This window comes from Alkalithermobacter paradoxus (assembly GCA_002029295.1).
Lineage (GTDB): Bacteria > Bacillota > Clostridia > Peptostreptococcales > Peptostreptococcaceae > Alkalithermobacter > Alkalithermobacter paradoxus.
Genome location: MZGW01000001.1, coordinates 346,029 through 403,699, shown reverse-complemented (window position 1 = coordinate 403,699; position 57,671 = coordinate 346,029). Strand labels below are relative to the sequence as shown.

Annotated in this window: 64 protein-coding genes (2 of these 64 cut by a window edge); all 64 read right to left on the bottom strand. The window is 30.6% G+C overall.

Going from position 1 to position 57,671, the window contains the following annotated elements:
* Window positions 1–1,339 carry the 5' portion of an FtsK/SpoIIIE family DNA translocase gene (locus tag CLOTH_RS02150; protein ID WP_079410774.1) on the bottom strand. 950 nt of this gene lie to the left of the window's left edge, so 1,339 of the gene's 2,289 nt are visible here — the first part of the coding sequence; the start codon lies at window positions 1,337–1,339; the stop codon falls past the left edge of the window.
* A 94-nt stretch (window positions 1,340–1,433) separates the two neighbouring features.
* Entirely contained in the window at window positions 1,434–2,126 is a 693-nt protein-coding gene (locus CLOTH_RS02145; protein ID WP_079410773.1) for a ClpP family protease, read from the bottom strand.
* Between the two features lie 116 nt (window positions 2,127–2,242).
* Window positions 2,243–3,475: an aspartate kinase gene (dapG, locus tag CLOTH_RS02140; RefSeq protein WP_079411079.1), complete on the bottom strand. Its 1,233-nt coding sequence runs from the start codon at window positions 3,473–3,475 to the stop codon at window positions 2,243–2,245.
* Between the two features lie 17 nt (window positions 3,476–3,492).
* Window positions 3,493–3,738, bottom strand: coding sequence for a YlmC/YmxH family sporulation protein (locus CLOTH_RS02135; protein WP_079410771.1), 246 nt, complete (start codon window positions 3,736–3,738; stop codon window positions 3,493–3,495).
* Window positions 3,739–3,884: 146 nt separating this feature from the next.
* Complete coding sequence (locus CLOTH_RS02130) at window positions 3,885–4,595, bottom strand: polysaccharide deacetylase family protein (RefSeq protein ID WP_079410769.1); 711 nt, start codon at window positions 4,593–4,595, stop codon at window positions 3,885–3,887.
* A 96-nt stretch (window positions 4,596–4,691) separates the two neighbouring features.
* Window positions 4,692–6,791: a polyribonucleotide nucleotidyltransferase gene (locus CLOTH_RS02125; RefSeq protein WP_079410767.1), complete on the bottom strand. Its 2,100-nt coding sequence runs from the start codon at window positions 6,789–6,791 to the stop codon at window positions 4,692–4,694.
* A gap of 147 nt (window positions 6,792–6,938) precedes the next feature.
* Window positions 6,939–7,205, bottom strand: coding sequence for a 30S ribosomal protein S15 (rpsO, locus tag CLOTH_RS02120; RefSeq protein WP_079410765.1), 267 nt, complete (start codon window positions 7,203–7,205; stop codon window positions 6,939–6,941).
* A gap of 104 nt (window positions 7,206–7,309) precedes the next feature.
* On the bottom strand, window positions 7,310–8,236 hold the full coding sequence (locus CLOTH_RS02115; RefSeq protein ID WP_079410763.1) for a bifunctional riboflavin kinase/FAD synthetase: 927 nt from the start codon (window positions 8,234–8,236) through the stop codon (window positions 7,310–7,312).
* Between the two features lie 17 nt (window positions 8,237–8,253).
* Window positions 8,254–9,156, bottom strand: coding sequence for a tRNA pseudouridine(55) synthase TruB (gene truB, locus CLOTH_RS02110; protein WP_079410761.1), 903 nt, complete (start codon window positions 9,154–9,156; stop codon window positions 8,254–8,256).
* A gap of 12 nt (window positions 9,157–9,168) precedes the next feature.
* Complete coding sequence (locus tag CLOTH_RS02105) at window positions 9,169–10,119, bottom strand: DHH family phosphoesterase (RefSeq protein ID WP_331721960.1); 951 nt, start codon at window positions 10,117–10,119, stop codon at window positions 9,169–9,171.
* Window positions 10,112–10,474 (bottom strand): 30S ribosome-binding factor RbfA, encoded by a 363-nt coding sequence (rbfA, locus tag CLOTH_RS02100; RefSeq protein ID WP_079410757.1) that lies wholly within the window; start codon window positions 10,472–10,474, stop codon window positions 10,112–10,114. The genes CLOTH_RS02105 and rbfA overlap by 8 nt, the downstream gene beginning before the upstream one ends.
* 18 nt (window positions 10,475–10,492) lie before the next feature.
* Complete coding sequence (gene infB / locus CLOTH_RS02095; protein ID WP_079410755.1) at window positions 10,493–12,451, bottom strand: translation initiation factor IF-2; 1,959 nt, start codon at window positions 12,449–12,451, stop codon at window positions 10,493–10,495.
* Window positions 12,429–12,758 carry a L7Ae/L30e/S12e/Gadd45 family ribosomal protein gene (locus CLOTH_RS02090; RefSeq protein ID WP_079410753.1) on the bottom strand — a complete coding sequence of 110 codons (330 nt, stop codon included), beginning with the start codon at window positions 12,756–12,758 and terminating at the stop codon, window positions 12,429–12,431. Before CLOTH_RS02090 ends, infB begins: the two co-directional genes overlap by 23 nt.
* Entirely contained in the window at window positions 12,748–13,020 is a 273-nt protein-coding gene (gene rnpM / locus CLOTH_RS02085) for an RNase P modulator RnpM (protein WP_079410751.1), read from the bottom strand. Before rnpM ends, CLOTH_RS02090 begins: the two co-directional genes overlap by 11 nt.
* Window positions 13,021–13,042: 22 nt before the next feature.
* Complete coding sequence (nusA, locus tag CLOTH_RS02080; protein ID WP_079410749.1) at window positions 13,043–14,086, bottom strand: transcription termination factor NusA; 1,044 nt, start codon at window positions 14,084–14,086, stop codon at window positions 13,043–13,045.
* A 15-nt stretch (window positions 14,087–14,101) separates the two neighbouring features.
* Window positions 14,102–14,563, bottom strand: coding sequence for a ribosome maturation factor RimP (gene rimP / locus CLOTH_RS02075; protein WP_079410747.1), 462 nt, complete (start codon window positions 14,561–14,563; stop codon window positions 14,102–14,104).
* A 164-nt stretch (window positions 14,564–14,727) separates the two neighbouring features.
* Entirely contained in the window at window positions 14,728–19,017 is a 4,290-nt protein-coding gene (locus CLOTH_RS02070; RefSeq protein ID WP_079410745.1) for a PolC-type DNA polymerase III, read from the bottom strand.
* 63 nt (window positions 19,018–19,080) lie between these two features.
* Window positions 19,081–20,136, bottom strand: coding sequence for a flavodoxin-dependent (E)-4-hydroxy-3-methylbut-2-enyl-diphosphate synthase (ispG, locus tag CLOTH_RS02065; protein WP_143715398.1), 1,056 nt, complete (start codon window positions 20,134–20,136; stop codon window positions 19,081–19,083).
* Window positions 20,137–20,139: 3 nt separating this feature from the next.
* Window positions 20,140–21,135, bottom strand: coding sequence for an RIP metalloprotease RseP (gene rseP, locus CLOTH_RS02060; protein WP_079410741.1), 996 nt, complete (start codon window positions 21,133–21,135; stop codon window positions 20,140–20,142).
* A 12-nt stretch (window positions 21,136–21,147) separates the two neighbouring features.
* Window positions 21,148–22,293, bottom strand: a complete 1,146-nt coding sequence (locus CLOTH_RS02055; RefSeq protein ID WP_079410739.1) for a 1-deoxy-D-xylulose-5-phosphate reductoisomerase — start codon at window positions 22,291–22,293, stop codon at window positions 21,148–21,150.
* 50 nt (window positions 22,294–22,343) lie between these two features.
* On the bottom strand, window positions 22,344–23,120 hold the full coding sequence (locus tag CLOTH_RS02050) for a phosphatidate cytidylyltransferase (RefSeq protein ID WP_331721959.1): 777 nt from the start codon (window positions 23,118–23,120) through the stop codon (window positions 22,344–22,346).
* A gap of 14 nt (window positions 23,121–23,134) precedes the next feature.
* Complete coding sequence (locus tag CLOTH_RS02045; RefSeq protein ID WP_079410735.1) at window positions 23,135–23,869, bottom strand: isoprenyl transferase; 735 nt, start codon at window positions 23,867–23,869, stop codon at window positions 23,135–23,137.
* 31 nt (window positions 23,870–23,900) lie between these two features.
* A complete protein-coding gene (locus CLOTH_RS02040; protein ID WP_079410733.1) occupies window positions 23,901–24,104 on the bottom strand; it encodes a hypothetical protein in 204 nt (67 codons plus the stop codon).
* A gap of 1 nt (window position 24,105) precedes the next feature.
* Window positions 24,106–24,663: a ribosome recycling factor gene (gene frr / locus CLOTH_RS02035; protein WP_079410731.1), complete on the bottom strand. Its 558-nt coding sequence runs from the start codon at window positions 24,661–24,663 to the stop codon at window positions 24,106–24,108.
* A 2-nt stretch (window positions 24,664–24,665) separates the two neighbouring features.
* Window positions 24,666–25,379 carry a UMP kinase gene (pyrH, locus tag CLOTH_RS02030; RefSeq protein WP_079410729.1) on the bottom strand — a complete coding sequence of 238 codons (714 nt, stop codon included), beginning with the start codon at window positions 25,377–25,379 and terminating at the stop codon, window positions 24,666–24,668.
* Window positions 25,380–25,445: 66 nt separating this feature from the next.
* A complete protein-coding gene (gene tsf / locus CLOTH_RS02025) occupies window positions 25,446–26,363 on the bottom strand; it encodes a translation elongation factor Ts (protein WP_079410727.1) in 918 nt (305 codons plus the stop codon).
* A 54-nt stretch (window positions 26,364–26,417) separates the two neighbouring features.
* Window positions 26,418–27,137, bottom strand: coding sequence for a 30S ribosomal protein S2 (gene rpsB, locus CLOTH_RS02020; protein ID WP_079410725.1), 720 nt, complete (start codon window positions 27,135–27,137; stop codon window positions 26,418–26,420).
* Window positions 27,138–27,283: 146 nt separating this feature from the next.
* Entirely contained in the window at window positions 27,284–27,676 is a 393-nt protein-coding gene (locus CLOTH_RS02015) for an endolytic transglycosylase MltG (RefSeq protein ID WP_079410723.1), read from the bottom strand.
* Window positions 27,673–28,008, bottom strand: a complete 336-nt coding sequence (locus tag CLOTH_RS02010; RefSeq protein WP_079410721.1) for a hypothetical protein — start codon at window positions 28,006–28,008, stop codon at window positions 27,673–27,675. The genes CLOTH_RS02015 and CLOTH_RS02010 overlap by 4 nt, the downstream gene beginning before the upstream one ends.
* 13 nt (window positions 28,009–28,021) lie before the next feature.
* Complete coding sequence (locus CLOTH_RS02005; protein WP_079410719.1) at window positions 28,022–29,428, bottom strand: DUF342 domain-containing protein; 1,407 nt, start codon at window positions 29,426–29,428, stop codon at window positions 28,022–28,024.
* 16 nt (window positions 29,429–29,444) lie between these two features.
* Window positions 29,445–30,188 carry a sigma-70 family RNA polymerase sigma factor gene (locus tag CLOTH_RS02000; RefSeq protein WP_079410717.1) on the bottom strand — a complete coding sequence of 248 codons (744 nt, stop codon included), beginning with the start codon at window positions 30,186–30,188 and terminating at the stop codon, window positions 29,445–29,447.
* A gap of 25 nt (window positions 30,189–30,213) precedes the next feature.
* Window positions 30,214–30,534, bottom strand: coding sequence for a hypothetical protein (locus tag CLOTH_RS01995; protein WP_079410716.1), 321 nt, complete (start codon window positions 30,532–30,534; stop codon window positions 30,214–30,216).
* 16 nt (window positions 30,535–30,550) lie between these two features.
* Entirely contained in the window at window positions 30,551–31,036 is a 486-nt protein-coding gene (locus tag CLOTH_RS01990; protein ID WP_079410714.1) for a chemotaxis protein CheD, read from the bottom strand.
* Complete coding sequence (locus tag CLOTH_RS01985) at window positions 31,029–31,640, bottom strand: chemotaxis protein CheC (RefSeq protein ID WP_331721958.1); 612 nt, start codon at window positions 31,638–31,640, stop codon at window positions 31,029–31,031. Before CLOTH_RS01985 ends, CLOTH_RS01990 begins: the two co-directional genes overlap by 8 nt.
* Window positions 31,641–31,770: 130 nt before the next feature.
* Window positions 31,771–32,202 (bottom strand): chemotaxis protein CheW, encoded by a 432-nt coding sequence (locus tag CLOTH_RS01980; RefSeq protein ID WP_079410711.1) that lies wholly within the window; start codon window positions 32,200–32,202, stop codon window positions 31,771–31,773.
* Window positions 32,199–34,223 carry a chemotaxis protein CheA gene (locus tag CLOTH_RS01975; RefSeq protein WP_079410709.1) on the bottom strand — a complete coding sequence of 675 codons (2,025 nt, stop codon included), beginning with the start codon at window positions 34,221–34,223 and terminating at the stop codon, window positions 32,199–32,201. The genes CLOTH_RS01980 and CLOTH_RS01975 overlap by 4 nt, the downstream gene beginning before the upstream one ends.
* Before the next feature lie 3 nt (window positions 34,224–34,226).
* Complete coding sequence (locus CLOTH_RS01970; RefSeq protein WP_079410708.1) at window positions 34,227–35,291, bottom strand: protein-glutamate methylesterase/protein-glutamine glutaminase; 1,065 nt, start codon at window positions 35,289–35,291, stop codon at window positions 34,227–34,229.
* Between the two features lies 1 nt (window position 35,292).
* Window positions 35,293–35,940, bottom strand: a complete 648-nt coding sequence (locus CLOTH_RS01965; protein ID WP_079410706.1) for a flagellar brake protein — start codon at window positions 35,938–35,940, stop codon at window positions 35,293–35,295.
* Between the two features lie 8 nt (window positions 35,941–35,948).
* On the bottom strand, window positions 35,949–36,842 hold the full coding sequence (locus CLOTH_RS01960) for a MinD/ParA family protein (RefSeq protein ID WP_143715397.1): 894 nt from the start codon (window positions 36,840–36,842) through the stop codon (window positions 35,949–35,951).
* 6 nt (window positions 36,843–36,848) lie between these two features.
* Window positions 36,849–37,976 (bottom strand): flagellar biosynthesis protein FlhF, encoded by a 1,128-nt coding sequence (gene flhF / locus CLOTH_RS01955; RefSeq protein ID WP_079410705.1) that lies wholly within the window; start codon window positions 37,974–37,976, stop codon window positions 36,849–36,851.
* Window positions 37,977–37,978: 2 nt separating this feature from the next.
* Window positions 37,979–40,006, bottom strand: a complete 2,028-nt coding sequence (gene flhA / locus CLOTH_RS01950; protein WP_079410704.1) for a flagellar biosynthesis protein FlhA — start codon at window positions 40,004–40,006, stop codon at window positions 37,979–37,981.
* A 9-nt stretch (window positions 40,007–40,015) separates the two neighbouring features.
* On the bottom strand, window positions 40,016–41,098 hold the full coding sequence (gene flhB, locus CLOTH_RS01945; protein ID WP_079410702.1) for a flagellar biosynthesis protein FlhB: 1,083 nt from the start codon (window positions 41,096–41,098) through the stop codon (window positions 40,016–40,018).
* 10 nt (window positions 41,099–41,108) lie between these two features.
* A complete protein-coding gene (gene fliR, locus CLOTH_RS01940) occupies window positions 41,109–41,888 on the bottom strand; it encodes a flagellar biosynthetic protein FliR (protein WP_158080444.1) in 780 nt (259 codons plus the stop codon).
* A gap of 14 nt (window positions 41,889–41,902) precedes the next feature.
* Complete coding sequence (gene fliQ / locus CLOTH_RS01935; protein ID WP_079410699.1) at window positions 41,903–42,172, bottom strand: flagellar biosynthesis protein FliQ; 270 nt, start codon at window positions 42,170–42,172, stop codon at window positions 41,903–41,905.
* A gap of 13 nt (window positions 42,173–42,185) precedes the next feature.
* The gene (gene fliP, locus CLOTH_RS01930) at window positions 42,186–42,938 is read right to left on the bottom strand and encodes a flagellar type III secretion system pore protein FliP (protein WP_079410697.1); all 753 of its coding nucleotides are present in this window, start codon (window positions 42,936–42,938) and stop codon (window positions 42,186–42,188) included.
* Window positions 42,931–43,206 (bottom strand): flagellar biosynthetic protein FliO, encoded by a 276-nt coding sequence (locus tag CLOTH_RS10760; RefSeq protein WP_079410696.1) that lies wholly within the window; start codon window positions 43,204–43,206, stop codon window positions 42,931–42,933. Before CLOTH_RS10760 ends, fliP begins: the two co-directional genes overlap by 8 nt.
* A gap of 5 nt (window positions 43,207–43,211) precedes the next feature.
* Window positions 43,212–43,574, bottom strand: a complete 363-nt coding sequence (locus CLOTH_RS01920; RefSeq protein ID WP_079410695.1) for a response regulator — start codon at window positions 43,572–43,574, stop codon at window positions 43,212–43,214.
* 37 nt (window positions 43,575–43,611) lie between these two features.
* Entirely contained in the window at window positions 43,612–44,760 is a 1,149-nt protein-coding gene (gene fliY, locus CLOTH_RS01915; RefSeq protein WP_079410693.1) for a flagellar motor switch phosphatase FliY, read from the bottom strand.
* A complete protein-coding gene (gene fliM, locus CLOTH_RS01910; RefSeq protein WP_079410691.1) occupies window positions 44,750–45,748 on the bottom strand; it encodes a flagellar motor switch protein FliM in 999 nt (332 codons plus the stop codon). Before fliM ends, fliY begins: the two co-directional genes overlap by 11 nt.
* A 15-nt stretch (window positions 45,749–45,763) precedes the next feature.
* Window positions 45,764–46,180 carry a flagellar basal body-associated FliL family protein gene (locus CLOTH_RS01905; protein WP_079410690.1) on the bottom strand — a complete coding sequence of 139 codons (417 nt, stop codon included), beginning with the start codon at window positions 46,178–46,180 and terminating at the stop codon, window positions 45,764–45,766.
* A gap of 10 nt (window positions 46,181–46,190) precedes the next feature.
* The gene (locus tag CLOTH_RS01900; protein WP_079410688.1) at window positions 46,191–46,940 is read right to left on the bottom strand and encodes an OmpA family protein; all 750 of its coding nucleotides are present in this window, start codon (window positions 46,938–46,940) and stop codon (window positions 46,191–46,193) included.
* Window positions 46,933–47,715: a flagellar motor protein gene (locus CLOTH_RS01895; RefSeq protein WP_079410686.1), complete on the bottom strand. Its 783-nt coding sequence runs from the start codon at window positions 47,713–47,715 to the stop codon at window positions 46,933–46,935. The genes CLOTH_RS01900 and CLOTH_RS01895 overlap by 8 nt, the downstream gene beginning before the upstream one ends.
* A 15-nt stretch (window positions 47,716–47,730) precedes the next feature.
* Window positions 47,731–47,928, bottom strand: coding sequence for a flagellar FlbD family protein (locus tag CLOTH_RS01890; protein ID WP_079410685.1), 198 nt, complete (start codon window positions 47,926–47,928; stop codon window positions 47,731–47,733).
* 12 nt (window positions 47,929–47,940) lie between these two features.
* Window positions 47,941–49,452 carry a flagellar hook protein FlgE gene (locus CLOTH_RS01885; protein WP_079410682.1) on the bottom strand — a complete coding sequence of 504 codons (1,512 nt, stop codon included), beginning with the start codon at window positions 49,450–49,452 and terminating at the stop codon, window positions 47,941–47,943.
* 13 nt (window positions 49,453–49,465) lie between these two features.
* Window positions 49,466–49,915, bottom strand: a complete 450-nt coding sequence (locus CLOTH_RS01880; RefSeq protein ID WP_079410681.1) for a flagellar hook capping FlgD N-terminal domain-containing protein — start codon at window positions 49,913–49,915, stop codon at window positions 49,466–49,468.
* 11 nt (window positions 49,916–49,926) lie between these two features.
* Window positions 49,927–51,135 (bottom strand): flagellar hook-length control protein FliK, encoded by a 1,209-nt coding sequence (locus CLOTH_RS01875; RefSeq protein ID WP_079410679.1) that lies wholly within the window; start codon window positions 51,133–51,135, stop codon window positions 49,927–49,929.
* A gap of 11 nt (window positions 51,136–51,146) precedes the next feature.
* Complete coding sequence (locus CLOTH_RS01870; RefSeq protein ID WP_079410677.1) at window positions 51,147–52,412, bottom strand: MotE family protein; 1,266 nt, start codon at window positions 52,410–52,412, stop codon at window positions 51,147–51,149.
* A 9-nt stretch (window positions 52,413–52,421) separates the two neighbouring features.
* Window positions 52,422–52,862 (bottom strand): flagellar export protein FliJ, encoded by a 441-nt coding sequence (gene fliJ, locus CLOTH_RS01865; RefSeq protein ID WP_158080442.1) that lies wholly within the window; start codon window positions 52,860–52,862, stop codon window positions 52,422–52,424.
* Window positions 52,863–52,873: 11 nt separating this feature from the next.
* A complete protein-coding gene (gene fliI / locus CLOTH_RS01860) occupies window positions 52,874–54,190 on the bottom strand; it encodes a flagellar protein export ATPase FliI (RefSeq protein WP_079410673.1) in 1,317 nt (438 codons plus the stop codon).
* Between the two features lie 3 nt (window positions 54,191–54,193).
* Window positions 54,194–54,583, bottom strand: coding sequence for a FliH/SctL family protein (locus CLOTH_RS01855; protein WP_079410670.1), 390 nt, complete (start codon window positions 54,581–54,583; stop codon window positions 54,194–54,196).
* Window positions 54,550–54,969 (bottom strand): FliH/SctL family protein, encoded by a 420-nt coding sequence (locus tag CLOTH_RS01850; RefSeq protein WP_079410669.1) that lies wholly within the window; start codon window positions 54,967–54,969, stop codon window positions 54,550–54,552. Before CLOTH_RS01850 ends, CLOTH_RS01855 begins: the two co-directional genes overlap by 34 nt.
* Window positions 54,962–55,978, bottom strand: a complete 1,017-nt coding sequence (gene fliG, locus CLOTH_RS01845) for a flagellar motor switch protein FliG (RefSeq protein ID WP_079410668.1) — start codon at window positions 55,976–55,978, stop codon at window positions 54,962–54,964. Before fliG ends, CLOTH_RS01850 begins: the two co-directional genes overlap by 8 nt.
* Before the next feature lie 12 nt (window positions 55,979–55,990).
* Window positions 55,991–57,526: a flagellar basal-body MS-ring/collar protein FliF gene (gene fliF, locus CLOTH_RS01840; RefSeq protein ID WP_079410665.1), complete on the bottom strand. Its 1,536-nt coding sequence runs from the start codon at window positions 57,524–57,526 to the stop codon at window positions 55,991–55,993.
* 28 nt (window positions 57,527–57,554) lie between these two features.
* On the bottom strand, window positions 57,555–57,671 hold the final stretch of the coding sequence (fliE, locus tag CLOTH_RS01835; RefSeq protein WP_079410662.1) for a flagellar hook-basal body complex protein FliE. It continues 183 nt past the right edge of the window; only the last 117 of its 300 coding nucleotides appear in the window; the start codon falls outside the window, past its right edge; it ends in the stop codon at window positions 57,555–57,557.

Genomic DNA, 57,671 nt, shown 5'->3' with positions numbered 1-57,671 from the left:
CAGCTATCAATAGATGAGGCATTTTAGAAATATCTGTAACTATAGGCATTCCCGATATGTCTTTTCCAAGTCCGAAACTTAATTTCGATTTACTATCTACAAACTCTTTTGATTCTATTACTTCTCTTAAAGTTACTAATTGTATTTCATCATTAGGAACCTCTATTCCGATGGCAGATTTTCCTGGTATCGGTGCTTCTATCCTTATGCTTTTAGCGGCAAGGCTTAGAGCTATGTCGTCTGTTAAACTTACTATTTTGCTTACCTTAACTCCTGACTTAGGTTGTATTTCATATCGAGTTATGGTAGGACCTTTAGTTACTTGATTTATACTTGCTTCAACTCCAAAATCTCTTAATGTTTTTTCTAACAACTTAGCATTTTTAAGTATTTGCTTTTTATCTTTGTTATCTGATATATTATTTTGTTTAGCCAAAACATCTATTGGTGGGATTTTGTAATCTAAATATTTAGGATTAGCATTAGAAAATACAATATCTATATTATCATTGATAGTTTCTTGTTTTTGTTCAGAATCCAATGCATTTTCTTTCAAACTCGTTTTTTCTTCACTAGGTGTTATATGGGAATTGTTGTTAAAATCTATAATTTTAATTTCTGTATCATTTTTATCTAATTTGTTATTATATGTATCATCTGATTTATTTTCAATAGAAGCTTTATTTCTTCTAGTAGGTTTATCCTTTTTCTCAACCATAACAAAATCAACTATAAGATTTTTTACACTGCTAAATATATCTACGAGGAAAATTCTAATTTTTTCAATTCCCTCTTTTAAAGAAATATCAAAGCTAAATAAAGTAATCACGATTATAAAAAATATACTAAGTATGTAAGATCCTATTATTCCAAACAACTTTATAAAATAGTAAGCAATTATAGTGCTGAATACCCCACTTCCTTTTCCCTCTATCGCCATCCTAAAAATACTTCTTAAATTCTGTGCCGAAAATGGAGAGTCTATAGGTATAAAGTGGTTGTTATTTACACCATAAATAAGCATAATTATAAATATAAAAAAATTATATAGCTTATACTTCTTTATTTTTTTTATATTTTCAGATTGAATTAAGTTAAGAACTCCTAATAAAATAATTACATAGGGTACAATAATCGATAACCTAGAAAAAAAACCTAAAAACATTATCCTAATAAAATAACCTATTGTTCCCATAGACTCTGTTTTTAAACTGAAGGAAAGAAACAATCCGAAAAAAATCAATGCGATAGAAACAAATTCATCTTTTAAGTTGCCATCTAACTTAAAACCTTCCTTTATTTCATTATCTACATTTTTTCTCTTTCTTCTTTTTCTCATATATTTCACCTCTTTATTGTATTAAGTTGTTTTTATAATGAATAAAAGTGTTAATGCCTAAGGACACTAACACTTTTTGTTTAATTATATCACATTATTTATTTTCCTGTGAAATTAATTTTTGTAAATATGCTAATGCATCCTTCAAGCCACCTACTTGATTTATCAATTTATATTTTACAGCTTCTTCTCCTATTAAAACACTACCTACATCGCTAACTAATTCATCTCTTGAATTCATAAGTTTTACGAATGTATCTCTGTCTATATCAGATGTTCTAGTCACAAAATTTATTATCCTGTCTTGCATTTTTCTAAAATATTCAAATGTTTCATTAACACCTATAACTAATCCATTCATTCTAATAGGATGAATAGTCATTGTAGCTGTTGGTGCAATGAATGAATAGCTTCCTGATGTAGCAAGGGGAACTCCTATACTATGACTTCCACCTAACACTAGTGTAACTACATGCTTAGACATACTATTTATAAGCTCTGCTATAGCAAGTCCTGCTTCAACATCTCCACCTACTGTATTTAATATCACTAATACTCCTTTTGTTTCCTTACTTTCCTCTAAAGCCACTAGCTGTGGAATTATATGCTCATATTTTGTTGATTTTTTCTGTGGTGCTGACATAATATGGCCTTCTATTTCCCCTACTATAGTTATACATTGAATTTCTTTACTTTCTGCTGTAGGTAAATTTGTAACTCCATATTCTTTGATATTTTCTGATGTAAGTTTATTTTTTACTGTTTCTTCACGAGTTTTTTTATCCATTTTTTCCTCCTGAGACTCAATTAATTTTTACAAAGATCTGCCACTTATACAAAATCACATTTTTAGTTTATCCAATATAGTAACTTAATACACTTTCAAAATAAAAATAAAGACTATCAATAGATAGCCTTTATTTCAGATAATCTAAATTCTCTATGAAGAGCATTTACTGCCTTTTTAATATTGTTTTCTTCCACTAGTATTGATATTGTCATATGTGAGTCTGAGGTTTGTAGTATTTTAATGTTTTCTTTAGTTAATGTCTTTACAATTTGAGCCATTACACCTGGTATTCCTGTTATCTTAGATCCTATTAGTGTAACTTTAGAACAATCTTTTACTATTTTATATTCTACTTTATATGAATCTAATATCTGTTTCAATATATTAGTCTTATCACTATCTATTGTGAATATCTTTTCTTTAATAAAGAAGTTAATCATATCCATACTTATATTATTTTTTTCTATATCAGTTAAAATATCTGTAAACAACTCTTCTTGACAATTTTCGATTAAGATTTGAGTTAATCTATTTTTGTGAGCTACTGCAGTGATTAATTTACCATCTTTACTTGATTTATAAGTATCTATATTATGAGTTATACATCCACCTATACTAGTTCCCTCACTTGGATTAAATGTATTTTTTATCTTAACGATTATATTATTATTTTTTGCAATTTCTACAGCTCTTGGATGAATTACCTTAGCTCCTTTATCTGCCATTTGAAATACTTCATCATAATTTATATTTGTAATTACCTGCGCACTATCTTCTATTCTAGGATCTGCTGTCATTATCCCATCTACATCAGTATATATTTCTACAACTTTAACATTTAATCCAGCTCCTAATATCACTGCTGATGTATCGCTTCCACCTCTTCCTAGTGTGGTAACTTCTCCAGAACGTGTAATTCCTTGAAATCCAGTAACTACAACTACTTTGCCCTCTTTCAAATTTTCTATAACATTAATAGGATCTATTTGTATCACAGATGCATCTCCATATTTTTCATCTGTAACTATCCCTGCTTGACCTCCAGTAAGAAGAATTGAATCTAATCCACCTCTTTTTAAAGTATGTACCAGTATCGACCCTGATATTATCTCGCCACAAGACATTATCAAATCTAGTTCTCTATCTGATACAACTTCATTAGCTTGTTTACATAATTCTATTAATGTATCAGTTGCATAGGGAGATCCACTTCTTCCCATAGCTGAAACAACAACCACAACATCGTATCCTTTTTCTTTTGTGTCCTTGATAATATTAGATACTTCAATCATTTTTTGATGAGATTCTACAGATGTTCCTCCGAACTTTTGAACTAGTATATTCATTTCTAATCCTCCCATCATCAAATGCTTCCTTCATAATCTATTATTATCATGTCATTTCCAATCTTTTTGATGTTCTTCCATGGAACTTCCATGAATTTTTTATCTCTTTTTAAAGAAAAAATACTTCTATCTCTCGGTATGATCAAAGATAGTATTTTTCCATTGGATTCATCTATTATTAAATCTGATTCAGCAATAATTCCTAATCTTTCTCCTGTGGCTAAGTTGACAATCTCTTTCCCCGCGATAGAAGATAACTTCATAAAAAATCACCCCTGTATTTTAATATTTCAATTTCTGTAAAACTATAATCTCCACATAACTATTAATATTTATGTTTCTAGAATATTTATTATTCCTATATTTGATTTCTAGGATAGTGAGTGATCATCAATAGTTTATACAATTTTTAATTGACTTTAAATATATTGCTAAGTTTCCCTACCTTATAACCTCTATCTATTATTATATCTATTATACTTTCTAGTGTTTCTACTGTAGCTTTAGTTGGGTGAATCAAAACTATGCTATTATCTTCCATATTTTTAGATTTTACTCTTTCTATTATTTTTGTAGGATTATCCTTATAAAGCCAATCTGCAGTATCTATATTCCACTTTACTGTTATATAATCAAGATTTGATGCTGCCTCTAAGGTATGTTTGTTAAACGATCCTGATGGTGGAGAAAAAAATATAGTCCTTTCTCCAATTATATTTTCAATAGTTTGTTTAGCCTGTTCAATTTCTTTATAGTTATTTTCGTAATCAAGTTTTGCGTAATCAAGATGTTTAAATCCGTGGTTTCCTATTTCATGACCCGATTTTTTTATCTTTAATAATAAGTCTGGATATTTATCCGCCCATCTTCCAGTCACCATAAATGTTATGTGTACGTTATTATCGTGTAGTATATTTAACATATCCTCTATATACTCATTTCCCCAGTCAACATTACAGGTTATCGCTACATACTTAGAACCCTCATTATTTCCTTTTTCATAAGGTTCATTCATTGTTTTAAATGCACCTATACTGTAATTGTATATAGTTGATATAGATAATATGGTAACTATAGCAATTAAAATCAAAAACTTCTTTTTATTTATTATTACAACCAAACTTTTCACCCCTTTTTACCATTTTTCATATATACTTATTAATTTGTATCAAAATTTATGCAAAAAAAATAAGCACACTTTAGTGCTTATTGTTAATTACTTTTCTTCAATTTGCTCATCTTTTTCGAGTAGTATTTTTCTTGATAAATTTATTCTTCCTTGCTTGTCTATTTCTGTAAGTTTAACTTCAACTTCATCTCCTATTGCCAATACATCTTCTACCTTTTCTACTCTCTCGTTAGATATGTTAGATATGTGAAGTAATCCTTCTTTTCCTGGTAATATTTCTATAAATGCACCAAAATTCATTATTCTTGTAACTTTTCCTTTGTAAGTTTCTCCAACTTCTGGTTCTTTAACTATACCTTCTATTATTTGCTTAGCTTTGTTACCCATTTCTGAATCACTAGAAGCTATGAATACAGTTCCGTCTTTTTCTATGTCAATTTTTACCCCTGTATCCTCTATGATCTTTGTTATAGTTTTTCCTCCCGGTCCTATAACATCTCTAATTTTATCTACGTTTATAGACATCTTTATTATTCTAGGAGCATATGGTGATATTTCTTCTCTAGGTTTATCTATCGTCTTTTTCATTTCATCTAGTATATGGAATCTGCCTTTTTTCGCTTGATCTAATGCACTCTTTAATATATCTTTGTCTATTCCTTTTATTTTTATATCCATTTGTATAGCTGTTATACCTTTTTCAGTTCCAGCTACTTTGAAATCCATATCTCCTAAGAAGTCTTCCATACCTTGTATATCTGATAAAATTGCTACATTATCATCTTCCTTTATAAGACCCATAGCAATTCCTGCAACCATCCTTTTTATAGGTACTCCTGCATCAAGTAAAGCCAATGTACTTCCACAAACACTAGCCTGAGATGTCGAACCATTCGAGCTTAATACTTCAGAAACTAATCTTATAGTGTATGGAAATTCCTCTTGACTTGGTATCATAGGTTCTAGTGCTCTTTCAGCTAAAGCTCCATGTCCTATTTCTCTTCTTCCTGGACCTCTTAAAGGTCTTACTTCTCCAACGCTGTATGAAGGGAAATTATAATGATGCATATATCTCTTATTTTCCTCATCCTCTAGACCATCTAGTACTTGAACCTCACCTAAAGCTCCTAATGTAGCCACTGTTAAGACCTGAGTTTGTCCTCTTGTAAACAGTCCTGAACCATGAGTTCTTGGAAGTAAGCCAACATCGCACCATATACTTCTTATTTCATCTGGCTTTCTGTTGTCAGGTCTTATGTTTTCATTTATTATCATGCTTCTAACTTGCTCTTTAGTTATGCTGTATAAAACCTCTTCTACATCCTTCAAATTCTCAGGATACTTTTCTTCAAAATAAGCTAATGTTTCTTCTTTGACCTTCTCCATATTATCTATTCTTTCCAATTTTTCTACAGTCTGAATAGCATCTTTCATTTTAGATGTAGCGAATTCTCTTACTGCTTGTTCTATTTCTTCATCTGGTCTATACAATTCAACATTTTGCTTTTCTTTTGCGACTTCTTTAGCTATACCTTCTATAAAACTAACTATTTCTTTTATTTGCTCATGAGCAAACATTATTGCATCTAACATAAGTTCTTCTGATATTTCATTACCACTAGCTTCAACCATCATTATTGCATCTTTAGTACCAGACACCACTAAATTTATATCGCTTACTTCTTTTTGTGCAGACGTAGGATTTACAATAAATTCTCCATCTATTAAACCTATACATACAGATCCTGTAGGCCCTTCAAAAGGTACATCAGATATAGATAGTGCAACCGAAGAACCTATCATAGCTACTATATCTGGAGTACAGTTTTGGTCTACTGACATAACAGTTGCAACAATCTGAACATCATTTCTGTATCCTTTAGGGAATAGAGGTCTTATTGGTCTATCTATAAGTCTAGATGTTAAGATTGCCCTTTCTGAAGGCCTTCCTTCTCTTTTTATAAATCCTCCAGGTATTTTTCCTACAGCATATAATCTTTCTTCATAATCAACACTTAACGGAAAGAAATCTATACCTTGTCTAGGCTCTGATGAAGAACAAACATTCACTAATACTACTGTATCTCCATATCTAACCATACAGCTTCCATTTGACATCTCACATACTTTTCCGATTTCCACCGAAAACTTTCTTCCGGCTAAATCCATCTCAAAATTCTTATACATAATTTACCTCCTCTCATAGGTAACAATACTACAAAATTTACCTTTAGTAAATATCCTATTTTAACATTTTATGTAGTTATTATAACCCTATGTACATTACAAAATTAAAGAAAATTATAGAAAAAGAGCAGGTTTGCCTGCTCTTTACTATTTTCTTAATCCTAATTTTTGAATTAAACTATTATATCTATCTAAGTTTTTGCCTTTTAAATAGTTTAATAAGTTTCTTCTTTTACCAACCATTCTTAAAAGACCTCTTCTTGAGTGGTGGTCTTTTTTATGAGTTTTTAAATGTTCATTTAACTCATTGATTCTAGCTGTTAACATAGCTATTTGAACTTCTGGAGATCCAGTATCTCCTTCATGAGTTTTGTACTCGTTGATTATTTCTTGTTTTTTAATAGTATCTAACATTTATAAACACCTCCATAATTATTATCCCCTATTCCCAAGTATTCGTCGGTGATTCAAATACTTAGCAAAGGTTCATGTCTTATAGGATTGTACCACATTTTATTTTATATGTAAATAGTTTTTTTATTTCTGATGTATTCTATATCTTTTTTCATTTGGCTAGTCAGTTCATTTAATGAGTGAAATTTTTTTTCATCTCGTATCCTCTCTATAAAATGTATAATAATTTCCTCTTCGTATATATCTCTATCAAAGTCTAAAATATATGTCTCTATAGAAAGTGATCTATTTCCTATCGTTGGGTTTAAGCCTATATTTGTTGCACCGTAGTAAACTTTATTCTTGAAATATATTTTAGTATAATATACTCCCTTTTTAGGAATAACTACATCTTCATTTATCTGGATATTAGCAGTAGGAAAACCCAACCTTCTTCCTAACTTCATGCCATGAATTACTTTTCCTTGTAAACTATAGTATCTTCCTAAAAATTCTTTTGACTTATCGACATCTCCATTCTCAATCATTTTTCTTATTATACTACTACTTATTCTGGTTCTATTTATTTTTATAGGTTCTACTATTTCTACATTTATATCATATAGAGTAGCTATTTCCTTTAACATACATGAATTTCCTGATTTATTCTTTCCAAACGTAAAGTCGTGTCCTATAACTATTTCCTTCGCTTTCAATTTATTCACTAAAATTTTTTCTACATATTCTGCTGGTGATAAGTTCGTGATATAGCTATCAAATGGAATAGACAAGCAACAGTCTATACCTATATTTTTTATGAATAGATATTTTTCATCTAGGGTGGTAAGACTTTTAACTGTTCCAGCCCTAAAAAAATTCATTGGGTGATTTAAAAATGTAAATACTATACTCTTCAAATTTTCTTTTTTAGCTTTATCAACTACTTTTTGTATTATCCGCTGGTGTCCTAAGTGAACTCCATCAAAATTACCAATAGTTATGATAGTAGGCTCTTTTATACATAAATCATCTAGTGTTTTTATTATATGCATATCAACCAGCTCCGAAATTATATAAATAATTTAAAGTTCCTAAGCAACATATTATCTACTTCTGCTATTTTGCCGATACCATAAAACTTTCCGTTACAATATACCCTTACTAGTTCTTCTTTTGTATATGTGCTTTCTTCAACGTCAATTAAGCCTTTTTTAGATACATAAGCTCCATTTAAAAAAGATTTCAAAGCACTTTCTTTTATATGTATGCTTTTATATTCATCTAAACAAAAATCTACATCAAATAAATATTTACCTTGATCTTTATCTTTGTACTCTTGTAGTTCTTCTAATGTAATAGAATTTGTAATTTTAAAAGGCCCTGAAGATGTTCTCAGTAAAAAAGACATATGTCCACCACAGCCTAATTCATCTCCTATATCTTTACATATGCTTCTTACATAAGTTCCTTTAGAGCACGTAAGGTCAAACAATATTTTGTTATTTTTTATACTTAATATCTCTAGGTGTTTTATAAATACTTTTCTAGATTTTATGTCTATATCAGTTTTTCCTTGTCTAGCAAGTTCGTATAGTTTTTTTCCATTCATTTTTATAGCTGAATATACGGGAGGCGTCTGATATATCTCTCCCTTGAATTTTTCAAATGCTTTTATTATGTCTATATCGCTTATGCCTTTTACTTTTTTTCTTTGAACTACACTACCAAATGAATCATATGTGTCTGTTTCCACTCCTAATGTTAGCTCCGCCCTATATGATTTCTCTTTATTTAGTAAAAGATCAGCAATCTTAGTTCCTTTGCCTATGCATATCGGTAGAACTCCTGCAGCATTAGGATCTAGTGTTCCTGTATGACCAACTTTTTTTATAGACATTATTTTTCTTACATTATGAACAACATCATGAGATGTCATTCCAGTTGGCTTTAATATGTTTATTATACCATTCATTATATCACTCTCTTAAATATACTTTATAGTTTCTCTCAAAACTACCTCTTTAGCGTCGTTTAAAGACATATTTATAGTACATCCTGAAGCTCTTTTATGACCTCCACCTCTAAATTTCCCAGCAATTTCATTGACATTTACGTAGGATTTAGACCTAAAACTCACTTTAATTTCATTTGGAGATTTTTCTTTGAACAGTATACCTACTTCTACACCAAATATATCTCTTGCATAGTTAACAATTCCATCTATATCATTAAAATCCACATTATATTTGTTCATAATTTCTTTAGTTACCTGTATATATGCTATCCTTTCCTCTAATACATTAAGTGTTCCTATAACTTCTCCGATTAATTTAACTAAATTTAAAGGATTGCTTTGATATATGTTTTCGATAATATTTTGCTTATCTATGCCTATATTTATTAAATTAGATGCCATAACAAAACTACTTGGAGTTGCATTAGAGTACATAAAATTACCAGTATCTGTTATTAATCCTGTATATAAACATTTTCCTATTTTCTTATCTATTAGATTTTCATCTATAGCACATATTATATTATATATAAGCTCACACGTAGATGATGCTTTAGAATCAACGTAATTTATATTGCCAAAACTATCATTGCTTGCGTGATGATCAATATTTATTATACTTTCCGCATTTTCTTTTATAGATTGACTGCAACAAAGTCTAGACTTATCTCCACAATCTAGTGATACTAATATGTAATTTTGTAGCTTGATATCATCTGACTTGTTGATTGTAACTTCATTGTAGAGAAATTTTAAATTTTGAGGCAAGACATCATCTATAATTATATACACTTCTTTATTCAAACTCCTAAGGGCGTGATAAAGAGCTGTAGACGACCCTATACTATCTCCATCAGGAGAATAATGGGAAGTGATAACGATAGTTTCACTTCCTTTTATTTTTTCAATAAGATTATTCATTTTCATCATTCTCTTTCTGAAGATGTAAGTTTTGTATAAGTCTAGACATATGAATTCCTTTTTCTATAGACTCATCGAGTTTAAATATTATTTCTGGTGTATACCTTAATTTAATTTGTTTTCCTACTTCTCTTCTTATAAACCCACTAGCATTTTTCAAACCATCTAGTGTGTTGTTTTTTTCACTTCCTAATACACTGATATATACATATGCGTACTTCAAATCAGATGTAACATCTACGTCAACAACACTAACTAAAGATGTTACTCTTGGGTCTTTTATATCTTGAAGTATTAGTTTGCTTACAACTTTTTTTATCTCTTCACTTATTCTTTTAGTTCTAGGATATGCCATAATATCAACCTTTCTACACTATTTTCTCTCTATTTCTTTCATAGTATATGCTTCAATAATATCTCCTTCTTTTAAATCATTGAAATTTTCTATCGACATACCACACTCATATCCATACGCAACTTCTTTAGCATCATCTTTGAATCTCTTTAAAGATGATAAGTTTCCGTCGTGTATCACAATTCCATCTCTAACTAATCTTACCTTAGCATTTCTAACTATTTTTCCTTGAGTTACATAACATCCCGCTATAGTACCAGCACCAGAAATTTTAAATACAGCTCTTATTTCAGCCTTACCTAATTCCTCTTCAATGTATTCTGGATCTAACATTCCTTTCATAGCCGCTTGTATATCTTCTATAGCCTTGTATATTATTCTATAAGTTCTAACATCTACTTTTTCCTTTTCAGCTAAAGATTGGGCACTTGTTACTGGCCTTACATTAAATCCTATAATTATAGCGTTTGAGGCTGATGCAAGCATTATATCAGATTCTGTTATAGCTCCTACTCCTGCGTGTATTACCTTAACAGCTACCTCATCATTTGTTAATTTTTCAAGAGATTGTTTTACTGCTTGTACAGATCCTTGTACGTCTCCTTTTACAACTATATTAAGTTCTTTTAGTTCTCCCTTTTCCATTTGCTTAAACAATTCATCTAGCGAAACCTTCTGTGTTGCCTTCATCTGTTCTTCTCTTAGTTTTTCTTTTCTTTTATCAGCTATACTTCTTGCTAGCTTATCATTTTCCACAACAACAAACTGATCTCCACTTTGTGGTACATCTGAAAGCCCTAATATTTCTACAGGTGTGGATGGTGTTGCTTCTTTTATTCTTTTACCTAAATGGTTTATCATTGCTCTTACTTTACCATGTCCTATTCCAGCTACTATTGAATCTCCAACTTTAAGTGTACCATTTTGAACTAAAACTGTAGCAACAGGTCCTCTCCCTTTATCAAGTTGAGCTTCTATTACTGTTCCCACAGCCTTTCTATTTGGGTTAGCCTTTAGTTCTTCCATTTCTGCTACTAAAAGAACCATCTCCAAAAGAGTATCTATATTTTGACCTTTTAGAGCTGAAACTGGCACAGAAATTACATCTCCTCCCCAGTCCTCTACAAGAAGTCCTTGATCAGCTAACTCTTGCTTTACTCTATCAACATTAATATTAGGTTTATCTATTTTATTTATAGCTACGATTATAGGTACATTAGCTGCTTTTGAGTGATTTATAGCTTCAATAGTCTGAGGCATTATACCATCATCAGCTGCAACTACTATTATAGATATATCTGTAACTTGCGCTCCTCTAGCTCTCATAGATGTAAACGCTTCATGTCCAGGAGTATCTAAGAACACTATTTTTTTCCCATTTATATGAACCTCAGAAGCTCCTATATGCTGAGTAATTCCTCCTGCTTCCTTTGCAGTAACATTAGTTTGTCTTATAGCATCAAGTAAAGAAGTTTTTCCATGGTCTACATGACCCATAACAGTTACTATAGGTGGCCTTGGTTGTAAATCATTTGGGTCATCTACTTCAACTTCAAGTAAAGAGTCTTCATTGTCATCATTAGATACTTCTTTTTCTACCTCATACCCAAACTCTAAAGCGATAAGTTCTGCTACATCAAAATCTATTTCTTGATTTATAGTTGCCATAACTCCTATCTGTATAAGTTTCGTTATAACCTCAGCAGAAGTTTTATTTATTAATTTAGATAAATCTTGTACAGATATTTTTTCACTTATCATAATTTTAGGCATACAGTTCTCTTCCTCTTCTCTATTTATTGAATTATCTTTTTCATCCGCACTTCCTAGTAATTCAAAAACTAGTTTAGCTTCATCATCTTCTAATGTACTCATATGATTATTTACATTTATTCCTAGTGTTTCCATTTGTTCTATTAATTCTTTGCTAGATATTCCAAGTTTTTGTGCTAGCTTATAAACTCTCGTCTTCGACAAAAGCTTCACCCCCTATTAATTCTTCCATTTTTCTTGCTAATTTCTCATCTTTTATTCCTACGACTGCTCGCTCATACTTTCCTATTGCTTTTCCTAATTCAGTCTTAGTAGCAAATATGCAATATTTAATATTCCTGAATTTTGATTTATCTATAAATAGCTTTTTCGTATTATCTGAGGCATCTTGTGCTATTATTATTAACTTCACTTTTCCTTTTCTTAATTCAACTAATGTCGTATCATCACCAGAAACTATATTTCCACCTTTAGCTGCTAAGCCTAAGAAAGAAAGTGCTTTACTTTTCACTACTATTTATTTCCCCTCTCAATTTATCATATACCTCTTTTGATACTTCCATCTTAAATGCTCTATTTATAGCTTTTGTTTTTATTGCCTTTTCCAAGCAATCAATGCTATTGCATATATATGCCCCTCTACCATTTGCCTTCCCAGTTTGGTCTACAAAAATATCTCCTTCTTTTGTTTTAACTATCCTTATTAAATCTCTTTTGTTGTCTCTATCCTGGCAAGATATGCATTTACGTTGGGGTATTTTTCTTTGTTTCAAAGTATACTCCCTCCTTGTTTTGTTATATTTTATTAGCTTGGCTTTCACTCTTAATATCTATCTTCCAACCAGTAAGCTTTGCTGCAAGTCTTGCATTTTGACCTTCTTTTCCAATAGCTAACGAAAGCTGGTAATCAGGAACTATAACTTTTGCACTTTTTTCAGTTTCATCTATTTCTACTGATAAAACTTTAGAAGGGCTAAGAGAGCTTAGTATGAACTCCTCTGGATTATCACTATATTTAATTATATCTATTTTTTCACCCTTTAGCTCATCAACTACATTCTTAACTCTGCTTCCCTTTGGTCCTACACAAGAACCTATTGGATCTATATTCTCATCATCAGAGTATACAGCTATCTTTGTTCTTGATCCAGCTTCTCTTGATATTGACTTTATTACAACAACTCCATCATATATCTCTGGAACCTCAAGTTCAAATAATCTCTTAACTAATCCTGGATGACTTCTTGATAATATTATTTGAGGTCCTTTTGAGCCCTTTTTAACTTCTAATATATAACACTTTATTCTTTGTCCTATTTCATATACTTCTCCAGGTATTTGTTCTGTTTGATTTAATACTCCCTCTACTTTTCCTAAAGATACATATACAACACCTTTATTTACTCTAGCAACTAAACCTGTTACTATTTCACTTTCTTTATTTATAAATTCTCCAAATATAACTTCTCTTTCAGCCTCTCTAATTCTTTGTACAACAACCTGCTTTGCTGTTTGTGCTGCAATCCTTCCAAAGTTTCTAGGTGTAACTTCAAATTCTACTACATCTCCTAGCTCATATTTTCCACCAAATTTTTCTTTGCTTTCTTCTAAGGAAATTTCTAAAAAATCATCTTCCACTTCTTCTACTACTTTTTTCTGAGAAAATACTTTAACATCGCCAGTTTCTCTATCAATTTGAATTCTTACATTTTGGTACGATCCAAAATTCTTTTTATATCCAGATACTAATGCTGCCTCTATAGTCTCTATCAGTATCTCTTTTGACACTCCTTTTTCCTTCTCTAATTGATCTAAAGCCTCTATAAATTCTCCGTTCATATTTAATCCTCCCTGTTAGATTTTCACTGATAATCTGACTAATGCTACTTCTTTTTTGTTAAATTCCAATACATTATCATCTACACTTATCTTAATAATATCTCCATCAAATAAACCTATTAAATTACCTTCAAACTGCTTTTGTCCGTTTAAAGGTTTATATAATTTCACCTCTACATCTTTGCCTTTATATCTTTCAAAATCTGAATCTTTCTTAAGTGGTCTGTCAAGACCAGGTGATGATACTTCTAGAAAATAATTTTCTTTTATAGGATCTATATCATCTAATTTCTCTGTTATTGCATTACTAATAGTCTGGCAATCTTTTAAGGATATTCCTCCTTCTTTATCTATGTATATTCTTAAGTATCTATGCCCTGCCTCTAAAACGTATTCTACATCTACTAATTCAAATCCTTCTCTTTCAGTAAAAGGTAATACTAGCTTAGTGACAATTTCTTCAATGCTCTGTCTCATATATCATACCTCCTTGTTTTGTTAAATATATCAAATTTATGATAAGCATTTATGTATTGATAGTTTTATAAAAGCAAAGAGTGGGTAATTTCCCCACTCTTAATTTCTCTCAAAATATGATTTTCAATTCTAGTATATCACACTCCACCTTGTTTTGCAACTCATCATAGAAGTGATAATTGGTTTGTATGTGGCATATCATCAAGACATCCATGATTTTGAAGTGTCTCTATAACAGTCTTAGATATCTTAGTTCTAACTCTTAAATCTTCTACAGATAAGAATTCCTCTTTTTCTCTTTCTTTTGCTATATTTATAGCTGCGTTCTCCCCAACTCCTTGTAATGATATCAATGGCGGCAGCAACTTTCCATCTACAATTTTAAATCTTTTAGCGTCTGACTGATACAAATCTACCTTCATAACTTCAATCTTCCTAGCAAACATCTCCCAGACAACTTCCAAAACCGTAAGCATATTTTTCTCTTTTGCTGTAATATTATTCCCCATTTTTTCAATTTCTTTTATTTTAGATATAACTTTTTCTTTTCCTTGTGCAACTAAGTCAGCATCAAAATCTTCCGCTTTAGTTGTAAAATAAGTTGCATAAAACGCTTCAGGATAATGAACCTTAAAATAAGCAATTCTGAAAGACATCATAACGTAAGCAACCGCATGTGCTTTTGGAAACATATACTTTATTTTATTACAAGAATCTATATACCACTGGGGAACTTTATTTTCTTTCATTGCTTTCTCATATTCTTCAGTTAACCCTTTTCCTTTTCTTACATTTTCCATTATTTTAAATGCCATTTTAGGTTGTAACCCTTTGTATATTAAGTAATTCATTATATCATCTCTTGTAGATATTACGTCTTTTAATTCAGCTATATCATTTCTTACTAGTTCCTGTGCATTATTAAGCCATACATCTGTACCATGTGAAAGCCCAGAAATCCTGACAAGTTCAGCAAATGTAGTTGGTTTTGTATCTATAAGCATCTGTCTAACAAATTTTGTTCCAAACTCAGGTATACCAAAACTAGCTATCTCAGAGTTAATATCTTCAGGCTTTATACCTATAGCTTCCGTTGATGTGAAAATGGACATGGTTTTTTTATCATCTAAAGGTATCTTAGTTGCATTTACTCCTGTTAAATCTTCTAACATTTTTATTATCGTAGGTACATCGTGTCCTAAAATATCTAACTTTAATATCCTACCACTTATTGAGTGATAATCAAAATGAGTTGTTATTACACCTGATGATGGATCATTTGCTGGGTATTGGATAGGAGTAAAGTCATATACGTCTTTATAATGAGGAACAACCATAACTCCACCTGGATGTTGTCCCGATGTTCTCTTTATTCCAGTACATCCACTCGATAGTCTACTTAACTCAGCTGATGTAGCATTTATATTGTTTTCTTCTAAGTATTTCTTAACAAATCCATACGCTGTTTTTTCAGCTATTGTTCCTATAGTGCCAGCTCTAAATACGTATCCTTCTCCAAATAAGTCTTCTGTATACTTATGAGCTGTGGATTGATACTCTCCAGCAAAGTTAAGATCTATATCAGGCTCTTTATCTCCTTCGAACCCTAGAAAAACTTCAAAAGGAATGTCGTGACCTTCTTTTGTAAGCTGCGAACTACATGTTGGGCAATTTGCATCTGGCAAATCTGCTCCTGAGCCAATACTTCCATCAGTAAAAAAATGAGAATATTTGCAATTTGGACATATATAGTGTGGTGGTAAAGGATTTACTTCTGTTATGTCACTCATTGTAGCTGCAAATGACGATCCAACTGATCCCCTAGACCCTACTAAATATCCATCTTCCATTGATTTTGTAACTAGCTTTTGAGCTATTATATACATAACTGCATATCCATTACTTATAATTGAATTTAACTCTCTATCTAATCTATTCTTCACTATTTCTGGAAGCGTATCGCCATATATACTGTGTGCTTTTTCATAGCATGTTCTTCTAAGTTCAGTTTCCGACCCCTCTATTATAGGTGGATATGTTTCATCGGGTATAGGCTTTATCTCTTCAATTTGGTCTGCTATTTTATTTGGATTTGTTATAACAACTTCTTTAGCAAGATCTTCTCCTAGGTAGCTAAATTCGTCAAGCATATCCCTCGTATTTCTGAAGTATAATGGTGTACTCTCATTAGCATCTGCAAATCCCTGGCTATTCTTTAATATTTTTCTAAATATCTCATCATGTTCATCTAAAAAATGAACATCTCCAGTTGCAACAACTAGCTTATTATATTTTTTTCCGATTTCTATTATTTTTCTGTTTATTTCTTTTAATTCATCATAATCTTTTACAATACCTTTTTCGATCATAAATTTATTATTACCTATAGGCATAATCTCTAAATAATCATATAATTTTAAGACTTCATCTAAACTATCTTCATTTGCATTTTTTAAAACTGATTGAAATACTTCTCCAGATTCACATGCAGACCCTATTAATAATCCGTCTTTATATTTTAATAAAATACTTTTAGGTATCCTAGGAGTTTTATAAAAGTAATTTATATGAGACTCTGATATTAATTTATATAGATTCTTCAAACCTTCATGATTTTTAGCTAATATCGTTATGTGATTTGATTTTAATTTCTTATGGTCATCAACTCTAAATGTAGTATTTATTTCTTCTAAAGTAGTTACCCCTCTTTGTTTAAGCATTTCCAAAAACTTTATAAATATATGAGCAGTTGCTTGAGCATCATCAACTGCTCTATGATGGTTTTCAAGTTCTACATTAAGCTCTTTAGCTAAAATATTTAATTTATATCTCTTTAAATTTGGTAGTAATACCTTTGCTAAAGCAATAGTATCTAAATGCGTATTTTCAAAATTAATATTCAATCGTTTTGAGTTTTCTCTTATAAAACCTACATCAAACTCTGAGTTATGAGCAACCAAAACTGAATCTCCTACAAAGTCTAAAAATTTTGGAAGAACTTGTTCAATAGTTTTTGCACTTTTTACCATATCATTTGTTATTCCTGTTAATTGTTGTATGTTGTATGGAATATCAATTTCAGGATTTACTAATGCAGAAAATCTATCCACTATCTTAGAATTTTTTATTTTAACTGCTCCTATTTCTGTTATCCTATCATTTATACTCGATAAACCAGTAGTTTCTATATCAAATACAATAAATGTTTGTTCAAGAGTTAAATTATTTGGCTTCTTAATTATAGGTGTAGTATCATTAATTAAATATCCCTCTACACCATAAATTACTTTTACTCCATACTTTTTCGATGCATCCATTGCCTCTGGAAATGCTTGTACTACGCCATGGTCAGTAATAGCTATAGCTTTATGTCCCCACTTAGCAGCCCGTTCAATTAGTTTCTTTGCAGATGAAACAGCATCCATTGCAGACATTTGTGTATGAAGGTGTAGTTCTACTCTTTTTTCATTGCAATCATCGGTTTTCTCTTTATATTCGTAAGTTTCAATATCGGAAATGCTTAATATCATTTCTTGTGAATAGGTATCAAATATAACATCTCCTCTTATTTTAAGGAATGTATCTATTTTTATATTATTCAATATATTTTCTTTGTTATTTTCCCTTAAGAACAACTTACAATTTATAGAATTGCTGTAATCTGTAACTGAAAGAACTAGGAGAACTCTTCCACCTTTTAATTCTCTAGTTTCAATACCAAATACTTTTCCCTGTATACAAGTCTTGCCGATTTCAGGATGTATATCTTGAATGAGCTCTATTTTATCCTTTATTTCCTTACCGTATAGTATGTGTTGGTTTTCCTTAGAAATATCTTTAACTTCTTTAGTTCTTAAATCAGCTTCTCTACTAACTTCCTTTAACCTTAATTTATCTAATATACTATCAGTTTCCTGTTCTTGTTTCATTATATATTCATTTAAATCTATATCATTTTCTTTGTTAAGTACAAATTCTACACTTATATCTATTCCTAATTCTTCATTTATTATATTTTTTATTGAATACGGGGCATTTTTAGATATAAGCCTTTTGTATAACAACTCATCCTTTATTTCTATATACAAAGTACTTTTTTCAATTTTCCACACTATATCATTAAACATGAAGGAACTAGACGGCATCAAAGATTTTATCACATGTGTTATATTATTCCAATATAACTGTATTATCTTACCCATATCTTCTTTGTGCGAAATATCATATCTTATTTTTATTTTGATGTTATTGAAGTAGTCAAGTTTACTTTTTATTAGTTCTTCAAGACTCTCTATATCTCTTAAATTTATTATATTCTTAGATGTTATATAAAGATAAATAGTTCTATTCTCTTTAAAATATAGAATTTTCTTAAGAAACATGTTTTTTAAATCTATATTACCATTTATATTTACTATATTTAGTTTATCTAGGTATTCTTTTAGTTTCTCCATCATATCCCTCCTAAAAGAACTTCTTCATAGTCCTTAAGATTAGAAAATTCTAGGTAAGTCTACCTAGAATTTTCTAATCTCATCTATTAATTCATCTACCAAATTCTCTGATTTTATTTTCCTTACTATATTTCCTTTTCTAAAAAATAGGCCTTCATTCTTACCTCCTGCAATACCTATATCAGCTTCTTTTGCTTCTCCCGGTCCATTAACAGAACACCCCATTATAGCTACAGTAATATCTTTATCTAGCTTTTCTGTTTTCAATTCGACCTGTGAAACAATATCTATGAGGTTTATATTACATCGTCCACATGTAGGGCAAGATATTATTTTTACCCCTTCTCTTATTAGTCCTAATGATTTTAATATTTCTTTACCTACAAAAACTTCTTCTTTAGGATCTCCTGTTAACGAAACTCTAATAGTATCACCTATTCCATTTATCAGCAGATAACCTATCCCTATTGAAGATTTTATAGTCCCTCTTTTTACACTTCCAGACTCTGTTATTCCTACGTGTAAAGGATAATCTACTTTTGTAGACATAAGTTCGTAAGCCCTTATAGTCGTATATATATCACTAGATTTTAGTGATATAGCAATATTATCAAAGTCCATATCTTCAAGAAGTTTTATATGTCTCATAGCGCTCTCTACTAGTGCTTCAGGAGTTGGTGACTTATACTTTTCTAAAAGATCTTTTTCCAAAGAACCTCCATTTACTCCAATTCTAATTTTTAAAGACCTTTCTTTTGCTTTTTCAACTATAGCTTTAACTCTTTCTAAACTGCCTATATTTCCAGGATTTATCCTTAGACCATCTACACCTTGGTCTATAGATTCCATAGCCAGTCTATAGTCGTAATGTATATCAGCTACCAATGGTATATTTATTTTGCTTTTAATTTGACCTAATTTAGTGGCAGCTTCCATGTCCGGAACTGCTACTCTTATTATATCACATCCTACATCTTCTAGCTCTTTTATCTGATTTACAGTTGAATCTACATCTCTCGTATCAGTAGTAGTCATAGATTGTACTGTTATAGGATTATTTCCTCCTATCATTACATTCCCACAAACTATTTCTTTTGTTTTCCTTTTCAATAGAACCACCTTCTATTTAATTATTCTTAGAATATCCTTATATGTTACGAATATCATCAAAGTCATAAGAAGAACAAATCCTATTAAGTGAACTGTTCCTTCTTTTTCAGGGTCGATTTTCTTTCCTCTTAGGGCTTCCACTATCAAGAATAAAACTCTACTTCCATCTAACGCAGGTATAGGAAGCAAATTTAAGAGCCCTAGATTCAGACTTATAACAGCTGCTAATGAGACTACGTTAAGAATTCCTGTTTCTGCTGCCTGACCTACTAAATTTAATATACCAACAGGCCCTGCTATCTCAGATGATGACGCTCTTCCACTTATTGCTCTTCCTAGGAAAAGTATCATATCATTTAGTATATAAATAACTCTTTGAAACCCATATCTCAATGCTAACAGTATATTCTTTTCTTCTTTAGGTATTATTCCTATTACTGCTCTTCCATTTTCCTCAATAGTCCTAACATTGTAAGTTAATAGCTCATCATTTCGTTTGACTTTAATACTTATATCTTTGCCAGGAGAATTGCCTATCTTATTTATTACATCTTCCCATGTTTTTATTTTACTTTGGTCTATTTCAACTATTTTATCTCCTGCTTGCAACCCTACTTCTCTTGCTGGACGGTTTTCTATTGTACTTTTTATTACAGTTGTTGGTACCCCTATACTAACAAATATAAATGTGAATAATGCTATTGAGAGAATAAAATTCATAATTGGACCTGCTAAAATTATACCTGCTCTTTCGGGAACACTTTTTTTATTAAAGCTCCTTGGGTCATCAGAGGAAGCATCCTCACCCTCCATTCTTATGTACCCACCAAGTGGCAAAACTCTTAAAGTATATTCTGTTTCTACTCCCTTACGGCTGAATATTTTAGGTCCCATACCTATAGCAAATTCATGTACCTTTACACCTGTAGCTTTAGCAACAATAAAGTGACCAAACTCATGAAATAATACTATTACCCCAAAAACTATCAAAGATATAAATATAGTCATTTTTTCACCTTCCTATTTTATACTATTATTAACAAATGTTCTAGTCCAGTTATCTATTTCTATTATTTCTTCTAAGGTTGGTTTTTTTATGCTATTATGTTTTTCCATAGCTTCGCTTATGTAAGTAGGTATATCGTAAAACTTAATTCTATCGTTTAGAAATTCGTTCACTAAAACCTCATTAGCTGCATTCAAAACTGTACAGTAAGTTCCGCCTAACTTTAATGCATCATAGGCCATTTTTAGACATGGGAAAGTGTCTGTATCCGGGTTTTCAAATGTTAATGTTGCTATTCTAGATAAATCTAATCTCTCAAAATTGTTTTCTATTCTATCAGGATATGATAGTGCATACTGTATCGGTAGCTTCATATCAGGATTTCCAAGCTGAGCAATTACTGATCCATCTATAAATTGTACCATAGAATGTATTATACTTTGAGGGTGTACTAGAACTTTTATATCTGAAGGGTCAATGTCAAACATCCATCTAGCTTCTATAACTTCTAATCCTTTATTCATCAAAGTAGCTGAGTCTATGGTTATCTTACTCCCCATATTCCAATTAGGGTGCTTTAGTGCTTGAAGTTTTGTTACATCTAATAACTCGTTCTTAGTTTTTCCCCTGAATGGCCCACCAGAAGCTGTAAGTGTTATATTTTCTATACACTTTGTATCTTCTCCATTTAAACACTGAAATATAGCTGAATGTTCACTATCAACAGGTATTATTTTCACCTCATGCTTTTTAGCTTCATTCATTACAAGTTCTCCAGCGGTAACTAATGTTTCTTTATTTGCAAGAGCTATAGTTTTCTTTGATTTTATAGCTTCAATAGTAGGAATTAATCCTATCATACCTACAAGAGCAGTCAATACTATATCCACATTTTCTAAACTAGATATAGTTTTCAAACCATCCATCCCGCAAAGAACTTCAACATCATCACTTAACATCCTCTTCAATTCAATAGCCTTATTCTCATCATAAACTACAACTACTTCGGGCTTAAACTCCTTTATTTGAGATGATAATTCGTCTATATTTGATTTTACAGCCAATGCTACTACATTAAACTTATCTTTGTTTTGCCTTATAACATCTAAAGTTTGCATTCCTATAGATCCAGTTGAGCCTAATATAGATATATTCTTCATATTATTCATCCTTTCTTAAGTAACATTAATAGCTTCAGAAATCTCTGAAGCTATTTCATAAATATCAAAACATAATAGTATACAAAAGGTGCTGTAAACAAGATACTATCAAATCTATCTAATATACCTCCATGTCCAGGTATTAATTTTCCATAGTCTTTAATTTTTATAAACCTCTTTATTGAAGAAGCAAATAAATCTCCTAATTGTGCTAATATACTTCCTAAAAAACCTATTATTGTTATATGTAAAATGCTAACATCCACTATATATGCAAAAACTATACAAGAAAGAATACTTCCTACAATTCCTCCGATACTTCCTTCTATAGTTTTTTTAGGGCTTACCTGTGGTATTAGTTTATGCTTCCCAAAAAAATATCCACTAAAATAAGCGAATGTATCTGTCATCCATGCTATTATAAATACCACCCAAATGAAATTGTGACCTATAAATTCTTTAATAAATACGATGTGGCTCAAAAAATATGGTATATATATAATACCTAAAAACGTAACTCCCATATCTATAATAGTATATTTTTTCCATATCAATAATATGCTTGAACAGAAAAATAATACTGTAATCATGCTATATACGTAATTAATATCTATCCTAAATACAAAAAATAAAAAAAATACTGTTGATGTAATATACCCTAAAATGTTTATAGGATTTATTTCTTTAAGCCTAAAGGCACTATAAAATTCTTTCAGAGCTATTATGGAAACTATAAATACTCCTAAATAAAGGGGCACTCCTCCATTGATTAGTATGTAAAATAAAAGCGGTAATAATATTACTGATGACAATATTCTTATGAACATAATAAGTATACCCCCTACTTGATGGATCCGTATCTTCTTTCTCTGCTTTGGTAATCCAAAATTGCTTCATGCAAATGCTCTTTTTTGAAGTCTGGCCATAGTATATTCGAAAACCAAAACTCTGTATAAGCTATTTCCCAAAGTAAAAAATTGCTAACTCTATGTTCTCCACTTGACCTAATTAAAATATCAGGATCTGGAAGCATGCTTGTTGTCAAGTATTTTCTCAGGAAATTTTCATCTATTTCTTCAATTTTGAAATTGTTATTTTCATAGTCTTTCAGAATATTTATCAGAGCATCTTTTATATCGTTTCTACTCCCATAATTTAATGCTAGAGTAAGAACTAATCCTGTATTATTTTGTGTAAATTGTATAGATTCATTTAGTTTCTGTAAAGCCATACTTGGTAACTTAGATATATCTCCTATTGTATTCAGTTTAACATTATTTTTGTGTAGCTCCTTTACTTCAACTTGTAAATATTCAACTAATAAACTCATTAAAGCATTCACTTCTTGTTTCGGTCTATTCCAATTTTCTGTAGAAAAAGCATATAAAGTTAAATACTTAACCCCTAGATTACTACATTCTTTTACAATTTCACGTATAGTCTCTATTCCCGCCTTATGACCAAATGTTCTAGGCAAAAATCGTTTTTTAGCCCATCTTCCATTTCCATCCATCACTATAGCTATATGGTTAGGAATATTATTAAAATCAATTTCTCTTTTTAATGTATTACTCATAATAATCCTCCATTTGTATATTTCTCTACCTCTATTCTATAGAGGTAGAGAAATATGTTACAGTCAACTGAACTTCATCGTTTTCTAATTTTTTTATTTTTATTACCCTAGGAATATTTAAAATATCTTGGTCTTTATACCCTTTTATTTCATTTACAGTAAACTTGATGTTATTATCTTTAAGTATCTGATCAGCTTCTGAAAGTTCAAGACCTAAAAGCATATCTATATCCAATTTAAACCTCCATTATTTCCTTGCTCTTTTTCTCTAACATCTCATCTACAACTTTTATATTCTTATCTGTAATTTTTTGAACCTCATCTTGTGCCTTCTTTAAATCATCTTCAGTTATTTCTCCATCTTTTTCCATTTTCTTCAGCTTATCATTCGCTTCTCTTCTTTCGTTTCTAAGTGCTACTTTTGCATTTTCTCCTGTTTTGTTTACTATTTTCAGAAGGTCTTTTCTTCTTTCTTCTGTAAGTTGTGGAATAACTATTCTTATAACTTTACCATCATTTGTAGGATTAAATCCTAAATCAGCATTTTGAATAGCTTTTTCTATACTATTAAGTGCAGACATATCCCATGGTTGAACAACAATAACTCTTGGTTCAGGAGCCGAAACCGTTGCTAACTGCTTAAGAGGTGTTATAGATCCATAATAATCTACAACCACTCTATCAAGCATTGCAGGATTTGCTCTACCAGCTCTTATAACGCTCAATTCTTCTTTTAATACTGACATAGTTTTTTCCATTTTCTCTTCTAATGTTTTATGAATATCTAATCTCATTTTTATTCCTCCTCTACAGATGTTCCTATTGATTTTCCTAAAACAATATCTACTATATTTCTTGGATTATCTAATCCAAATACCCTTATAGGTATTTTATTATCCATACATAAAGACGTTGCTGTTGAATCCATAACTTTTAATCCTCTTTTTAAGACATCCATATACGAAAGCTTATCAAATTTTACAGCATTAGGGTTAAGTTTTGGATCACTGTCGTAAACTCCATCTACTTTCTTAGCAAGCAGTATAACTTCAGCCTCTATTTCTGCTGATCTTAATGCAGCTGCTGTATCTGTCGAGAAATAAGGATTTCCTGTTCCTGCTGCGAATATAACTACTCTTCCTTTATCTAGATGTCTAACAGCTTTTCTTCTTATGTACGGCTCTGCTATTTGTCTCATTTCGATTGCTGTTTGTACTCTAGTTAAAACTCCTATGTTTTCTAATGCATCTTGCATAGCAAGAGAATTTATAACAGTAGCGAGCATTCCCATATAATCAGCAGTGCTTCTGTCCATTCCATCGCTTGATCTTCCTCTCCAGAAGTTCCCTCCACCTACTACTATAGCAACTTCCACTCCTAGGTCATGTAATTCTTTTATAGATACTGCAATCTGATTTACTATATCATTATCAATACCATGACCACACTCTCCAGCTAGAGCCTCTCCACTTAACTTTAGCAATACCCTTTTATATACAGGTTTATCCATAGAAATCCTCCATCCTCACTTTCCAAAAAAGAGAACACGATCGTGTTCTCTTTTTAGACTTTTTAACTAGTTTTTAAGTTGCTTAGCAACTTCTTCTGCAAAGTTTTCTTCTTTCTTCTCTATTCCTTCTCCAACTTCAAATCTTACAGTTTTAGATACGTTTATAGAAGTACCTAATTTCTTAGCAAGATCTTGAACAAGTTGTCCTACTGTAACATCTGGATTCTTTACAAATGGTTGGTCTAATAAGCATACTTCTTTTAATTGTTTATTTAATCTTCCTACAACCATTTTTTCTACTATGTCAGCAGGCTTACCTTCATTTAAAGCTTGTTGTATTAGTATTTCTTTTTCATGAGCTATGTAATCTGGATCTACATCTTTCTGAGATATATATTTTGGATTCATAGCAGCAACTTGCATAGCTATATCTTTACCTAAAGCTACAACTTCATCAGAGTTACTATCTGTTTCCATTTCAACAAGTACTCCTATTTTTCCTCCACCATGAATATATCCTGCTACTTGTCCAGTTTCAACTTCAAATTTATCGAATCTTCTTATGTTCATATTTTCTCCGATTGTTGCTATCTTTGAGTTTAGAGTTTCTTGAACTGTAGATTCTGTATCTAAATATTTCTCATTTGATAATTCTTCAACAGTATTTGCATTCGATTTTAAAACTATAGTAGTTATATCATTAACGAAAGTTTTGAACTCTTCGTTTTTAGCTACGAAATCAGTTTCTGAGTTTACCTCTACTATAGAAGCTTTTTTATTATCTTCTGAAATAGAGATTGAAACTAATCCTTCTGCAGCTATTCTATCAGATTTCTTAGCAGCTTTAGCTAATCCTTTTTCTCTTAATATATCAACTGCTCTTTCTATGTCAGCACCAGAATCTTCTAATGCTTTTTTACAGTCTAACATTCCTGCACCAGTTTTTTCTCTTAACTCTTTTACCATTGCAGCTGTAATTGCCATACTCATCGCCTCCATATATATTATTAAAGGTAAGGGAATTTCCCTTACCCTTTATTATTCTGCTACTTCTTCTGTTTCTTGTTCGTCTTGAACTCCTTGCTTACCTTCTAATATAGCATTACCAAGTGTAGAAGTTATAAGTTTAACAGCTCTTATTGCGTCATCATTTCCTGGAATTGGATAGTCGATTTCTTCTGGATCACAGTTCGTATCAACAATCGCAATAACAGGTATACCTAATTTATGAGCTTCTTTTATAGCTATTCTTTCTTTTCTAGGGTCAACTATGAATAAAGCTCCTGGTAGTTCTTCCATATCTTTTATACCATTTAGGTATTTTTCTAATTTTTCTTTCTCATGTCTTAATTGTATTACTTCTTTCTTTGGAAGAACATTGAATGTTCCATCCTCTTCCATTTTTTCTAATTCTCTTAATCTAGCTATTCTATTTTTAATAGTCTTGTGGTTAGTTAACATTCCACCTAACCATCTTTCATTTACGTAGAACATATTTGTTCTTTCAGCTTCTTCTTTTATAGCTTCTTGAGCTTGTTTTTTAGTACCTACGAATAATATAGGTTTTCCACTTTCAGCAACTTCTTTTGTAAATCTGTATGCTTCTTCGATTTTTTTAACTGTTTTTTGTAAATCGATGATGTAAATTCCATTTCTCTCAGTGAATATGTACTGAGCCATTTTTGGATTCCATCTTCTTGTTTGATGTCCAAAGTGAACACCTGCTTCTAATAATTGTTTCATTGCTATTACTGACATTTAAAGCACCTCCATGGTTTTTTCCTCCGCATTGGTCATCTCCTTAAAATACCTGTTGGCACCGTTTTAAGAATTCCAAAGCGTGTGTAATAATTTCACCCTTGATAGTATAGCATACGAGGATTTCATTTACAATATTTTTTTTATTAGTTAGTTAGTTTGTCTATTATCGATTTCATACTTGAGCCTTTTTTTATGTTTATTTCTCCAACCTTAATTTTACTATTTAAATTAAGTAAATCTAACATTAATTTAAAATCTTCTTTATTATAAATCAATTCATTTTCGTACAATATATCTATTACTCTATGTGAAGTATATCCACTTTTTACTGTAATATTCACATATTCTTCTTTTTCATTTATTTGTATTTTATCATTGTGTTGTTCTTCTTCTATTTCTTCTTTTTCTGAATATCTGTCTTCTATAGATTCTTTTTCGACTTGTACTTCTTTTTTTAAACCGATATTTACTATAGATGTAGTCATAACACCTAAAGAAAGTCCTAATAAAAAAATAAACATTATTATTTTTTTCAAGACTTACCTCCTTCTCTTAATCTCAATATTAAATCTATTTCTCTTATGCTTTTGTTTGTCTTTTTAGCTATTTCTTCTTTTGAATATCCTTTGGCTAACAGTTTTTCTATGTCGCTTGAATAGCTAACTTTTTCTTTATGTACTAACGTGTCTCTTTGTGAATTTTTAATTTTAGTTTCTAACTCATTTAATTTATTTATTATCTTTTGCGATTCATTTTTTCCATTCTCAAACATGACTTCATCTATGTTCTTTAGGTATTTATTTAAAAAGAGTATACTCACAGTAGATATGATTACAGATACAATGATAAAGATATGGTTGACGCTCATGTAAGCCTCCTTGTTAACTTCTAGTAACTATTTGTCCTTCTTCTATACAAATTTGAACTGTAGATGTCCTTTCATTTATATACTTAGTATTTCTTCCTATAACTATTTTACAACCTGGATATATTTCATTTTTAACTATTATTTTTCCACATTTTAAATTGATTATTTCCTCTTCTAATAACTTTATTTCCTTATTAATTAACTCTAACTTTTGAGTAAGCTCTTTATAAGCATCTATGCTTTTAGTTAACAATTGTTTTTTTTCCTGACTTAAAGCTGCTTTTTTCATCATGTCTTTAAGTGAATTTATTGTATATAAAATATTTTTCAGATTTTTCTCTATTATTAATTTTTCTTCATTATATGAGTCTCGCTTTAACTTAAGTTTTGGATTAATTCCAACTTCTATATACGTAGCAGTCTCCATAGGAGATCCTATGGTATTTGCAATAATCTGATTTTTGACTCTTACTTGGCCTCCTACTATCAATCCTTTTTTTCCAATAACATTTAGATCATTTCCACATATTATGATTCCATGGATTATAAAGTCTGTAGTTATGTCGCCTTCACAGATTATTTTTGCATTTTCTATATACTTACAAATTATATTTCCCTCTGAATATATATTTGCCTTATCGTTTCCTTGTATTCCACCCTTTACGATAAGATTTCCTTTCGCCTTAATGATAGCCCCCTCAATTACTCCATTTACTTCTATATTTCCATCTGCTTCTACAATAAATCCTGTCTTTATATCTCCGTTTATAACTATATCTCCATTAAATCTTATGTTTCCTGTAGACGCATCTATATTCCCAGGTATAGTCAATACTGTATTTATCCCTATTCTCCCATCTTTAAAATCAATTCTACCAGCACACATGCTTATGACATGAATTCCATCCTCACTTAGTTTTACATTTTTACCTAGTTTAAAAGCAACATCCTTTCCTAAAGGAGCTTCAACTACCTCCCCTAGCACATTTATGCCGTTAGTTCCTTTTTTAGGAGGCACTTTTTCTGCTAGGATGGCGTTTTTTTCTATATTTTCTACATACCCAAGCTCCTTAAAATCCACTTTTCCATTTTCACACGTTAACGCTTTGAGCTGTTTGTTTGTATTAAAGAAATATTTAATGAACCCGTCTTCTCCTTTAACCGGTTTAAGTCCTTGTGCAATATTTATTGGTGAATTATACATTTTATTAGCTACTATCACATTAAGTAATGGTTCATTTACTCCATATGTGATTTTATTTTTCTCTAAAAAATTAAGTATTTCATCAATAGTAACACATGTGTTCGCATTATATGATTTTATTGTTAAGTAAGCCTGCATCATATTGTCAATTGTGCTTAATACAAGCTCAAATCCATTATATTTTTCTACTACTGATATATTTCCTTTTGAACTCATTTCAATCCCCCTGATACTACATTTTATCCATCTTAACCCCTAATTTTAATATGCTCCTACTATGAATTTGAGATATTCTAGATTCAGATATGTTTAGAATGTTAGCTATCTCTTTATATGTTAATCCCTCATAGTAATATAAATTTATTATTAACTGTTCTCTCTCTGTTAAGCCTTTTATAGCTTTCTTCAGGTTATCTATAGTATCTTTTTCTAACAATGATTCTTCAGGATTCGAATTTATAGAATCATCTTTTATTTGAATTTTTAGATTGTCATTTATCTGTTCTTCTAAAGATATCACATTATAAACATTCGTGTCTTCTAATAACTTCAATACTTCATCTTCAGTTTTGTTTATTTCTTTGCTTATCTCACTAACATTTGGAGTCCTTCCTAAAGTCATTTCTAATTTGCTGTACGCATCTTTCAGTAGTTTAGATTTTTGTCTTACGGACCTTGGTATCCAATCTAAATTTCTTATCTCGTCTATTATGGCTCCTCTGATTCTAACAGATGCATACGTTTCAAATTTTATGTTTTTGCTACAATCATACTTCTGTATAGCATCAATAAGGCCTATTATTCCATAACTCACTAAATCATCATATTCTACATTTGACCCATAGTAGTTATATAATCTGCCAGCTATTATTTTAACTAAGCTTAAATATTGTAGAATCAAGTCTTTCTTTATATCTGATTTCAATATCTCATCCTTTGCTTCTTTATACTTATTCCATAATTCCATCTGGCTCATTTAAATACCCCCGAACTCTTCAAGGTTATTTTGTTAAATCATCTAAATTAATCTCTTTAAAATCATCTTCAGTTCCAATTTGTTCATAACTTTCTTTTAGTATATCACTTAAGTCAGATTCAGTTGGAGGTAGTGTAATATCTATATTTGGCTTGTCTCTATACTTTTTTATATCACCAAATACAAATTTATACAATATGAATGCAAATACATTTATGGAAATAATAGCAACCATATATCTACTTATGAATTCATTAAAACTAAATCCATTGATAATGGAAATGCCAAATATAATGATTGTTATTAAATAGTTTATTATAAATACACTTACTAATTTCCATTTCATATTGCAACACCTAAAATCATATTATTTTTACTTCCTTACCTATGGCTTTAATCTTTAAATTTCCAGTACTACAATCAAACTCTATGGTTCTACCATAATTCCCTAATACATCTTCTGCTATTATAGGTATTTTAAAATACATTAATATATCTTTCACAGCTATTACATTTCTTTTTCCTATGTTTAAATTTTCATTTTGAGCTGATATTTTGAACATTTGAGCCCCACCTGCAATTTTAGCCGTCAATGCGTTTTTATTTGCACCCATTCTTGCTATTTCATTTAGTAATTCCTCAATAGCTGTATCTGCAAATTTTGCTTTATTAGAATTATTTTTTATTTCTTTACTCGAAGGAAGCATAATATGAGCCATTCCAGCAATTTTTCTTGTCTTATCATATATTACTATTCCTACACAAGATCCTAGTCCTAATGTCGTCAAAACATCGTTATTTCTTCCTAGTTTGTAGTCAGCCATTCCAACTTTAATATTATTAGTCATCTTTGAACACTCCTAGGCTTTTGAACAATGTCTTGAACGAGTCTATATCTGGCATTAAGAAAAATTTAGCTACAATCTCATTTTCTCCCTCTGTAAGTTTATTTTCAATTAGAATTATTTTATCACTAATAATTCCATATTCTATCGCTGGAACACTTAGTATGGACCCAGCCATATCTATACTAACAGACGGTACTGAAATATTAGCTTTTAAATTCGATAAAGAGGATATAGAATTTATATACGCACTAGATAATATATTTCCTATTTCCTGTAGGGCTGACAACTGCATATCATTATAATCTATTTCACTAATTTTATGTCCAAATAGTATAGAAAGTAGATTATCACTTGATGATATGTCTAATATCAAAAGCATAGTTCCTTTAATATCTCCAAAAAAGTTTACATATACTCCAACTACACTTAGCTCTTCCCCACCTAATATTTCAACAATCTTTTCTATATTTAATATCTCAACAGAAGGAACTTCCATTTCTATTTTTTTATTTATCATAGCAGATAAAGATGTTGCTGCATTACCCGCTCCTATATTCCCTATTTCTTTAATAACATCTAAATATAATCCTTTAATATCATCCATAGAAAAAGTCATAATAAACGCTCTGAAGAACACTAAGTGTTCTTCTCATACATAAAATGTACATAATGCAGTTTTGCATAGCCCGAGCTTAGGCTGCGTCGTCACTCCTTTCGAGTCCTATTTAAATCAATTACATATTCATGTTTAAGATTTTATATTCATCTACAAGTATAATCACTCTATCATCTATTTTTGCAATACCTTTAACAAATCCCTCATTAAAGTTATCATCAACAATATTGTAATCTATATCTTCCTTTTGTATATCTTTAACTTCTGAAGCAGAATCTACTATAAATCCTATTAGTATATCATCTATCCTATTTACAATTATTCGTGTTTCATTAGTATAATCTGTAACAGGAAGATTGAATCTACTTCTTAAGTCAATAACTGGAACTATTTCTCCCCTTAAATTTATAACACCTTTTATATATTCGTCTGTTTTTGGCACTCTAGTTATATTCATAATTCTCTCTATGGTTTGTACATAATCTATATTTATACCGTAGTATTCTGTATCTAACCTGAATATCACATATTGCGTTTCATTGTTTTTCAACTGTACCACTCCCTTTGAAATAGAGAATTTGTATCAATAATCAATGCAACACTACCATTTCCAAGTATAGTAGCACCTGCTATGAAATTTAAACCACTTAAATATTTTCCTAGAGATTTGATTACTATTTCCTGCTGCCCTACAAGATTGTCTACTATAAATCCTAAATCTCTATCTCCCTTTTTAACTATTACTACTACTATTTCATCCGATTGCTTATCAGACTTTCTCTCAACGTCAAGTACGTTACCAAGATTTATAAGCGGAAGAGTTTTGCCCCTATATAATACAATCTCCCTTCCTTCAACTAATCTAATTTTATTTTTGTCTATACTTGTAATTTCCTTTATGTTGTTTAAAGGTATAGCATATTTCTCATCTTCTACCGTCACAAGTAATGCTTGTATTATAGCTAACGTTAATGGTAATCTTATTATAAATTTGCTTCCTTTATTTTTTTCAGTTTCTATTTCAACAGTTCCGCCTAGTGCTTCTATTTTTGTTTTTACAACATCTAATCCTACACCTCTTCCAGATATATCTGAAATCTTTTCTGCAGTACTAAATCCAGGTGCAAATATTAGCTCAGCTGCTTCTTTGTCATCCATAGTAGCTAGTTGGTCTTTTGTTATAATTCCTTTTTCCATTGCTTTTTTCTTTACTTTGTCTATATTTATTCCTGACCCATCGTCACAAACTTCTATAACTACATTATTTCCATCCGGATAAGCTAAAAGTTTTGTTGTACCAACTTCATTTTTACCTAAAGATTTTCTTATCTCAGGAGTTTCTATACCATGGTCTATAGAGTTTCTAAGAAGATGTATAAGTGGATCTCCTATTTCATCGATAACCGTTCTATCAACTTCAGTATCTTCTCCGTTCATAATTAAGTTAATTTCCTTATTAAGTTCCTTGGAAAGATCTCTAACCATTCTAGGAAACCTATTAAATACTCTTTCTATAGGTACCATCCTAACCTTTGTAACAGCATCATGCAAGCTTGTTGTTATTCTTTCAAGATATTCAACAGCTTCATTCATATTTTGACTTTTAGAGTCTGTGTCTATATCTTCTAATCTTGTTTTTACAATTATAAGCTCACTAACCAAATTCATAAGATTGTCTAATCTATCAATATCTACTCTTACTGTTTTAGATGTTTTTCCTTTGCGTTGTTTAGATTCATTCTGATAACTTTCTTCTTTGGATTGTTCAGTTTCATTTTTACCATCTTCGATAGTTATATCTTTTTTATGTGTATCTTCAACTATATCTACGTTTTCAGGATTGAAATCTTCTATATGAACTTCTTTTATTTCTGATATATTCTTGATTTTTTCCGCAAAATCTTGAGAATTTAAATCAGTCAATGCAATAATTTTGAACTCTTCTCCAAAATTCTCATCTTCAATATCTTCAACAGAAGGATTAGAGTATATTATTTCTCCATTTTGCTCAATGCACTTGAATACTAAGAAAGCTCTAGCAGCCTTTAGCACACAGTTTTCTTCTAATTTTACATTTATATTATAGCAGTTTATTCCCTTATCCTTTGCTTTATTAGCTACATTACTTATATACTGAAAATCATCACTACTTGATTCAATATTAGTATTTTCATTGATAATTTCACTTTCTTGGTTTTCTAGATTATCTAAACTTTTTATTATATCATCGATACTTCTGCTACTTTCTTTTCCTTCTGACTCTATGTTTTTAACAAATTCATCTAGTATATCTAAACCCTTAAATAACAAATCTATTATAGCTGTGTTTATTTTAGATTTTCCTGATCTTATATCATCTAATACATTTTCCATCTTATGTGTTAATGTAGCTATTTTTTCAAACCCCATCGTAGAAGACATTCCTTTTAACGTGTGAGCTATTCTGAATATTTCATTAACTGTATCTATAGATTGATCATTTTCAAGTTTTAAAAGGTTTTTGTTCAAATTTTCTAGATGTTCTTTGGACTCATCTAAAAACATATCTATATATTGCTCTAAATCAAACATTTTTTACACCCCCATTAACATATTAATTTCACTACTTATCTGGTTAAGTTTTAAAACACTGTCTACTACCCCTAAGTTTACAGCAGATTTGGGCATTCCGAAAACTACGCAAGTTGATTCATCTTCTGCAATAGAAACCACATTTGGCTTTTTCTTTAGTTCTTTCATTCCTAATGCTCCATCTGCCCCCATACCAGTCATGAGTACACATATTACCTTGTTAAAATCAAGTTTTGATAACGAGAGAAACATCGAGTCCACTGAAGGTCTATGTCCAGAAACTTTACTTCCATCATTTAATACTATCTTTATATCTTTTCCTCTTTTCTCAAAATTCATATGCTTATCTCCAGGAGCTATATAGCCTACTCCATTCTTTAATATTTCTCCATGTTCCGCTTCTTTCACTTCTATTTTAGAGATTTGATTTAGCCTATCTGCTAATGATTTTGTAAATCCTGGGGGCATATGTTGAACTATCACTATAGGTGCTTTAATATTAGGACTTATGTTAGGAACAACTTGTTGAAGCGCTCTTGGACCACCAGTAGATGTTCCTATTGCTACTATATTTTCAACCACATCATTTGACGCAGTACTAATTTTTTTTATATACCCTTTATCATTATATACTATGTCTTTCTTTATAACATTCTTTGAAACTTTGATTTTTGATGCTATTTTTACCTTGTCGATTATGAGAGATTTCATTTCGTCACTATTTATCTTGAAAATATTAGATGGCTTAGTTAAAAAATCTACTGCTCCTATATTAAGTGCTTGTATAGTTAAATCTGCCCCACTCTTAGTCAAACTACTTAGCATAACAACAGGAATAGGATTTTTTTGCATTATCTCTTTTAGGGTCTGTATGCCATCCATTATTGGCATTTCCACATCTAATGTTACTACATCAATATCCTTGTTTTTATTAAGCTTTTCTAGTGCTTCTTTTCCATTTTTAGCTACGTCTGCTACAGTTACTTCATTGTCTAGGGATAGAATATCGATAATCATTTTTCGTATAAATGCAGAATCATCGACCACTAAAACATTTATCTTCCTCATTCTAGATCAATCCTTTTTGCATTAATTTTCTTTGCTCCTTAAAAATAAACCCAACTATATTGTTTCTTTCTTTATTATCTATTTTTTCAAAACTAATTCCAATCTCAAATAAATCTGTATTCTTTTCATAAATTCCAGATCTTACTATCTTGCTGTGGAGTTTATATTTTTTATTATCTATATCTATCTTGCAGTATACGTATATATTATTTTGTATTTTTCTATCTAATATAGCGCTTATACCACCTCCACTAATATCTTTTGTATATCCTTTTGATATTAAGTTGTCGCCTAAGTCATATAATTCTATAGGGATACTAATCTCAAGCCTAAAGTAATCTCTTCTTTGTATTTTTTTTATTTCTGAAATCCTTTTTATATGTAGATACGATATATCTCCTTTTTTTCTATCTATAACTTCAGCACTAAATTTAAATACTCCACTTGATTCTATTGTATAGTATATAGTTATTTTACTTCCTACATATATTGGGAACAAACTTGTATTGACTATAGGAACTGCTATAAAGTATTCATCTTCTGAGACTATCTCTAGAAGCTGACTTATCAAGTTGTTTTCTTTTATATCACTTGTTTCTATTTCTATTTGGAGTTTTTGTCCTATTTCTAATTTCTTTTTGCATTTCATTTTTTAGGTTACCCCCTGTTACCTAGAAATAAATTAGATAGTTTTCTTATAAATGTATTGAACATATTCTTATCTTTCTTTGTACCTAATATCTTACTACATATTTCATCGATATTATAACTTGCATTAGAAGTTGGTGCTCCTATATAGAAAGGGACTTGCTTTTTCACAGAATCCTGTACCGTCCTATCGTTATATACATACCCTAAATAATTCACATTAATACCTAAAAATCTGTTGCTAGCTGTATTAATTTTAGCATATGCACTTTGAGCCTCATCTTCATTATCAGATTTATTTACAACTAAGTTAATCTTTTTTTCCTTATCCTCTCTTGCAGCAACTTTTATTAATGCATATCCATCCGTTATAGCTGTAGGCTCTGGAGTTATAACTACAATTATTTCCTCTGATGCTGATAAAAAAGCCATGACTGATTTTGATATGCCTGCTCCTGTGTCTATCAAAATGAAGTCAGCTCTATCTTTTAGTAAGTATATGTTATTAAGTATCTTATTAAGTTTGTCCATAGGTAAATCTACTATTTCACTTATACCTGCACCACCTGAAATTATTTCCACTCCTAAAGGCCCTTCAACTATAATATCTTCTATATCCACTTCATCTTTAATTAAGTCTAAAAGCCCTAATTTTGGTGTTATTCCTAGTAATATTTCTATATTTGCAAGCCCTAAATCTGCATCTATTACTACAACTTTATTTCCGTTTTTTCTTAATGCCAACGCTAAGTTGAGCGTGAAATTAGTTTTGCCAACTCCACCTTTTCCACTACTCACACACATAACTCTAGGTTCTTTAACTTTAGTATGTTCTTGTGAAATATCGGTTTGGTACATATTTTTCTTTATTACAGCACTTCTAAGTTTTGAGGCTTGATCCATAGCATTCTACCCCTTCAACAGTTCATTTATGTATTTTTTTATGTCAAATTCTTCTATATCATCTGGAACATTTTGGCCAAAAGTTGTATAAACTATAGATTTATTAGATATAGATAAAATATCTAAAATTATTCCGAGTCTATTAGTTTCATCAAGCTTTGTTACAATTATCTTATATTCTTGTAAAAACGAGTATTCATTTATTATATCTTTTATATCATCTACATTCCAATTGGCATTGATAACTAAATAAACATCTTTATCATTGAAAGTATCTAGTATATCTTTAAGCTCCTTCATGTGTTTTTTATTCTTATGACTTCTACCAGCAGTATCTACAAATATTAAATCTCTATTTTTCAATCTTTCTATAGATTGATTGATGTCTGATACATCATACACAACCTCTATAGGACAATTTAATATTTCTGCATACACCTTAAGTTGATCTACAGCTCCAATTCTATAGGTATCTAACGTTAATAAACCTATTTTCTTGTCATATTTTAATACAGATTCAGATGCAAGCTTTGCAAGTGTAGTGGTTTTTCCTACTCCAGTAGGTCCTACAAACACATTTATTTTCTTATTAAATTTACTACTGGGTTTATCAAATTTTTCTACTAGGTAGTTTTCTAAATGTTTATCAGCCTGTATATCTTGTTCATAACTAATATCCATGCTTAACAATATATCCTCTATTAGTTGTGATGAAACTCCTTTCATCTTTAGTTTATCATAAATTTCTTTAAATTTGTCGTTTATTTTGCCTTCCTTGTCAAATCCAATTGTCACTTTATTATTTATCTTTTTAAGAAATTCCTTTAGTTCTTGTATTTCTTCTTTTATATTTTTAACATCGTGACTTTCAATATTGTCTCTTAGAGAGATGTTGTTATGTTTTTGTGGTTTTATGTCTACTTTTTTCACTTCTAACTTTTCACTAGGTTTTATATCTACATTTTCATTTTCAATAGCAGCTAATATCTCTACTTTCTCTTTTTTTAAGAGGCCTAAAAAGCCGTCTTTTTTGACCCTTTTTGTGTGTAGTATTATAGCTTTTTCTCCTAGTTCTTTTTTTACTTTATCCATCACTTCTTGAGTATTATCTCCGGTAAATTTTCTGATTTGCATTATTAAGTACTCACCATCCCTACAGATTGTATTTTAACTTTAGGGTCTATTTCATTGTATGATAAAACAATTATATCTTCACTTATCTGATCTATAAATCTCTTTAGATATATTCTAACTCCAGGTGGTGCAAGTATTATAGGCTGCTCCCCAATTGAGATAAGTTTCTCAACCTCTTTACCTAAGCTCGCTACAAACCTTTGAGAAATTTGTGGATCTAACGATAAGTAAGTACCTGTTTCTGTATTTTGTAAGGAATCTACTATAATCTTTTCTAAGTTCTGATCTAGAGTTATAACTTTAGCTTCATTACTAGGTATAAATGTTTTAGTTATTGTTCTAAACAATCCTTGTCTTACATACTCCGTTAACATATCTGTATCTTTAGTCAACACAGCATAGTCTGCTAAAGTTTCGATGATAGTAGGCAAATTTCTAATTGGTACACCTTCTTTTAGTAAGTTTGAAAGCACTTTTTGAAGATCTCCAAGTGATAATAAGTTTGGAATTACTTCTTCTACTAATGCTGGATAGCTCTCTTTTAGGTTATCGACAAGCATCTTAACTTCTTGTCTTCCTAACAATTCATGTGAGAATTTCTTTATTACTTCAGTTAGATGTGTAGAGATTATAGATGGTGGATCTACAACTGTATATCCTAAAATTTCAGCTTTCTCTCTTTCTTTGTCATCAATCCACTTAGCAGGAAGTCCGAAAGCTGGCTCTATAGTATCTACTCCACTTATCTCTCCTTCTGCCATTCCAGGATTCATAGCAAGATAGTGGTCAAACAATATTTCTCCTCTTGATATTTCAATTCCCTTTATTTTTATTATATATTCATTAGCATCAAGCTGTATATTATCTCTAAGCCTTATCATTGGTACAATTATCCCCATATCAAGAGCACATTGCCTTCTAATCATTACAAGCCTATCAAACAAATCCCCACCTTGTGCCTTATCAGCAAGTGGAATAATTCCATACCCAAATTCTAATTCTATAGGATCTACTTGTAAAAGAGGTAAAACATTCTCTGGTTTTCTTATTTCTTCAACATCAACTTCTTTTTCCTCTTGTACTTCTTGTTCTGGCTGAATTTTAGCAGCATTTAACATATTGTACCCTAATGCTGCAAATATAAGTGATAATATAAAGTATGGTATAAATGGTAAAGGGGTTAACCCTAGAAAGAACAAAACACCTGATACTATAAACATTACTTTTGGTTGATTAAACAGTTGTTTTATAACATCACTACTTAAATTTGATTCTGAAGCTGCTCTTGTAACTACGATACCAGTTCCAGTTGAAATTAAAAGTGCTGGTATCTGCGAAACAAGCCCATCTCCAACTGTTAAGAGTGTATATCTTGATATAGCTTCTTGGAATGGCATTCCCTGAAATGCCATTCCCATAATAAGTCCAGCTACTATATTGATAAGTGCAATTATTATACCTGCAATTGCATCTCCCTTTACGAACTTACTCGCCCCGTCCATGGCTCCATAAAAATCTGCTTCCATTTGTATCTTTTTTCTTCTTTCTCTTGCTTCACTTTCATCTATAGTTCCAGAATTCAAATCAGCATCTATAGCCATTTGTTTCCCTGGCATAGCATCTAGTGTAAATCTTGCTCCTACCTCAGAAACTCTTTCGGCACCCTTTGTAATTACCATAAATTGAATGATAACTATAATAATGAATACTATAAATCCAACAAGAGCATTTCCACCCATAACGAAGTTTCCAAAAGCTTCGATTACATCTCCTGCATTCCCTTGACTTAATATATATCTAGTAGTTGTAATATTCAGTGCTAACCTAAATAAAGTAGTAACTAATAACAAAGATGGAAATACAGAAAATTCGAGTGCTTCCTTGTTATATATAGAAATCAAAAGTATTAAAAGTGCAATAGATATATTTAAGCTCAACAACAAATCTAGCATAAAAAGAGGAACAGGTATTATTATCATTAAGATAATTCCTATAATCCCTAGTGTAACTATAGTATCTTGAGACTTCATTTCGTCCTCCTATTTATTTCTTTTTAATGAGTAAACATAAGCAAGTATCTCTGCAACAGCTTCATAAAGTTGTGGAGGTATTAAATCTCCTATTTCTATAGTTGAATATAACTCTCTTGCAAGAGGCTTGTTCTCAACTATAGAAATATCATTTTCTTTAGCTAGCTCTCTAATTTTTAATGCTACTAGGTTCTTTCCTTTAGCAATTACATAAGGAGCATCATATAAAGTTTCATCGTATCTTATGGCTATAGCATAATGCGTAGGGTTTGTTATTATCACATCTGCTTTTGGAACATCTTGCATCATTCTATTCATAGCCATCTGTCTTTGTTTTTGTTTTATCTTAGATTTTATCTGTGGATCTCCCTCAGATTGCTTAAATTCATCTTTTATTTCCTTTTTAGACATTTTAAGATTCTTTTCATATTCATACCACTGATATAAATAATCAAATAAAGACATTATAAATAGTATAAAGGCAAGTCTAATTCCTAAATTTATAGCTAAATTATAAAGTGTATATGAAAATTGAAACTTATTTAAATTAAGCTGATTTAATATGGCATCTAAGTTTTTATTTACATAACTATACGAAACAAACCCTAGTATAACTAATTTCAAAAAAGATTTAATAAACTCAACAAAGGATCTTAAGGAGAATAACTTCTTAAATCCTTCTATAGGATTAAGCTTGCTTAGTTTAAATTTTATATTTTCTAGTGTGAATAAGTTCCCAACTTGCATATAACCTGATGCAAATGCAACTACAAAGTTAATTAAAATTATAATAAATGATCCCTTGACTATATAATAAATTATATATATACATATCCTGTATACTACTTGTGTATTACTCAAATCTAAACTCGAAAAGTTATTCTGAAAAAATAGCAAGCTTTCATATAAACTTCTAAAAACATATCTTCCAAATATCTTCATGCCAGAAAGAGAAAATAACAAGGTTAAAGCTGCCGTTACTTCTTTACTTTGCAGAACTTGTCCTTTTTTTCTAGCTTCTTGCCTTTTTCTTGGTGTTGCCTTTTCGGTTTTTTCCTCTGAAAAAAGTTGTAAGTTTATACTTAGAATCATAAAACCATCCTTAGAATATTCTTATAATTTTATGAATAAATTCATATATACTGTTAAACATATCTTTCATTATTGATATATAATATGGAAATACGATAGATATGATTAATATCCCTATTATTAACTTAAGTGGCATTCCAACAACAAATACGTTCATCTGTGGCATAGTTCTAGCTAATATTCCAAGAATTAAATTTGTCAAAAATATTGCTATCATTACAGGTATCGCAATTTTAATTGCAGATGTAAAAATATAATCTAATAATTTTACTAAAAATATAAAAAGATTATTATTGATACTTATTAAGCTATTTACTGGAAAAATATAAAAGCTATTTACTAGTGATCTAATCAAGTGGTGATGTCCATTTAGTATCATAAATACTACTGTCCCTATTGTATATATAAAATTTCCTGTTATAGGTACCTGAGCCCCATACTGTGGATCCATTACACTGGCCATACCAAATCCTAAATCCATATCTATAAATGATCCAGCTATAAAAAAAATAGAAAATATTATATAAGCTATAAATCCAATCACAAGTCCTATCAACAGCTCTTTAATCGCTAGAAATATAGTTTCAAAAAAAGAAAGTTGTGTAACACCGCTTCCTTCAACATATGGTAATATTATGTATGCTATAATCAAACAAAATCCTAATTTAAAAATATTCGGAAGGTTATTCCTTCCGAATATCGGTGCTACTACAAACAGTCCTATTAGCCTTGAAAAAATCAATATGTATAAATTCAAACTCACTAATACTTCAATAAGAAATTGGTTCATTGATATCATCCTAGTTATTTGATAAGTTTATCCATGTTTAAAAATAAATTTTTAGTAAAGTTTACAGACGTGGAGATCATCCAGTGTCCAAATATAACTAAAGATAAAAACACCACTATTATTTTGGGAACAAATGCTAATGTAGCCTCTTGTATCTGAGTGGTAGCTTGGAATATACTCACTATCAACCCTACTAAAAGACTTAGAAGCAGTACTGGCGCTGACAGCAATAATATCATTGTTAAAGTTTGTTGCCCTAAGTGCACTACTGAATTTATGTCCACTATTCCACTTCCTTTATTTAAATCCTATAACTATTGATCTAACTATCAAATTCCATCCATCTATGAGTATAAATAGTAATATCTTGAATGGTAAAGATATCATAACAGGTGGAAGCATCATCATTCCCATAGACATTAGTGTACTTGCTACAACCATATCTATTATTATAAATGGAATAAAAAGTATAAATCCCATCTGAAATCCCGTCTTTAGTTCGCTTATTAAAAATGCTGGAATTAATACACTATTAGGTATATCTTCTAACTTTTCAGGCTTTTCAGCAGCCTTAGATAGTTCTAAAAAGAGCGATATATCATTTTCTCTAGTCTGTTTCATCATAAAGGCTCTTATAGGTATCATAGCATTTTCAAAAGCTTCTTCCTGAGTAATCTCCTCATCAAAATAAGGTTTCAAGGAAGTATCGTATACTTCACTTCCTACAGGTGCCATAATGAAAAAGGTTAAAAAGATTGCAAGTCCAATCAATACCTGTGTAGGTGGATTTTGTTGAGTAGCTAAAGCATTTCTCAAGAAGGATAAAACAATAATTATCCTAGTAAATGATGTCATCATAATTATTATAGTAGGTAATAAAGAAAGTACCGTTAGTAAAATAATTATCTCTATTGTATTACTCAAATCATTTGGGTTGTCTGTTCCATTAATTTGAAGCGACACATTAGGGAGCTGTTGTGCAAATGAAACATCTACACTTAATAACAAGATTATAAAAATCATTAGCATCCCTATTTTACTTTTATTCATTGCTATCATCCTCAGTGTTTAATATATCTATATTGCAAAACCCATTTGTTGATATTCCTATCATATATTCCTTATCTTTGTATTTTATAAGTGCTATTTCTTTATCCTTACCTAAATACAGTCTTTCTATTATTTTTATTTTTCTGTTTTTCATCATAGAGTTATTTTTATTTATTACATATTTCGAAGTCAACTGTACAAGATAAAGAACGATAAAAAAAATACATAAATACGATATTGCCTTAAATACTGTGTATAAAAAATCCATATCTTCTATCCTATTACTTTTTTTACAGCTTCTAAAACCCTATCAGCTTGAAAAGGCTTTACTATAAAGTCCTTTGCTCCTGATTGTATAGCTTCTATTACCATAGTTTGTTGCCCCATTGCTGAACACATAATGATATTTGCGTTAGGATCGAATTTTTTTATTTCTTTAACAGCTTGAATTCCGTCAAGCTCAGGCATAGTTATATCCATCATTGTTAAAGCAGGTCTTAACTCTTTGTACTTTTCTATAGCTTTTAACCCATTTTCTGCTTCACCCACTACTTCGTATCCATTCTTAGTCAAAATATCCTTAATCATCATTCTCATAAAAGCAGCATCATCAACTAATAGTATTCCCTTTGACATTTTTATAATTCCTCCTCTTATATAATTACAAACTTATTTAAATAGATCTTAATCTTTTTTCAGGTTTTATAATATCAGTTATTCTTATTCCATAACTTTCGTCTATTACAACAACTTCTCCCTTTGCTATTTTCTTACCATTTACTAATATATCTAAAGGTTCTCCAACTAACTTGTCTAGTTCAACAACTGTTCCTGGTGCAAAATCTAATATTTCATCTATAGATTTCGTAGTTCTTCCAAGCTCTACAGTAACTTTTAATAGTACATCCTTGATTAGTGTGATGTTTTCAGATATACCATTATTTGATGGGCTTGAAGTATCGAAACTTTCAAACTTTACAGGTTGAACATTTATATTGCTCTGCGGCTTTTCTTGCTTTGGTTGATGATAACTTTGAACATTAGGCTCTATCTTTGCTTCTATTTTAGGTTCTTCATAATAAACATTTGATGGCTTAATATGAGTATCTACAGTTTCACTCTGGATAGTTTGCGCAGATCCCCCATATAACATATTATCAACTAAATTTTTGGCAAAGTCAATAGGTATAAGCTGCATTATATCACTATCTATTAAAGTTCCTATCTTCATATTAAATGAAATTCTAACTATATTATCATCTCTTTTAATATAATCTAACTCAATATTTTCATCTCCTAAATCGTATGTAAATACATTTGGAGGAGAAATATCTATTTTCTTTGATATCATTTCAGATATAGAAGTTGATGAAGATCCAACCATTTGATTCATAGCTTCGCTAATTGCACTTAAATGAATTTCATCTAATCGTTCAGGTAGGTTTGTTATTCCATCCCCACCCATCATTAGCGAAGTTATTATTTTTACGTCTTCTTGCTTTAGAATAAGTAGATTTGTTCCAGTTAACCCTTCTTTGTAACCTACCTGTACCGCTACAAACGGAAGTGGATATTGCTTAGCAAGTTCATTTATAGTTACAATATCTACTCTAGGAGTTGTTATGTTAACCCTTTGGCCTAAAAGCATAGATAAGGTCGTTGCAGCTGTTCCCATGCTTATATTTCCAATTTCTCCAAGAGCGTCTTTTTCTATATCGTTAAGTATACTGTCTTTGTCATTCAAATCTTCTGCAAAGTCACTACTCATACTTCCTTTTAAAAGTGCATCAATTTCTTCTTGGGATAACATATCATTCATCATATTCATCATCATCCTTTTCAATTACTTTTGTAACCTTTACTGATAATTTATTCTTAATAGTACCTGGCTTTCCTAAATATTTAATTTTGTCTTCAACCATTATTTCTACTTCATCTCTAATAGTCTTGTTTAAAGTTATGACATCTCCTTCTTGAAGGTTTAAAAAATCTTCTACAGTTATACTAGCTTCACCTACAATACATGCTATTTTGAGATTAGCTCTTTTGACTCTCTTTTCTAATACTTTCTTTTCTTCATCTGTAGTTTTCTTGCTAATAGTCGAAAACCAGTATTTAGTGCTTAGTTTAGGTAAAATAGGTTCTAATACTATATGTGGAATACAAATATTTATCAGGCCTTCAGCATCCCCTATTCTCGCTCTTAAAGTTACTAGGGCGATAGTTTCATTATGAGATACTATCTGTGCAAACTGAGAATTGGTTTCTATTTTATCTAGTGTAGGAGATAATTCTATTACATTTTCCCAAGGATCAATAAAATACTTAATCATCTGTCTTACCATTTTATTTAGTAAAGTTACTTCTATTTCTGTAAAAGCCCTTATTTCTCCATTATAGTTACCCATTCCGCCAAGTATTCTATCTATGATGCAAAATGAAAGCTGATTTGAAATTTCAAATACAATTTGACCTGGTAATGGTTGGAAATTTATTATAGCTAGCATAGCAGGGTTTGATATAGAATTACTAAATTCGTAGTAAGAAACTTCTTCAACTGATAGTACGTCAATTTGAACCTTCGTTCTCAAGTATCCTGATAAGAATGTATTTAATATTCTAGAAAAATTTTCATGTATCATATTAAGTGTACGCAATTGGTCATTAGCAAGTTTCTTGGGACTTTTGAAGTCATATTTTTTTACTTTTTTTTCTTTGTTTTCTTGCTCGATTTCCTTAACGCTTACTTCTCCTGTATTTAAAGCCTGCAATAAAGCATCTATTTCTTCTTGAGATAATATTTCAGACAATCACGCCACCTACCTTTACTGCACTATATAATTTGTAAAATATATGTTAGTTATCGAGTCCGTTTCCATAATTTTAGATAGCTCATCTGCTAGCTGTTTTTTAAGTTTATCTACACCCTCAACCTTAACCATTTCACTTGGATTTTGAGAAATAATTACCCTTAATATTGTATCTCTTACTAATACATTTTTATCTGCAAATTCTTTAGGTAAGTTTTTATCTATAGTCTCAATAGTTATGTTACCTCTAAAGTAATTATTAGTATTCCCTATATTTGTTGAGAATTCTCCTACATCATAAATATAGGTTTTTACGTTAGCTTCCCCATTAGATGGTTTATTGAATACTGTAAAATACAATGTTGCTCCAAATACTGCAAGAGATATTATGAATCCTACTATAGAAAATATGACTATTTTTTTTGTACTCATTTTTTTCCCCCTATCGTACAGGTTGGTCTTTGATGATTTCAGATCTTAGTATTAGTATGTCTACCCTTCTATTTTTAGATTTATTTTCAGGAGAATCATTGGGTGCTATTGGATGATATTCGCTATATCCTGAAGCTGATATCCGTTTTGGACTTATTCCAGTTTCTTCAATAAGGAATCTAACTACATTGCTAGATCTTGATACAGATAGTTCCCAGTTACTAGGATACCTTGGAGTATTGATAGGTACATTATCTGTATGTCCCTCAACTCTTATAAATTTATCTTTGAATTCTTCCTTGTTTAAAAACTCTGATATATATTTTAAAGTTTGTTTAGATCTTTCTTTCAGATCAGCTCTTCCTGGATCAAATAATATGTTATCCTTAAATCTCAAAAGAATTCCTGCACTCTCGTTCATGACTGAAATATCGTCTTTAAGTCCATTAGCATCTAGATACCTTTGTAATTCTTCTTCTAACTTTTTAAAATCTTCTAATTCTTTTTTCTGCTTAGTTGTGTTGTCATTTACAGACCCATCTTTTATATATTGATGGCTATCTATAGTTTTTCCACCATCAAGTAACCCTAAAGAGCCTTGAAATGACATAATAATGGCCTCAAATTTTTGTGCATCTATAGTTGAATACGAAAACAAAAGCACGAAAAAGCACAGTAAAAGAGTTACCATATCTCCATAAGTATTCATCCATTCTGGAGAGCCTTTCTTAACTTCATCTTGCTTTTTTTTTCTACGCATTTTCCTCCACTCCCTCATTAAGTGGTTTTCTCATAGCAGGAGATAAAAATGCCTTTAATTTTTCTTCAATTATTCTAGGATTTTCCCCAGCTTGTATAGAAAGAAGACCTTCAAGAATTATTTCTTTTTCTAAAAGTTCGTTTCTACTCTTCACTTTTAATTTATTTGCTATTGGCAAGAATACTAAGTTAGCTAGTAAAGATCCATAAAACGTAGTTATTAATGCAACTGCCATAGCTGGACCTATAGTTGATGGATCATCCAATTTTCTTAACATATTTATAAGTCCTATTAAAGTACCAACCATACCAAATGCAGGTGCAAAAGATCCCATAGTTTCGAATAGTCCTTGACCCACTTTATGTCTTTCTTCTACAAATGACAGTTCTGTTTCTAGTAAGTTCCTCACAAGTTCAGGATCTGTTCCATCAACAATTAGTATTATTCCTTTTTTCAAAAATTCATCATCCATATCATTTGACATCTCTTCAAGAGCTAACAATCCTTCTTTTCTGGCTTTGTTTGCTAATTCTATTATATTTTGTATAACACTATTTGAATTACTTTTTTTGTTTTCGAATGCTTTTTTAACTATTTTCCCAGATTCTAAAACACTTGGGAGAGGATAAGCAACTAAAGTAGCTGCTATCGTCCCTCCCATAACTATCATCATTGATGCAGGATCTAAAAACGTTAATATACTACCATTACTAATTATTCCTATGGCAATTAATATAAATCCAGAGGCTATTCCTATGAGTGTTCCTAAATCCAATTGTTACACCTCTTTTCACTTGTACAGTATGTTAATACTTGTATCTCTTTTGAAATTTTTGATTTTATCTATTATGGTGTCAATACTTTCTTTTACTATATACTTATGTCCTGTAGTTAATGTTATAACTGTATCAGGAGTTCTCTCTATAGTCTCTATCAAATCGCAATTTATTACAAATTCATCACCATTTAATCTTGTAACCTTAATCATTTGTTCACCTTATTACCTTTTTAGATTTACTAGCTCTTCTAACATTTGATCTGTTGTTGTTATAACTCTAGAGTTTGCCTGAAAACCCCTTTGAGTTGTAATCATGTTTGTAAATTCTCTTCCTAGGTCTACATTTGACATTTCTAAAGATCCTGGATTTAAATCTGCAAATCCATTAGTCGATGGAAGTCCAATTACAGCCATTCCTGAGTTTCTAGTGCTTGTAAACATGTTAGACTGGGTTTTTTGTAGCCCTGCTGGATTTGTAAAATTAGCAATTGCAATTCTTCCTAAAACTCTCCTTTGACCATTATCAAAGTTTCCTATTATTTCTCCATTAGGTGCAATTGCGAAATCACTAAGTGCCCCTTGCTTATATCCTTTAATGTATGTTGCTGCAGCAGTTGAAGTATTTGCAAACTGAGTTAAGTCTCCTAAGTTAATATCAAACTCTAATGGACCTGCTCCAGCTGTTAGTCCTTGACCTATTTTAAATGTCATTTTGTTATTTCCAGTTACAAGTCCTTTCTCATTGAATGTTATTTCAAAGCTTCCTTGAGAAAACGCACCTGAGGATTTATCTCCATAAGAAAACCCATAAATCCCTTCATTTTCAATTGGGTTTCCATTCGGATCTAGAGTAATAGTTTCTACTCCGTTTCTAAGCATATTCCCATCTGGATGCAGATAAAATGCATCTACATTCCAAGTAGTATATGGAGGGTTATCAATATCTCCTGTTGACACTTCCTTCTTAGTGAATACCAATTTTATTCTATGGATATTTCCGAAATCATCAAATACCTCCATAGTAGTTTCTCTACCTATACTAGCCTTATACTCATCATTTGGTATATATATAGCTTTACCCTTTACTATAGTTGTATCTAGCTTGTATACAGATGTCCCACCTGTACCTACTGTTGATGTTGCCCCTAAATCTACACTAGACCTTGTAAGGTTATTCAAATTTCCTGAAAATATAACAACATCTTCTTCTGGATTATTTGGTGTTGGTTTTGTAGCTTGAGGTGGATATACTATAGATTTGTTTATTTGTATACCTTCTATATTGCTTTTAAGATAACCACTTTCATCAGCCATGTATCCTAATACTTTATATCCATCTTGAGTCACTAAATTTCCATTAGTATCTATGCTGAAATTCCCAGCTCTTGTATAGTATCTGTTTAAGTAATTTGGATCATCAGATACCATAAAAAATCCTTCTCCATTTATCATTAAATCAGTTGGACTATCTGTTCTTTCGCTAGCTCCTCTTGCGTGCATAATATCAACAGTTGCAACGTCAGCACCAAGTCCTATCTGCATCGGGTTAGTTCCACCACGTCCATCCTGAGCACCACCAGCACCTTTTACTGTTTGATTAAATGTTTCTTTAAATGTTACTCTTGAACCTTTAAAAGCTACAGTATTCACATTAGCTATGTTGTTTCCTATAACATCCATTTTAAGTTGGTGTGCTCTTAAACTTGAAATTGCAGAATACATTGATCTCATCATAGTAAAATTCCCCCTAAATTTCTGTTATCATACTTTCAATACTATTTTCTTCAACTGAGCTAGCTTCTTTTAGAGCCCTTAATTCATTTATAAGCTCATCAATCTTGCTGCTTAAGTACATGTTATCATACGCTAAATCAGTATTTAATTTTTTTATTTCATTAACTATTTCTTCATATCCTTTATTATTTGCTAAATCTTGTCTTAGAAGCTTTATTTCCGAAATCAAATTACTCTGACTTCTTTCCATTACATTACTTAGATTTTGTATCTGTTCTAGACTGCTAAACTGTGCCATCTGAGATATAAATTCCTTATCTTCCATAGGCTTTAGTGGGTCTTGATACTTTAATTGAGTTATCAATAAGTGTAAAAACTCATCCTTACCTAAAGAATCTCTCTTACTCTTAGTATCGTTTTGCGAATAATTGTGTAAATTGCTTAAAGCATTTATATTACTCATACATCTTCCCCCTATGCTAACTGATTGAACTTGTCATCCGTATATAAGTATGGATTATCGACCTGTTCTTGACCACTTATTAACACTCTATCTTTGTTTATTTTTTTGTTATATGAAGTGGCTTCAAGTATATTTCTGTGTCTGTCAAAATCACTTTGACTATCAACAGAAACACTCAAGCTTTGTATGTTTAATCCTTGTCCTAAGAGATTATTTTTTAGTTCCTCAATATTACTCTCTATAACTGACTTTACATCTTCATTTTGTGCTGTGAATTTAGCAGTCACTAAACCTCTCTCAAGTACTATTCTTAATGTAAGTTTACCTAAAGACTCTGGTTCTAACTGTATTTCTATACTAGATATATCCTTATTAATTATAAACTTTGACTTATTTGATATTTGATTTATTATATCCATATCCTTTATAGAGTTATATTGGTTACTCGTGTTATTTATTGATTTGATAGTTTGAGATATTCTACTAATGTCGTGACTAATAAAAGCTATACTTCTGTATTCATCCTCTGAATGCTCGTCATTTTTGAATAATTTCTTTTCTAATGTATTAAGATCTACATCTCTCTCGTCTTCTTTTATTATATTTTGTAAATCTAGTTCTAACTTCTTTTGGGATGTAATATCCCTGTTTTCTGGAATTTTTACTCTTTTCAGTTCGGTAGCTTCAAGCTCTTTTGCACCTGTGCTTTGGAAAGTATTTTTTAATTTGTTAATTATATCTACCTTCATATCAACCGGTATATTTTCTATATTCTCTATTGCTTTAATAACATCACTTAACTGCATCGCTTCTTTACTAGTCTTTATTAATTCACCTAAATTAAATTTTAGTTGATGAATATCTTCAACCCCGTCATCCTCTAGACTACAGATTAGATTTGATAATATCTGATATATAGCTTCATAACAGTCTTTTTCATCCTCTGTTTTTTCTAGTGGGTTGTTTTTATCTTCTTTCTGATTATCTATCGCATTATTTATACTATTATTTTCCACCGTACATTTTCTGATGTCGGTCGATTCATTGAGGCGTTCTTGTTCTATGGATATGTTGATTTCACTTTTATTTTCATCATCACGTATTATAAATTTTTTCATCTTACTACTAAAATCATCAGTTGTAACTTCTTGTGCAGGTTTATTTATTGTATTATTTTTCATATTAAAATTCACAAAGTTTATAGGCGATATCTTACTCAAGCTTTTTCCTCCTATTGTTCGACTTTTGGAAGTCCTATCTTTCTGCTTATTTCTGCTCCTTTCTCAGGTCCAAGTTCTGAAATCACCTGAGATAAAAGTCTAGGTCTTAACCTTTTTAATACCTCTAGTATCATATCTTCTTCCGTTATCCTGAAAGACTCATTTTGAGAAACTCTATACTCTTTGTACTTAGGGTTGTTTTTAGTCATTTTTTCTGTTAAAATAGCTATTTCTCTAGGAGTAAGTCTTTCGTATGATTTAATTAGTTTTTCTAAGTCACTTTTATACAAATCTAATACTTTTAGTGCCTTGTCCACGGTCTCAGTAAATCCATATACATTTTCCTTTTTACCTCTTAAGGTTTCAATATCTTTTAATTCTGTCAATATCTCATTCACATACTCTTTATCCTCAAATTCATGTAATATTTTAGCAGCACTTAAATAATCCATATTAGTCAGTATTATAGCAACATCGGTAACTGAGTATTTTCTTTTATCTTGAAGTTCCTTACTCGAATCTTCTATTTTTCTATTTGAAAGAACATCAGATAAACTTTTATTTCTCTTTACATACTGTTGATACAGTTCAATCTGTCTTTCAATATCTATTCTTTGATTTGAAGTTAAACTTTGTAGTATTGATAAAGATATATTTTCATCCATATAGTACAGAACTTTTGCTGCAAAGTCTTGTTTGAAGTGTTGTATTATTTCAGCTGCATTATCAAAGTCTAACTTAAGACTCAAAATATCATCTTCTAAATTATTTATCGTACCTATAAGCCCTAATTTTAAATAATATTTTGATATTTCTTCACTAATATCAGCTTTTTCCGCACGCATTAATTCAAGTTCCGTTTGCAGCAAATCTTTCCTAGCTTCTCTTTCTCTCAAATGATTTAGTATAGTATTTGTACGCACGAAATTTAATTTTTTCATCTGATTAACTATACTTTCAAATAGTCTTCTATCACCATTTTTTAGTATTATAAGTTTATCTACAGCCCTATCATCATCTAAGGATATATAGTAATTAGCAAGCATCTTCTCTCTTTCTAATCTTTCTTCTCGTGTAGGTATAGAATCAAACCTTTTTCCTATGACAGGAAGTTTGCTTAGCCTTTTATTAGTATTATCATTTATGCTTTCATTTGTGAAATATAATATTAGAAAAGCAAGAAATATGCATGAAACAATAGTCAATGCTACAATCAGCATGCTGTTAACTTTTTTCTTATCTTCATTTTTATCGCCTTTGTTTAGATTTCCTTTCATGGAGTCCTCCTAGTTACTTACCCTTGTTTTAAATGTAACTATTTGATCTATAAATTTTTCTTCTTCCTTTTTAAGATGCTCGTTAAATCTCATTAAATCCTTGTCCTTTAGGTTATCTAGAGTCTTTTTTTCCTTAGCAATTTCGATATATTCTCTTTTTTTCAGTTCTAATTTTTCTTCTAGAAAAAATATCTTTTCCCTAAGTTTGTCTATATTGATATCCATAGAATTAACAATACCACAAAAAAATCTTATATTATTAATATTCGTTCCCTCACTCATAAGATTTAACATTTCATTTTTTTTATTTTCTTTACTTTTAACTAGCAATTCTAAATTCTCATTTGCATCTTGTATATCTTTCATAATAGCGTTTATCTCTGCCTTTTTACTTTCTCCTAGTTTGTCTTTTATATCTAGTATCTTTTGAAACCTGAATTTATATTTCAACTTATACACCTCTATTCGCTTAGTATATTAAAGAGGTTATCTACTATCTCATTGTATTCATACTTTTCATGAGTACCTTGTCTTAAAAAAGAGTTTATTTGATCTATTTTTTCTATGGAATAATCTATCTTAGGGTTGGATCCTTTTACATATGCACCTATATTTATTAAATCTTCAGCTTCCCTATACACAGCTAAAATATCTTTTAGTTTATGAGAAATTTTAATATGATCACTATCAACGATATTGCCCATTACCCTACTTACACTAGATAAGACTTCAATAGCTGGATAATGATTTTTGTTAGCTAAGCTTCTTGATAAAACTATATGACCATCTAATATTCCTCTCACAGTATCCGCTATAGGTTCATTTAAATCATCCCCATCAACAAGTACTGTATAAAGACCTGTAATAGACCCTTTATCAGAGGTTCCTGCTCTTTCTAAAAGTTTGGGCAAAACAGCAAATACAGATGGTGTATAACCTTTTGTTACAGGAGGTTCTCCAACAGCTAAGCCGACTTCTCTTTGTGCCATAGAAAATCTAGTTAATGAATCCATCATCAGCATTACATCTTTTCCTTTATCTCTAAAATACTCTGCCACAGCTGTTGCAAGAAGTGCTCCTTTCATTCTTACCAAAGGGGGTTGATCAGAAGTTGCTACTATTAACACAGATCTTTTTAGACCTTCTTCTTTGAGGTCATTTTCTATAAACTCCCTAACCTCTCTTCCCCTCTCTCCAATCAAAGCTATAACATTTATGTCTGCCTTTGTATTTCTTGCAATCATACCTAATAGTGTAGATTTTCCAACTCCCGATCCTGCAAATATTCCTATCCTTTGCCCTTTTCCACATGTCAATACCCCATCTATAGCTTTAACTCCTAGAGGAAGAACTTCTGATATCTTTTTTCTTGTAAGGGGATTAGGGGGCTGATTCATAACCGGATACGATTTTTTAAGTTCAAGTTTATCAAGATTATCTATGTTATTTCCAAGTCCATCTAGTACTCTTCCTAATAATTCTTCTCCTACTTTAACTTCTAGGCAATCACCAGTTGCTACAACCTTACTTCCTGGACCAATACCATCCATTTCTCCTAAAGGCATAAGTAAAACCTTATCTTCCTTGAAACCTACAACTTCCGCTAAGATTGGATGGTCTGATTTCAATGGATATATATTGCATATTTCTCCTAATTTAACAGCTGGACCTTTAGATTCAATTGTAAGCCCTATAACCTGAGATATTCTACCAGTATATTGTACTAGATTAAGGTCAGATAGCTTGTTAAAATATTTATCGATTTTTATAGTATTCATGATCTAATCATCACCTTGAAGTAATTTTATAAATTCTTCCTTTAATATGCCTATCTGGTTTTTGATACTAGGATTTATAGTTCCTGAGTCGGTATCTATTACTATATCACCTTTTTGAAATGAACTGTCTATTTTTACCTCAATGTCATCTATATTGTCTGTCATAGCGAGTATTTTATTTTTAGATGAATTAACTAAATCAAAAGAATCTTTGTCTACTCTTATGATTAGTTTATGAGTAAATGTAAATTTGTTTAGAGCTTCCTTTAATACATTAAGAATTACCTCATCATCCTCTTGTAACTTAATTTTTATTATCTTTTCTACAGATTGTATAACCAGATTGATTATGTTTTTTTCTAAGCTATTAATTTCCCTACTTTTCCAATCCAAAACAGTTTTTTTATGTCAAGTGCTTCATTTATCAAATGTTTGTATTCCAACAAACTGCTATTATACCCTTCTTCATACCCCTTTTGTTTTTGTGTTTCGAATATAGCTGTTGCTTTACTTTTAGCTTCATTTATGATTCTTTCATATTCAGTATTGGCATTTGATATTATTTCATTTTTTTGGACATGAGCACTATTTTTCATTTCTTCTATTTCTCTGCTTAATTTATCTTTGAGTTTGATCAATTCGTCAACTTCTTTAGAAAGCTGAGAGTGTGTCTGATTATTTTCATTTGAGTATAAATCTAATACATCAGGCTTTAAAGTAGATGTTATCAATTTTTCTTCACTTATCTTAACTTGATTCGATTTTATAACCCTAGACAATCAGCTCATCTCCTCCGCCTCTTGAAATTACTATTTCTCCCGATTCTTCTAGTTTTCTTATTACATTTACAATCTTTTGTTGTGATTCTTCCACATCTCTTAGTCTAACAGGACCCATAAAGTCCATATCCTCTTTTATCATCTCAGCTAGACGCTTAGACATGTTTGCAAATATAACATCTGCAACTTCTTGAGTAGATCCTTTAAGTGCAATAGCAAGATCTTTGTTGTCAATTTCTCTAATAAATCTCTGAATAGATGTATTATCAAGAGTAATAATGTCTTCAAATACAAACATTCTCTTTTTAATATCTTCCGCAAGTTCTGGATCTGAAATCTCGAGATTTTCCATGATATATTTTTCAGTTCCTCTATCTACCGCATTTAATATATCAACAATCGACTGTACTCCTCCAGCTGATGTGTAATCTTGTGTTACCATGCTAGATAGTTTTTTCTCAAGCACTAACTCTACTTCTTTTATAACTTCTGGATATGTTCTATCCATAGTAGCAATTCTCTTAGCTACTTCAGACTGTTTTTCTTGAGGTAAGCTTGATAATATTTGTCCAGCCTTGTGTGAATCCAAGTAAGATAAAATTAATGCAATTGTTTGAGGGTGTTCATTTTGAATGAAATTTATTATTTGTGAAGCATCAGCTTTTCTAGCGAAATCAAAAGGTTTTACCTGTAATGATGCTGTAAGTTTATTCATTATTTCTACAGCCTTTTCTGCTCCTAAAGCTTTTTCTAAAACTTCTTTAGCGTAACCTATTCCACCTTCTGATATGAATTCTTGAGCTAGACATACTTCATAAAATTCTTCCATAATTTTATCTTTAACTGATGGATCTACTTTTTTCATATTTGCAATTTCTAAAGTTATCTCTTCAATTTCTTCTTCAGACAAGTATTTAAATAACTTAGCTGAATACTCAGGTCCTAAAGTTATAAGAAGTATCGCGGCTTTTTGTTTCCCGGACAAATTGGTTTTGTTGGATTTTTTCATATTTATTCCCCCTTACTCCTCATCCAACCAACTCTTCAGGAGTTGAGATACAATCTCTGGATTTTTGTTTACAAAACTTTCAACACTCTTTTTATATCCTGATTCCTTAATATCAAGCTCTAAGTCTTCTAACTGTTCTTGAGGTATTTGAATAGTTTTTGACTGTATAGTAGTGTCTAGTTTCTTATTTTTCTTATTTATAAAGTATATGATTACTCCTGCTATTGGTATTAATCCTAATATAATCAATACAACTACCATCCATAAAGGTGTTTTGTTTTGTGTAGCACTTCCAGCCTTTTCTAAAGCATCTGAAATGTTAGTGTTGAAAGGTTGTGCGTATATATTAACTGATTTTGTTTGAAGTCCTGTTGCACTTGAAATAAGCTGTTCTATATTTTGTCTTTTCTCATCAGTAAGCTCGTTTCCTTCTAATATGTTACTGTTTAGTATTACAGCTACTGTTATATCTGTTATTTCACCTTTAGCCCTTTCTACTCTCCTAACTATTTCGTTCAGTTCATAATTCACAATTCTATTTGATTTATGATAAGAAGAGTTTTCATTTCCACCTTCAACATACTGAGGAATTTCTTCAGTGTTAGTGTCAGTTCCAGGAACACCACCATTTGAGTTGTCTGTTACAGTCTCAATATTTTCTTCCATACTTCTTATAAGTCCATTTTCTTCTCCCTCTATAGGTGTTTTGAACTCTCTACTTTCAGTTATATCAGTATCAAAGTTTAAATTTACACTAGCCATAACAGATACATTCCCATATCCAAATACTGATGCTAAGAATTCAAGTAAGTTTCTCTCTATATCATCTTTTACCTGCGCTTGTAATTCTAATTGTGTACTTGATGTAAATGAGCTATCAGCCTTATTTACATTATTTAAGACCCTTCCCTTTGAATCATGTATTGTTACATTTTCCTTATTTAAACCTTCTACAGAATTTGCTACTAAAACAGCAATACCCTCAACGCTTATATTCTCTATATTTTCTCCTTCTATAAATACAGAAGCTTTTGCATCTTGTTTATTTTCAGACAGTATAAAATCTGATCTTTGAGGTATACTAAGAGTAACTATAGCTTTTCTTACTCCTGGTATTTCTTGAATTATTGATGCTAAGTGGTTCTGAAGTGCATAGTTATATGCTTTTCTTTTTTCGTCTTCACTCATAAACATATTGTTTTTGTTAATTATATCTTCATAAGAAAACTTAGCCGAAGGAACTCCCTTAGTAGCTAAATCCATTTTTATTTTGTTTACATCTTTTTTAGGAACCAATATCGTCCCTTGTTCTCTTATTCTGTATTGAACTCTTAATTCATCTAAGTTCTTAACAACTTCTCCTGACTCTTTCAAATCTAAATCCTTATATAAAACCACATATTCAGGTCTTGATATATACAATATAATTCCTGTAGTTAATATTAATGTTAATATTGCAGCTATTAATATAGATTTCTTTTGTTTACTATCATAATTTGAAAGCACTTTTGAAAATTGCTCTTTCAAACCTAATAAAACATCTCCCATTTATACACCTCTTTTCGGTTAGGCATGTTTATATTTGCATTCTCATAATCTCTTTATATGCCTCTATTACTTTGTTTTTAACTTCAGTAAAAGTCTGTATAGCTATATCTGCTTTTTGAGTTGCTATCATTAGATCATGAATATT

Coding starts and splice junctions, on each gene's coding strand:
- CLOTH_RS02145 (WP_079410773.1), bottom strand. CDS start 2,126: ATGGATAAAAAAACTCGTGAAGAAACAGTAAAAAATAAACTTACATCA.
- dapG (WP_079411079.1), bottom strand. CDS start 3,475: ATGAATATACTAGTTCAAAAGTTCGGAGGAACATCTGTAGAATCTCAT.
- CLOTH_RS02135 (WP_079410771.1), bottom strand. CDS start 3,738: ATGAAGTTATCTTCTATCGCGGGGAAAGAGATTGTCAACTTAGCCACA.
- CLOTH_RS02125 (WP_079410767.1), bottom strand. CDS start 6,791: ATGTATAAGAATTTTGAGATGGATTTAGCCGGAAGAAAGTTTTCGGTG.
- rpsO (WP_079410765.1), bottom strand. CDS start 7,205: ATGTTAGATACTATTAAAAAACAAGAAATAATCAACGAGTACAAAACT.
- CLOTH_RS02115 (WP_079410763.1), bottom strand. CDS start 8,236: ATGCATATAATAAAAACACTAGATGATTTATGTATAAAAGAGCCTACT.
- truB (WP_079410761.1), bottom strand. CDS start 9,156: ATGAATGGTATAATAAACATATTAAAGCCAACTGGAATGACATCTCAT.
- CLOTH_RS02105 (WP_331721960.1), bottom strand. CDS start 10,119: ATGAATAATCTTATTGAAAAAATAAAAGGAAGTGAAACTATCGTTATC.
- rbfA (WP_079410757.1), bottom strand. CDS start 10,474: ATGGCATATCCTAGAACTAAAAGAATAAGTGAAGAGATAAAAAAAGTT.
- nusA (WP_079410749.1), bottom strand. CDS start 14,086: ATGAACGGAGAATTTATAGAGGCTTTAGATCAATTAGAGAAGGAAAAA.
- rimP (WP_079410747.1), bottom strand. CDS start 14,563: ATGAGACAGAGCATTGAAGAAATTGTCACTAAGCTAGTATTACCTTTT.
- CLOTH_RS02070 (WP_079410745.1), bottom strand. CDS start 19,017: ATGGAGAAACTAAAAGAATACCTAGATAAACTAAATATAGTAAATATA.
- rseP (WP_079410741.1), bottom strand. CDS start 21,135: ATGACTATATTTATATCTTTGATAGTTTTTGGGGTAATAGTATTATTT.
- CLOTH_RS02055 (WP_079410739.1), bottom strand. CDS start 22,293: ATGAAGAATATATCTATATTAGGCTCAACTGGATCTATAGGAATGCAA.
- CLOTH_RS02050 (WP_331721959.1), bottom strand. CDS start 23,120: ATGTTCATAAGAATATTGTCATCAGTAATATTATTACCGCTTTTATTT.
- CLOTH_RS02045 (WP_079410735.1), bottom strand. CDS start 23,869: ATGAGTAATACATTAAAAAGAGAAATTGATTTTAATAATATTCCTAAC.
- frr (WP_079410731.1), bottom strand. CDS start 24,663: ATGAGATTAGATATTCATAAAACATTAGAAGAGAAAATGGAAAAAACT.
- pyrH (WP_079410729.1), bottom strand. CDS start 25,379: ATGGATAAACCTGTATATAAAAGGGTATTGCTAAAGTTAAGTGGAGAG.
- tsf (WP_079410727.1), bottom strand. CDS start 26,363: ATGGCAATTACAGCTGCAATGGTAAAAGAGTTAAGAGAAAAAACTGGT.
- rpsB (WP_079410725.1), bottom strand. CDS start 27,137: ATGTCAGTAATAGCAATGAAACAATTATTAGAAGCAGGTGTTCACTTT.
- CLOTH_RS02010 (WP_079410721.1), bottom strand. CDS start 28,008: ATGAGCGTCAACCATATCTTTATCATTGTATCTGTAATCATATCTACT.
- CLOTH_RS02005 (WP_079410719.1), bottom strand. CDS start 29,428: ATGAGTTCAAAAGGAAATATATCAGTAGTAGAAAAATATAATGGATTT.
- CLOTH_RS02000 (WP_079410717.1), bottom strand. CDS start 30,188: ATGAGCCAGATGGAATTATGGAATAAGTATAAAGAAGCAAAGGATGAG.
- CLOTH_RS01995 (WP_079410716.1), bottom strand. CDS start 30,534: ATGAAATGGAAATTAGTAAGTGTATTTATAATAAACTATTTAATAACA.
- CLOTH_RS01990 (WP_079410714.1), bottom strand. CDS start 31,036: ATGACTAATAATATTAAAGTTGGAATGGCTGACTACAAACTAGGAAGA.
- CLOTH_RS01985 (WP_331721958.1), bottom strand. CDS start 31,640: ATGGATGATATTAAAGGATTATATTTAGATGTTATTAAAGAAATAGGG.
- CLOTH_RS01975 (WP_079410709.1), bottom strand. CDS start 34,223: ATGTTTGATTTAGAGCAATATATAGATATGTTTTTAGATGAGTCCAAA.
- CLOTH_RS01970 (WP_079410708.1), bottom strand. CDS start 35,291: ATGAGGAAGATAAATGTTTTAGTGGTCGATGATTCTGCATTTATACGA.
- CLOTH_RS01965 (WP_079410706.1), bottom strand. CDS start 35,940: ATGAAATGCAAAAAGAAATTAGAAATAGGACAAAAACTCCAAATAGAA.
- CLOTH_RS01960 (WP_143715397.1), bottom strand. CDS start 36,842: ATGGATCAAGCCTCAAAACTTAGAAGTGCTGTAATAAAGAAAAATATG.
- flhF (WP_079410705.1), bottom strand. CDS start 37,976: ATGCAAATCAGAAAATTTACCGGAGATAATACTCAAGAAGTGATGGAT.
- flhA (WP_079410704.1), bottom strand. CDS start 40,006: ATGAAGTCTCAAGATACTATAGTTACACTAGGGATTATAGGAATTATC.
- flhB (WP_079410702.1), bottom strand. CDS start 41,098: ATGATTCTAAGTATAAACTTACAACTTTTTTCAGAGGAAAAAACCGAA.
- fliR (WP_158080444.1), bottom strand. CDS start 41,888: ATGAACCAATTTCTTATTGAAGTATTAGTGAGTTTGAATTTATACATA.
- fliP (WP_079410697.1), bottom strand. CDS start 42,938: ATGAATAAAAGTAAAATAGGGATGCTAATGATTTTTATAATCTTGTTA.
- CLOTH_RS10760 (WP_079410696.1), bottom strand. CDS start 43,206: ATGGATTTTTTATACACAGTATTTAAGGCAATATCGTATTTATGTATT.
- CLOTH_RS01920 (WP_079410695.1), bottom strand. CDS start 43,574: ATGTCAAAGGGAATACTATTAGTTGATGATGCTGCTTTTATGAGAATG.
- fliY (WP_079410693.1), bottom strand. CDS start 44,760: ATGATGAATGATATGTTATCCCAAGAAGAAATTGATGCACTTTTAAAA.
- CLOTH_RS01905 (WP_079410690.1), bottom strand. CDS start 46,180: ATGAGTACAAAAAAAATAGTCATATTTTCTATAGTAGGATTCATAATA.
- CLOTH_RS01900 (WP_079410688.1), bottom strand. CDS start 46,940: ATGCGTAGAAAAAAAAAGCAAGATGAAGTTAAGAAAGGCTCTCCAGAA.
- CLOTH_RS01890 (WP_079410685.1), bottom strand. CDS start 47,928: ATGATTAAGGTTACAAGATTAAATGGTGATGAATTTGTAATAAATTGC.
- CLOTH_RS01885 (WP_079410682.1), bottom strand. CDS start 49,452: ATGATGAGATCAATGTATTCTGCAATTTCAAGTTTAAGAGCACACCAA.
- CLOTH_RS01880 (WP_079410681.1), bottom strand. CDS start 49,915: ATGAGTAATATAAATGCTTTAAGCAATTTACACAATTATTCGCAAAAC.
- CLOTH_RS01870 (WP_079410677.1), bottom strand. CDS start 52,412: ATGAAAGGAAATCTAAACAAAGGCGATAAAAATGAAGATAAGAAAAAA.
- fliI (WP_079410673.1), bottom strand. CDS start 54,190: ATGAATACTATAAAAATCGATAAATATTTTAACAAGCTATCTGACCTT.
- fliG (WP_079410668.1), bottom strand. CDS start 55,978: ATGAAAAAATCCAACAAAACCAATTTGTCCGGGAAACAAAAAGCCGCG.
- fliF (WP_079410665.1), bottom strand. CDS start 57,526: ATGGGAGATGTTTTATTAGGTTTGAAAGAGCAATTTTCAAAAGTGCTT.